The 54,984-nt window shown below is 71.7% G+C and carries 57 protein-coding genes and 1 tRNA gene (2 of these 58 running past the window's edge); 32 read left to right on the top strand and 26 right to left on the bottom strand.

What is annotated here, in order from left to right:
• A protein-coding gene (locus tag IF00_RS0130350; RefSeq protein WP_030323540.1) for an oxidoreductase crosses the window boundary here: on the bottom strand, positions 1-795 show its 5' portion. The gene continues 36 nt to the left of window position 1, outside the view; the window shows 795 of its 831 coding nt (coding positions 1-795); its start codon is at positions 793-795; its stop codon lies beyond the left edge, outside the window.
• A 101-nt stretch (positions 796-896) separates the two neighbouring features.
• Here IF00_RS0130350 and IF00_RS0130345 point away from each other — a divergent pair, with 101 nt between their 5' ends.
• Positions 897-1,832: a LysR family transcriptional regulator gene (locus IF00_RS0130345; RefSeq protein WP_051820691.1), complete on the top strand. Its 936-nt coding sequence runs from the start codon at positions 897-899 to the stop codon at positions 1,830-1,832.
• On the opposite strand, the gene IF00_RS0130340 is transcribed toward IF00_RS0130345, so the two are convergent.
• Together IF00_RS0130340 and IF00_RS0130335 are read right to left on the bottom strand one after the other, a co-directional pair.
• Positions 1,820-3,745, bottom strand: a complete 1,926-nt coding sequence (locus tag IF00_RS0130340) for a serine/threonine-protein kinase (RefSeq protein ID WP_030323536.1) — start codon at positions 3,743-3,745, stop codon at positions 1,820-1,822. The genes IF00_RS0130345 and IF00_RS0130340 overlap by 13 nt on opposite strands.
• 119 nt (positions 3,746-3,864) lie before the next feature.
• Positions 3,865-4,152, bottom strand: coding sequence for a hypothetical protein (locus IF00_RS0130335; RefSeq protein ID WP_030323530.1), 288 nt, complete (start codon positions 4,150-4,152; stop codon positions 3,865-3,867).
• Between the two features lie 102 nt (positions 4,153-4,254).
• On the opposite strand from IF00_RS0130335, the gene IF00_RS0130330 reads away from it, so the two are divergent.
• From IF00_RS0130330 to IF00_RS0130320, 3 genes are all read left to right on the top strand, one after another.
• The gene (locus IF00_RS0130330) at positions 4,255-5,196 is read left to right on the top strand and encodes an NADP-dependent oxidoreductase (protein ID WP_030323528.1); all 942 of its coding nucleotides are present in this window, start codon (positions 4,255-4,257) and stop codon (positions 5,194-5,196) included.
• A 151-nt stretch (positions 5,197-5,347) separates the two neighbouring features.
• Complete coding sequence (locus tag IF00_RS0130325; RefSeq protein WP_030323527.1) at positions 5,348-6,298, top strand: FG-GAP repeat domain-containing protein; 951 nt, start codon at positions 5,348-5,350, stop codon at positions 6,296-6,298.
• A gap of 167 nt (positions 6,299-6,465) precedes the next feature.
• Entirely contained in the window at positions 6,466-7,377 is a 912-nt protein-coding gene (locus IF00_RS0130320; RefSeq protein ID WP_030323525.1) for a glycoside hydrolase family 19 protein, read from the top strand.
• Between the two features lie 4 nt (positions 7,378-7,381).
• Here IF00_RS0130320 and IF00_RS0130315 read toward each other — a convergent pair whose 3' ends face one another.
• Together IF00_RS0130315 and IF00_RS0130310 are read right to left on the bottom strand one after the other, a co-directional pair.
• Positions 7,382-7,555: a DUF397 domain-containing protein gene (locus IF00_RS0130315; protein WP_051820683.1), complete on the bottom strand. Its 174-nt coding sequence runs from the start codon at positions 7,553-7,555 to the stop codon at positions 7,382-7,384.
• The gene (locus IF00_RS0130310) at positions 7,552-8,388 is read right to left on the bottom strand and encodes a helix-turn-helix domain-containing protein (RefSeq protein WP_030323521.1); all 837 of its coding nucleotides are present in this window, start codon (positions 8,386-8,388) and stop codon (positions 7,552-7,554) included. Before IF00_RS0130310 ends, IF00_RS0130315 begins: the two co-directional genes overlap by 4 nt.
• Positions 8,389-8,545: 157 nt before the next feature.
• Between IF00_RS0130310 and IF00_RS0130305 the strand changes: the two genes are divergently transcribed.
• Complete coding sequence (locus IF00_RS0130305; protein ID WP_030323520.1) at positions 8,546-8,962, top strand: hypothetical protein; 417 nt, start codon at positions 8,546-8,548, stop codon at positions 8,960-8,962.
• Here IF00_RS0130305 and IF00_RS0130300 read toward each other — a convergent pair.
• Genes IF00_RS0130300 through IF00_RS0130290 form a run of 3 tightly spaced genes read right to left on the bottom strand, consistent with a single transcriptional unit; the run spans position 8,946 to position 10,918 of the window.
• Complete coding sequence (locus IF00_RS0130300; RefSeq protein WP_030323518.1) at positions 8,946-9,839, bottom strand: hypothetical protein; 894 nt, start codon at positions 9,837-9,839, stop codon at positions 8,946-8,948. The two genes, IF00_RS0130305 and IF00_RS0130300, sit on opposite strands and share 17 nt — an antisense overlap.
• A gap of 24 nt (positions 9,840-9,863) precedes the next feature.
• The gene (locus tag IF00_RS0130295) at positions 9,864-10,310 is read right to left on the bottom strand and encodes a MarR family winged helix-turn-helix transcriptional regulator (protein WP_030323517.1); all 447 of its coding nucleotides are present in this window, start codon (positions 10,308-10,310) and stop codon (positions 9,864-9,866) included.
• A complete protein-coding gene (locus tag IF00_RS0130290; protein WP_030323516.1) occupies positions 10,307-10,918 on the bottom strand; it encodes a DJ-1/PfpI family protein in 612 nt (203 codons plus the stop codon). The genes IF00_RS0130295 and IF00_RS0130290 overlap by 4 nt, the downstream gene beginning before the upstream one ends.
• Positions 10,919-11,104: 186 nt before the next feature.
• Here IF00_RS0130290 and IF00_RS0130285 point away from each other — a divergent pair, with 186 nt between their 5' ends.
• The 3 genes from IF00_RS0130285 (at position 11,105) to IF00_RS0130275 (ending at position 14,104) form a co-directional block, all read left to right on the top strand.
• Positions 11,105-12,469, top strand: a complete 1,365-nt coding sequence (locus IF00_RS0130285; RefSeq protein ID WP_030323515.1) for an aspartate aminotransferase family protein — start codon at positions 11,105-11,107, stop codon at positions 12,467-12,469.
• Positions 12,470-12,536: 67 nt separating this feature from the next.
• A complete protein-coding gene (locus IF00_RS0130280) occupies positions 12,537-13,244 on the top strand; it encodes a GntR family transcriptional regulator (RefSeq protein WP_030323514.1) in 708 nt (235 codons plus the stop codon).
• A gap of 209 nt (positions 13,245-13,453) precedes the next feature.
• A complete protein-coding gene (locus tag IF00_RS0130275) occupies positions 13,454-14,104 on the top strand; it encodes a hypothetical protein (protein WP_030323513.1) in 651 nt (216 codons plus the stop codon).
• Positions 14,105-14,159: 55 nt separating this feature from the next.
• On the opposite strand, the gene IF00_RS0130270 is transcribed toward IF00_RS0130275, so the two are convergent.
• Entirely contained in the window at positions 14,160-14,864 is a 705-nt protein-coding gene (locus IF00_RS0130270; protein WP_194480406.1) for an SLATT domain-containing protein, read from the bottom strand.
• A 267-nt stretch (positions 14,865-15,131) separates the two neighbouring features.
• On the opposite strand from IF00_RS0130270, the gene IF00_RS0130265 reads away from it, so the two are divergent.
• From IF00_RS0130265 to IF00_RS0130230, 8 genes are all read left to right on the top strand, one after another.
• Positions 15,132-15,467 carry a YbaB/EbfC family nucleoid-associated protein gene (locus IF00_RS0130265; protein WP_015034576.1) on the top strand — a complete coding sequence of 112 codons (336 nt, stop codon included), beginning with the start codon at positions 15,132-15,134 and terminating at the stop codon, positions 15,465-15,467.
• A gap of 105 nt (positions 15,468-15,572) precedes the next feature.
• Positions 15,573-16,172, top strand: a complete 600-nt coding sequence (recR, locus tag IF00_RS0130260; RefSeq protein ID WP_030323509.1) for a recombination mediator RecR — start codon at positions 15,573-15,575, stop codon at positions 16,170-16,172.
• Positions 16,173-16,207: 35 nt separating this feature from the next.
• Entirely contained in the window at positions 16,208-16,867 is a 660-nt protein-coding gene (locus IF00_RS0130255) for a DUF5063 domain-containing protein (protein ID WP_030323505.1), read from the top strand.
• A gap of 98 nt (positions 16,868-16,965) precedes the next feature.
• Positions 16,966-17,385 carry a tetratricopeptide repeat protein gene (locus tag IF00_RS0130250; protein ID WP_030323502.1) on the top strand — a complete coding sequence of 140 codons (420 nt, stop codon included), beginning with the start codon at positions 16,966-16,968 and terminating at the stop codon, positions 17,383-17,385.
• A gap of 115 nt (positions 17,386-17,500) precedes the next feature.
• On the top strand, positions 17,501-18,772 hold the full coding sequence (locus IF00_RS0130245) for an aspartate kinase (protein WP_030323500.1): 1,272 nt from the start codon (positions 17,501-17,503) through the stop codon (positions 18,770-18,772).
• Positions 18,769-19,827: an aspartate-semialdehyde dehydrogenase gene (locus IF00_RS0130240; RefSeq protein WP_030323498.1), complete on the top strand. Its 1,059-nt coding sequence runs from the start codon at positions 18,769-18,771 to the stop codon at positions 19,825-19,827. The genes IF00_RS0130245 and IF00_RS0130240 overlap by 4 nt, the downstream gene beginning before the upstream one ends.
• Before the next feature lie 261 nt (positions 19,828-20,088).
• Positions 20,089-20,913, top strand: a complete 825-nt coding sequence (locus IF00_RS0130235; RefSeq protein WP_245234677.1) for a SigE family RNA polymerase sigma factor — start codon at positions 20,089-20,091, stop codon at positions 20,911-20,913.
• Entirely contained in the window at positions 20,910-22,109 is a 1,200-nt protein-coding gene (locus IF00_RS0130230) for a hypothetical protein (RefSeq protein ID WP_030323494.1), read from the top strand. Before IF00_RS0130235 ends, IF00_RS0130230 begins: the two co-directional genes overlap by 4 nt.
• 1 nt (position 22,110) lies before the next feature.
• Here the strand turns inward: IF00_RS0130230 and IF00_RS0130225 are convergent, their stop codons facing one another.
• Positions 22,111-22,851, bottom strand: coding sequence for an SURF1 family protein (locus IF00_RS0130225; RefSeq protein ID WP_030323492.1), 741 nt, complete (start codon positions 22,849-22,851; stop codon positions 22,111-22,113).
• Positions 22,852-22,907: 56 nt separating this feature from the next.
• A complete protein-coding gene (locus IF00_RS0130220; protein ID WP_030323490.1) occupies positions 22,908-24,752 on the bottom strand; it encodes a S9 family peptidase in 1,845 nt (614 codons plus the stop codon).
• A gap of 62 nt (positions 24,753-24,814) precedes the next feature.
• Here IF00_RS0130220 and IF00_RS0130215 point away from each other — a divergent pair, with 62 nt between their 5' ends.
• Positions 24,815-25,648, top strand: coding sequence for a class I SAM-dependent methyltransferase (locus tag IF00_RS0130215; protein ID WP_030323487.1), 834 nt, complete (start codon positions 24,815-24,817; stop codon positions 25,646-25,648).
• Positions 25,649-25,726: 78 nt separating this feature from the next.
• Here IF00_RS0130215 and IF00_RS0130210 read toward each other — a convergent pair whose 3' ends face one another.
• Entirely contained in the window at positions 25,727-26,011 is a 285-nt protein-coding gene (locus IF00_RS0130210) for a DUF6191 domain-containing protein (protein ID WP_030323482.1), read from the bottom strand.
• Between the two features lie 32 nt (positions 26,012-26,043).
• On the bottom strand, positions 26,044-27,075 hold the full coding sequence (locus tag IF00_RS0130205; protein ID WP_030323481.1) for an Lrp/AsnC family transcriptional regulator: 1,032 nt from the start codon (positions 27,073-27,075) through the stop codon (positions 26,044-26,046).
• Positions 27,076-27,224: 149 nt separating this feature from the next.
• Between IF00_RS0130205 and IF00_RS0130200 the strand changes: the two genes are divergently transcribed.
• From IF00_RS0130200 to IF00_RS0130190, 3 genes are all read left to right on the top strand, one after another.
• A complete protein-coding gene (locus IF00_RS0130200) occupies positions 27,225-28,694 on the top strand; it encodes a tetratricopeptide repeat protein (RefSeq protein ID WP_245234676.1) in 1,470 nt (489 codons plus the stop codon).
• Positions 28,695-28,714: 20 nt separating this feature from the next.
• Positions 28,715-29,734 (top strand): YdcF family protein, encoded by a 1,020-nt coding sequence (locus IF00_RS0130195; RefSeq protein ID WP_030323478.1) that lies wholly within the window; start codon positions 28,715-28,717, stop codon positions 29,732-29,734.
• Positions 29,735-29,904: 170 nt separating this feature from the next.
• On the top strand, positions 29,905-30,186 hold the full coding sequence (locus IF00_RS0130190; RefSeq protein ID WP_030323477.1) for a hypothetical protein: 282 nt from the start codon (positions 29,905-29,907) through the stop codon (positions 30,184-30,186).
• Between the two features lie 38 nt (positions 30,187-30,224).
• On the opposite strand, the gene IF00_RS0130185 is transcribed toward IF00_RS0130190, so the two are convergent.
• Positions 30,225-31,406 (bottom strand): serine/threonine-protein kinase, encoded by a 1,182-nt coding sequence (locus IF00_RS0130185; RefSeq protein WP_078944900.1) that lies wholly within the window; start codon positions 31,404-31,406, stop codon positions 30,225-30,227.
• Between the two features lie 278 nt (positions 31,407-31,684).
• Between IF00_RS0130185 and IF00_RS0130180 the strand changes: the two genes are divergently transcribed.
• Entirely contained in the window at positions 31,685-32,563 is an 879-nt protein-coding gene (locus IF00_RS0130180; protein WP_030323475.1) for a glycosyltransferase family 2 protein, read from the top strand.
• 93 nt (positions 32,564-32,656) lie between these two features.
• Entirely contained in the window at positions 32,657-33,274 is a 618-nt protein-coding gene (locus tag IF00_RS42870; RefSeq protein ID WP_051820682.1) for a P-loop nucleotide/nucleoside kinase family protein, read from the top strand.
• A 90-nt stretch (positions 33,275-33,364) separates the two neighbouring features.
• Here the strand turns inward: IF00_RS42870 and IF00_RS0130170 are convergent.
• Together IF00_RS0130170 and IF00_RS0130165 are read right to left on the bottom strand one after the other, a co-directional pair.
• A tRNA-Pro gene (locus tag IF00_RS0130170) sits at positions 33,365-33,438 on the bottom strand.
• Positions 33,439-33,761: 323 nt separating this feature from the next.
• Positions 33,762-34,700 carry a metallophosphoesterase gene (locus tag IF00_RS0130165; RefSeq protein ID WP_030323472.1) on the bottom strand — a complete coding sequence of 313 codons (939 nt, stop codon included), beginning with the start codon at positions 34,698-34,700 and terminating at the stop codon, positions 33,762-33,764.
• 74 nt (positions 34,701-34,774) lie between these two features.
• On the opposite strand from IF00_RS0130165, the gene IF00_RS0130160 reads away from it, so the two are divergent.
• The gene (locus IF00_RS0130160; protein WP_030323470.1) at positions 34,775-35,239 is read left to right on the top strand and encodes a GatB/YqeY domain-containing protein; all 465 of its coding nucleotides are present in this window, start codon (positions 34,775-34,777) and stop codon (positions 35,237-35,239) included.
• Positions 35,240-35,315: 76 nt separating this feature from the next.
• Here the strand turns inward: IF00_RS0130160 and IF00_RS0130155 are convergent, their stop codons facing one another.
• A complete protein-coding gene (locus tag IF00_RS0130155; RefSeq protein WP_030323469.1) occupies positions 35,316-37,550 on the bottom strand; it encodes a transglycosylase domain-containing protein in 2,235 nt (744 codons plus the stop codon).
• A gap of 583 nt (positions 37,551-38,133) precedes the next feature.
• On the opposite strand from IF00_RS0130155, the gene IF00_RS0130150 reads away from it, so the two are divergent.
• A complete protein-coding gene (locus IF00_RS0130150) occupies positions 38,134-38,478 on the top strand; it encodes a WhiB family transcriptional regulator (RefSeq protein WP_015034550.1) in 345 nt (114 codons plus the stop codon).
• Positions 38,479-38,551: 73 nt separating this feature from the next.
• Here IF00_RS0130150 and bagB read toward each other — a convergent pair whose 3' ends face one another.
• Together bagB and bagA are read right to left on the bottom strand one after the other, a co-directional pair.
• On the bottom strand, positions 38,552-39,892 hold the full coding sequence (gene bagB, locus IF00_RS0130145) for an ATPase BagB (RefSeq protein WP_030323467.1): 1,341 nt from the start codon (positions 39,890-39,892) through the stop codon (positions 38,552-38,554).
• Positions 39,889-40,851: an ATPase BagA gene (gene bagA, locus IF00_RS0130140; protein WP_030323466.1), complete on the bottom strand. Its 963-nt coding sequence runs from the start codon at positions 40,849-40,851 to the stop codon at positions 39,889-39,891. The genes bagB and bagA overlap by 4 nt, the downstream gene beginning before the upstream one ends.
• A gap of 167 nt (positions 40,852-41,018) precedes the next feature.
• On the opposite strand from bagA, the gene sp36 reads away from it, so the two are divergent.
• The 5 genes from sp36 (at position 41,019) to IF00_RS0130115 (ending at position 44,498) form a co-directional block, all read left to right on the top strand.
• Entirely contained in the window at positions 41,019-41,177 is a 159-nt protein-coding gene (sp36, locus tag IF00_RS45220) for a Sp36 family protein (protein ID WP_015034547.1), read from the top strand.
• Positions 41,174-41,644, top strand: a complete 471-nt coding sequence (locus IF00_RS0130130; RefSeq protein WP_030323465.1) for a RidA family protein — start codon at positions 41,174-41,176, stop codon at positions 41,642-41,644. The genes sp36 and IF00_RS0130130 overlap by 4 nt, the downstream gene beginning before the upstream one ends.
• Positions 41,645-41,803: 159 nt before the next feature.
• Entirely contained in the window at positions 41,804-42,670 is an 867-nt protein-coding gene (locus IF00_RS0130125) for an NUDIX hydrolase (protein WP_030323464.1), read from the top strand.
• Positions 42,667-43,497 (top strand): MBL fold metallo-hydrolase, encoded by an 831-nt coding sequence (locus IF00_RS0130120; RefSeq protein ID WP_030323463.1) that lies wholly within the window; start codon positions 42,667-42,669, stop codon positions 43,495-43,497. Before IF00_RS0130125 ends, IF00_RS0130120 begins: the two co-directional genes overlap by 4 nt.
• A gap of 116 nt (positions 43,498-43,613) precedes the next feature.
• Positions 43,614-44,498 (top strand): prohibitin family protein, encoded by an 885-nt coding sequence (locus IF00_RS0130115; protein WP_030323462.1) that lies wholly within the window; start codon positions 43,614-43,616, stop codon positions 44,496-44,498.
• A gap of 100 nt (positions 44,499-44,598) precedes the next feature.
• Here IF00_RS0130115 and IF00_RS0130110 read toward each other — a convergent pair whose 3' ends face one another.
• A complete protein-coding gene (locus IF00_RS0130110; RefSeq protein ID WP_015034542.1) occupies positions 44,599-45,273 on the bottom strand; it encodes a Crp/Fnr family transcriptional regulator in 675 nt (224 codons plus the stop codon).
• Between the two features lie 281 nt (positions 45,274-45,554).
• Between IF00_RS0130110 and nth the strand changes: the two genes are divergently transcribed.
• The 3 genes from nth (at position 45,555) to IF00_RS0130095 (ending at position 48,659) form a co-directional block, all read left to right on the top strand.
• A complete protein-coding gene (nth, locus tag IF00_RS0130105; RefSeq protein ID WP_106975899.1) occupies positions 45,555-46,607 on the top strand; it encodes an endonuclease III in 1,053 nt (350 codons plus the stop codon).
• Positions 46,608-46,688: 81 nt separating this feature from the next.
• Entirely contained in the window at positions 46,689-47,393 is a 705-nt protein-coding gene (locus tag IF00_RS0130100) for an NUDIX hydrolase (protein ID WP_030323459.1), read from the top strand.
• A gap of 66 nt (positions 47,394-47,459) precedes the next feature.
• Entirely contained in the window at positions 47,460-48,659 is a 1,200-nt protein-coding gene (locus IF00_RS0130095) for a MarP family serine protease (protein ID WP_030323457.1), read from the top strand.
• A gap of 75 nt (positions 48,660-48,734) precedes the next feature.
• Here IF00_RS0130095 and IF00_RS47165 read toward each other — a convergent pair whose 3' ends face one another.
• The 6 genes from IF00_RS47165 to IF00_RS0130065 all read right to left on the bottom strand — a co-directional run.
• Positions 48,735-48,932, bottom strand: coding sequence for a hypothetical protein (locus IF00_RS47165; RefSeq protein WP_030323456.1), 198 nt, complete (start codon positions 48,930-48,932; stop codon positions 48,735-48,737).
• A 168-nt stretch (positions 48,933-49,100) separates the two neighbouring features.
• Positions 49,101-50,039 (bottom strand): alpha/beta fold hydrolase, encoded by a 939-nt coding sequence (locus IF00_RS0130085; protein ID WP_030323455.1) that lies wholly within the window; start codon positions 50,037-50,039, stop codon positions 49,101-49,103.
• Entirely contained in the window at positions 50,036-50,533 is a 498-nt protein-coding gene (locus tag IF00_RS0130080) for a phage holin family protein (RefSeq protein ID WP_030323454.1), read from the bottom strand. Before IF00_RS0130080 ends, IF00_RS0130085 begins: the two co-directional genes overlap by 4 nt.
• Before the next feature lie 57 nt (positions 50,534-50,590).
• Positions 50,591-51,985: a Na+/H+ antiporter NhaA gene (gene nhaA / locus IF00_RS0130075; RefSeq protein ID WP_030323453.1), complete on the bottom strand. Its 1,395-nt coding sequence runs from the start codon at positions 51,983-51,985 to the stop codon at positions 50,591-50,593.
• A gap of 260 nt (positions 51,986-52,245) precedes the next feature.
• Complete coding sequence (gene acs, locus IF00_RS0130070; protein WP_030323452.1) at positions 52,246-54,225, bottom strand: acetate--CoA ligase; 1,980 nt, start codon at positions 54,223-54,225, stop codon at positions 52,246-52,248.
• 287 nt (positions 54,226-54,512) lie between these two features.
• Positions 54,513-54,984 carry the 3' end of a SulP family inorganic anion transporter gene (locus IF00_RS0130065; RefSeq protein WP_037639338.1) on the bottom strand. Its footprint extends 1,883 nt past the window's final position, so only the last 472 of its 2,355 coding nucleotides appear in the window; its start codon lies beyond the right edge, outside the window — the gene reads right to left on this strand; it ends in the stop codon at positions 54,513-54,515.

Below are 54,984 nucleotides of genomic sequence, written 5' to 3'. Positions count from 1 at the left end.
CCACGTCGTCACGTCCGACCGCACCTGGTCGAGGTGCCCCAGGATCGTGTCGATCGAGTCGTCCCCCAGGGCGAGCCGCAGTGGCGTCTCGCCGGCGTTCAGCGCGGCCAGCACCGCCGCGGCCGCCTTCGCCGGGTCGCCCTCCTGCAGTCCTCCGCCCGTCTCCACGAACGTGCGGGTCGCGCCCACCGTGTCCGTGTAGTCCGCGATGCCGTCGCCGCTCAGGCTGTGGTTGCCGAAGAGGCTCGTGCGGAAGGCGCCCGGTTCGACGATCAGGACGTCGATGCCCAGCGGCCGTACCTCCGCCGCGAGCGCCTCCGACATGCCCTCCAGGGCGAACTTCGTCGCGCTGTACGCGCCGAAGCCGGCCATCGACATCTGGCCGCCGACGCTGCTGAGCTGCACGATCGCGCCCGAGCGGCGGGCCCGCATGTGGGGCAGGACCGCGCGGGTCAGGGCCGCCGGGCCGAAGACGTGGACGTCGAACAGGGAGCGCAGCTCCGCGTCGGAGGTCTCCTCGACCGAACCGACGTGCGTGCGGCCCGCGTTGTTGACGAGGACGTCGATGCGGCCGTGGCGCTCGGCGACCTCCGCGACGACCTGGTCGACCGCCGCCGTGTCGGTGACGTCGAGCGCCACCGGGTCGACCTGGTCGGGGTGGGCCGCGACCAGGTCGTCCAGGGTCTCGGTGCGGCGGGCCGCGGCGACCACGACGTCGCCGGCCGCGATCGCCGCCTCGGCGAAGGCGCGCCCGAAACCGCCGTTGGCGCCCGTGATCAGCCAGACCTTGCTCATGCGGATCCCTCTTCCTGGTTCTCGATTCCGCTTCCGCGACTCAACCAGCCTGTGACACACCTCCGTTGCCCGTCCAAGATCTGTTGTGATAGCTCATGGTGATGACCATGGACGTGCACGGGCGGGACCTGAGGTACTTCATCGCCGTCGCCGAGGAGCTGCACTTCACCCGCGCCGCCGAGCGGCTGTACGTCTCCCAGCCCGCGCTCAGCAAGCAGATCAGGGCCCTGGAGCGGCAGCTCGGGGCGCCCCTCTTCGACCGCGACCGGCACGGCGTCCGTCTCACCCCCGTCGGTACGGCCCTGCTGCCGCACGCCCGCGCCGTGCTCGCCGCCTGGGCGGAGGCGGACGGGGCCGTGCGGCGGGCCCGCGCCGCCGAGCGCTCCACGCTGGTCGTCGGCATGTCCACCAGCCCCGGGCGCGGCGGGCTGCTCCCCGCGATCCGCTCGCGTTTCACCGAGGCCCACCCGGAGGCCGTGCTCAAGCTGCGCCAGGTGGGGTGGGAGGACCCGACGGCCGGACTCGCCGACGGCGCCAGCGATGTGGCGTTCGTCTGGCTGCCGCTGCCCGCGGCGGAACGCTTCCGCTGGGTCGTCGTGGCCGCCGAGCCCCGGCTCGTCGCCCTCCCGGAGACCCATCCGCTGGCCGCCCGTGAACGCCTCGACTTCGCGGACCTCCTCGACGAGCCGTTCCTCGCCCTGCCGGCCACCGGCCCCGAACTGCGCGACCACTGGCTGGCACTGGACTCCCGGGGCGGCCGCCCGCCGGTCGTCGGCGCGGAGATCGCCGGCGCCGACGAGACGTACGAGGCCCTCGTCGGCGGCCTCGGCATCTGCCTGGTCGCTGCCGGCAACGCCCCGCTCCTCGCCCGCGACGGTGTCGTCACCCGCCCCGTCGACGGCGTCGGCCCCAGCCAGTTCGTCCTCGCCCACCGCGCGGACGACACCCGCCCCCTGGTCCGCGCGTACGCCGAGGCGGCGGCGGGGCGGTCGGGGCAGGCAGGGCGGGCGGGGCGGCCGGACTCCTACGAGCGGTAGTACTCGTTCGGTTCGCCGTCGAGCATCGGGTAGACGAGGAGCCGGTCCTTGCCGTTCAGCTTGTCGACCAGGAGGTAGCGGGAGAGGCCCTCCTGGCATTCGCGGTCCCAGGCGTTGGTGTCCCGGGTGGCGGGGCCGATGATCAGCAGGTTGCCGACGCCCGCCAGGACGGCCGTGGTGCCGCAGGACCAGTCCTCGTCCATGAGCACGCCGTCGATGGTGCGCGGATAGCCGTCGAGGACGCTGACCACGGGGGCCCCGACCGGGCCCTGGGTGATCGTCACCTGCGAGGTGTAGCGCTCGTCGTTCTCGCCGTAGATCTCCGGGGCGGGGATGCGCGACCAGCGGCCGAGGAAGCGGGCGGGGACGACCTCCGTACCGGTGGGGGCCTTGCGGAAGGTGGCCTTGGCCGTGCCCGAGGTCCACTCCAGGACGTCGGGGGAGCGCAGCGTCAGCGTCTGGTGCGCGGCGGGGACGCAGCGCTGGGCGGGCACGCTGGTCGTCACGTCGGACTCGCCGAGGACGACCTTGTCCTCGTCGGCGGAGACGAGCCGGGAGCGGCCCATGCACAGGCGGTTCTCGGCGACCTGGACGTAGACCGCGTTCTTGGCGCCCGCCGCCCCCTGGGTGATCTCGAACCGGGCGGTCTCCCGCGGGTGATCCTGGGAGCCCTGGACGACGCCCTCCCAGGCGCCGAGGAACGCGGCCGGGACGATGCCGGCGGGGCGGGCCGCGACGTTGCCCGTGCTGCTCGGGGCCCGGTTCTTCTGGTCGTCCATGCCGGTGTCCGGGTCGGGCCAGAACGTGTACGTGAGGGTCGCCGCGGCCGCCACCGCGAGGGCCGCGAGCCCGGCGGCCAGGGCCGTCCGGCGCGGGCGCCCGGTCTGCGGCCGGGGCGCCGTGGAGGCGGTGGACGGGAGAGGGGTGGGCGGGGTCGGGTCACCGTCGGCACGGACGACGCCGGCTGCACCGCCGCCGGAATCCTGCCGGGCCGCCCCGCTCCCCGTTCCCGTCGCGCTCTCCGTCTCCGCCTCCAGGAGCCGCGCCGCGTGCCGGCCGAGCCGCGCCAGGACGTCCGCGGGGAGCCAGGGGTCGGGGATCGGCAGCGTCTCCGCGATCTCGGCGGCCGACGGCCGCGCGGCCGGGTCCTTGGCGAGGCAGGCCCGGATCACTCCGGTCAGCTCGGGCGCCAGATCCGTCAGGTCGGGCTCGTCGTGGGCGATCCGGAACATGGTCGCGTGCACGCCGCTGTCCGCGGTCCCGAAGGGGGAGCGGCCGGTCGCCGCGTACGCCAGGACCGAGCCGAGGCAGAAGATGTCCGACGCGGGGGTGAGCCGGTCGCCCCGCACCTGCTCGGGCGACATGAAGCCGGGAGAGCCGACGACCGCGCCGGTGGTGGTCAGATTGCCGCCGTCGGCGACGGTGTCGACGGCCCGCGCGATGCCGAAGTCGATGATCCGCGGTCCGTCGACGGTGAGCAGGACGTTGGACGGCTTGAGGTCGCGGTGCACGAGCCCGGCGGCGTGGATGTGCACGAGGGCGCGGGCGAGGCCGGAGGCCAGGGCCTTCACGGTCGCGGGCGGCAGCGGCCCGAACTCGTCGCCGACGACGGTCCGCAGCGACGGTCCCGGTACGTAGCCGATCGCCACCCACGGCGCGACGGCCGCGGTGTCCGAGCCGAGGACGGGCGCGGTGCCCGTGCCGCCGACCCGCTCCAGGGACGCGACCTCGCGGGCGAACCTGCGCCGGAACTCCTCCTGGGCCGCCAGCTCCGCGTGCACGACCTTCACCGCGACCGTCCGCCCGCCGACCGAACGCGCGAGGAACACCCGGCCCATGCCCCCGACCCCGAGGCGGCCGAGCAGACGGAACGGGCCGATGCTGACCGGGTCTTCCGCGTTCAATGGCTCCACGTCGTCAGAGCATGCCAGACCGGGGGTCGGCAGTCCCTACCGATCGCATGCCGGACCAGGGGGTCTCCGTCCCCGCCCCCCGCCCGCCGGACCGGAGGGTGGCGGCGCCCGGCGTGCGGTCAGCGCTCCCCGCAGATCCTCAGTCCCTTCGGCGTCGAGCAGGGCAGGTGCCCGTGGACGCGGATGATGTCCTGGCCGCTGCCCCAGCGCAGACAGGTGAGGAAGCTGGCCGTCAGCGAGTCGGCCTTCGGCTCGCGCCAGGTGTAGGCGTACTCGATCACCCGGTACGGGTAGCTCGACTCGCCCAGCTCGTCCAGGACCGGTCTGCGGCCGTCGATGGCCACCCGGTGCAGGCCCTTCAGACCGGACGTGTGTGCGGTGACGGCGGGTACGTCGCTCCCCGCCATGTGGCGTTCGTCCTTCCGTCCCCCGGGTCACCAGAGGTTGCCCGGGGCTGCGGAGCGTGGGTGTAATGGCCACGAGGGGGCCTTCAGTCTGAGGAGTACCCCATGCGTGTCGTCGAAGTGACCGCCTACGGCGGACCCGAGGTCCTCAGAATGGCCCGCCGGCCCGAGCCGGTGGCCGGGGACGTCCCCGGCAGGGTGCGTGTACGGCTCAAGGCCGCAGGTGTGAACCAGGCCGATGTGCGGATCCGGGCCGGTCTGTACGCCGGCGCGGTCGGCGAGCTCAAGCCCCCCTTCGTCCTGGGGACGGACTTCGCGGGAAGGCTGCTCGATCCCGTGCCCGGAATGGCCGAAGGGACTCGTGTGGCCGGTTACGTCAACTGGTACGAGGAGCTGACCGGCGAGGGCACGTACGCCGAGGTCGCCTGGGTCGATCCGGCCTGGCTGGCCCCGATCCCGGACGACGTGGAGTTCACCGTGGCCGCGTCCGTCCCGCTGGCCTCGGCCACGGCCCAGCAGGGCCTCGACCGGCTCGCGCTCCCGCCGGGGTCGACGCTGCTCGTGACCGGTGCCAGCGCCGTGGTGGGCCGCTTCGCGGTCCAGTACGCCCACGCGGCCGGACTGCGGGTCGTGGCCGTCGCCCACGAGGGCGACGAGAGCGAGCTGAAGATCCTTGGCGCGGACCACGCCGTCCCGCGCGGTGCGCCGGAAGAGGTGGCCGCCCGGGTGAGGGAGGTCGCTCCCGAGGGTGTGGACGGGATCTTCGACGGCGCGCTCTTCGGCGGGGGGTCCCTCCCGCTGCTGAAGGACGGCGGTGCCTTCGCCGCGATCGCTCCCGACCGGATTCCGGTCGCCGAGCGGAACATCCGCGTCGAGGTCGTCCGGGCCCACCCGGACGCCGCCCGGCTGAAGGAGACGCTGGAGAAGGTCGCCGCCCGCGAGCTGATCACCCGGGTGGCCGACGTCATGCCGCTGGAGGAGGTCGCCGAGGCGCACCGCCGCGCGGAGGCGGGCCACCGGCCCGGTCGGATCGTGCTCCTGATCTGAGGGAAGCCCTCGCCCGCTCGCCAACTCCCCCTCCCCGGGCCTCACCCGAGCTTGTCAGCCCCCTGTGAGAGGCTTCTGGACTCCGGCGGCACACGACCCGTGCCGCCGTCGAGTCCGTTGACGATCCGAGTGGATCCCAGGGGGAACCTTCATGATCATCCGACGTCGGCGCGCACTGCGCGGCGCACTCGCCGCCACCGCCGCAACGATCGCCCTGACCGCCACCGCGGGCACCGCCTTCGCCTCCGGCGACCCGGCCGGTGCCGACCGGGCACGTGCCACGGCCGTGGCCGAGGCCGAGCGCCGGCCCGGGGACGCCCGGCGTGCCGGTGTCCTCGGCGCCGAGGACACCCCGGTGGAGACGCCCACCTTCTCCATGATGGGCGTGCACAAGCAGACGACCGAGGGGTACCTCTACTTCCCGAACCGGGAAGGCGGCTTCGGCCCCCGCTACCACCTGGAACTCTCCTACGACTTCCTCGCCGACGTGATCGACGTCGACAACGACAAGGACGGGCGGGGGGACGGCACCTGGTTCCTCCACAAGGACGGGTCCCTCCGCTACAACTGGTTCTCGGACGACATGCAGCAGCACTCCAAGCAGGTCGGCACGGGCTGGAACACCTATCGGACGGTCCTCTCCCCCGGCAGCATCGGCGGCGCCAAGGAGGCCGACCTCATCGGCGTCGACACGGCCGGCGTCCTGTGGTCGTACCTCGCCTACCCGGACGGCTCGCTCACCGCGCGCACCCGGGTCGGCGGCGGCTGGGGTCAGTACGACCAGGTCGAGGGCCAGGGCGATCTGTCCGGTGACGGCAAGCCCGACATCGTCGCCCGCGACACGACCGGCGTCCTGTGGCTCTACAAGGGCACCGGCGACTACAAGGCCCCCTTCGCGGGCCGGACGAGGATCGGCGGCGGCTGGAACACCTACGACCGCCTGCTGTCGGTCGGCGATCTCGACGCCGACGGCCGGACGGACCTGATCGCGCGCAAGCCGAACGGTGATCTGTTCCGGTACTCGGGCTCGGGCAGCGCCCCGACCGTGTTCCAGGCGCCGGTCAAGATCGGCTCCAGTTTCCAGATCTACAACCTGCTCTAGGCGCGCATGACTTGAGGGACATGTGAACGGCCCCGACCCCCATTCGCCCTGGGGGCCGGGGCCATTGTCACAACTTCTGGTCTAGACCTTGACAGGTCCAGACCAATCGCGCTTTTCTGTGGCTTCCCCCACCGGCCCACCCGGCCCCACCCGGAAGGAAGTTACGCATGCTGCGTAAGTTGGTCACCTCGCTGGCCGCGCTCTGTACGGCCGTCGGACTCGCGGTCCTCCTCGTCCCCGCCGCCTCCGCCGGTGCCGCCGCCGCCTGCGCGGCCGCGTGGAACTCGTCCAGCGTCTACACGGGCGGGATGACGGCCTCGCACAACGGCCACAACTGGCAGGCCAAGTGGTGGACCCAGAACGAGACTCCCGGCACGACCGGCGAGTGGGGCGTCTGGGCCGACCAGGGCACCTGCGGCGGCGGGCCCACCACCCCGCCCACCACCCCGCCGCCGAGCGGCGGATTCGTGGTCTCCGAGGCCCAGTTCAACCAGATGTTCCCGAGCCGGAACCCCTTCTACACGTACGCGGGACTCACCGCCGCTCTCAAGTCGTACCCCGGCTTCGCCAACACCGGCAGCGACACGGTGAAGAAGCAGGAGGCCGCGGCCTTCCTCGCGAACGTCTCCCACGAGACGGGCGGGCTCGTCCACATCGTCGAGCAGAACACGGCCAACTACCCGCACTACTGCGACGCCGGCCAGCCCTACGGCTGCCCCGCCGGCCAGGCCGCGTACTACGGCCGTGGCCCCATCCAGCTCTCCTGGAACTTCAACTACAAGGCCGCCGGTGACGCCCTCGGCATCGACCTGCTGAACAACCCCTGGCGTGTCGAGCAGGACCCGGCCGTCGCCATGATGACCGGCCTCTGGTACTGGAACACCCAGAGCGGCCCGGGCACGATGACCGCCCACAACGCCATGGTCAACGGCGCCGGCTTCGGCCAGACCATCTGGGCGATCAACGGCAGCCTGGAGTGCAACGGCCGCAACCCGGCCCAGGTCCAGAGCCGGGTCACCAAGTACCAGCAGTTCACCCAGATCCTGGGCGTCCCCGCCGGGTCGAACCTGTCCTGCTAGTCGGCTACTGCCACGCGACGAACGCGCTCCAAGCGGCGGGCTCCACGGTGAACGTGGGCCCGTCGCTCTGCTTCGAGTCGCGGAGGTGGACGGCGTGGGGGCGGGTGGCGACCTCGACGCAGTTGCCGCCGCTGTCGTCGCTGTGGCTGGACTTGAACCAGTGCAGGGTGTCGTTCATCTCCGTGCTCCCGCCAACTCCTCGATGAGACCCAGCGACCGGCGCGGATCCAGGGCCTGTGCCCGGATCTTCGCATACCGCTGCATGTGCGTACTGACCTTCGTCCGGTCGGTGATCAGCAGGCTCTCGCCCTGGATCTCCAGGTAGGTCACACGGTCGTGGGCCGGGGTTTCGACGACGTTCAGTTCGCCCCGCGCGCCCGCGTACTCACCCCCCAGCCCCGCATCCAGCGGTAGCACCTGAAGGTTCACGTTCCTCCTCCGCGCGCACTCCGCCAAGTGCGCCAGCTGCTCCCGCATGACCTCCTCGTTCCCGAGCGGACGCTTCAGCACCGACTCGTCGAGGATCAGCTCGATCTCACAGACCTGCCTCCGGTCGAACAGCGCCTTACGGGCCATCCGGCCGACCACCAGCTCCTCGACCCGCTCCGGCGTCGGCTCCGGGTAGCCACCCGCGATCAGCGCCCGCGCGTACCCCTCCGTCTGGAACAGCCCGTGGACGACGTGGTTCGCGTACAGCCACAGCGCCACCGCCTTCTGCTCGATCGGCGCGTACCCGCGGAACTGCTCCGGCAGCTTCTCCAGCCGTACGAGCTCCCGCATCTCCTCGAAGATGCCCGTGCCGCCGCCCAGGGCGTGTTCGAGCTGGACGAGCATCTCGTCGCTCACCGGGTGGATGAGCCGTTCCATCGCGCTGATCGCCGCGCCCGTGAAGCCCATCCGCGTGCCCAGCCGGTCCTGCGTCAGCCCCTTCTTCACCCTTGTTTTCCTGGCCACCGCCGCCGCCATCCGCGCCGCGGGGCCGATCGCTTCCCTGTTCTCCGCTCGCGCCATTCCCGCTCCCCACTCGGACTCAACCGATCTCAACCGGTCTCAACTGCTCCCCGCCGAATTCGACTGCCTGCAAGGTGCGTTGGTGCAGGTCAAGGGGTTGCCGACGCGCCTGCCGCAGTCGTGGAAAACGCTAGCGTCGGCGCGGGAACATGTCCTCGTGAATGAAGAGAATCGGGAAGTAAACGTGGATTGGATTCCGGCTTCCGGATTCCAACTCCGTAAGGCGGGAGTGCAATTCGACGCCGTTCGGGTGGACGGCGACGAGGGGCGGCGGCTCGCCGACCGGATAGAGGCACTCACCGGTGGCGACCCGGGGCCGGTCGTGATCGAGGCGAACGGGCGGCGCGGGGTCTACTTCCTCGTGCCGCCGGGGTCGACGGCACGGAAGGCGTGGCCGCGCGGGGTGACCCGGTTCAATGCGGGACCCGCCCATGTGAGCTACGTACCGGTGCCGGCGTTGACGGGCAGGACCTGGCCGCTGTCCTGGCGCTTCCCGCCGTCGTCGCCGGGGAGGTTCGTCCATCCGCTGCTCCTGCGGAGCACGGTGACCGAACTGTTCAGTGGCGTGTCCTGACCACCCAGACCAGGGCGGCTACCGGGGTGAGGGAGGCGAGGAAGGCGAGGAGCCGGTCGCGGCCCGCGACCTGGAACTCCAGGGCCATCGGCAGGAGCAGGGCCAGTCCGGTCAGCAGGATGCCGAGCGCGGGCAGATGGACCCGGGGGCGGAACCTGCGCAGCCGGTGCAGGTCGCTCGCCTCCATGTACGACTTCGCGATGCCGCCGGCGATCAGGAACCACGGCCACACCCAGATGGCGAACACCCAGCTGACGAACACGCGCGCTTCCGCTCGTTCGGCGTTCTCGGCCACGCGCGTACCGGGGTCGCGGGGTGCGAAGTAGACGTCGACCTTCGTGCCCGGGACGGGCGGTTCGTCACGGGTGTACATGCCGGAGACGGTGACCTCGCGCGGGCGGTCCTCGAACGGGATCCGCAGGGTGAGGTCGGTGAGGTAGTACGGGTCGTCGTCCTGAGTGCGCGGGTGAAACTCGGGCACGCCCGCGAGGCGGACGACGGCGACCTCGTACTCGCCGTATCCGGCGCGCTCCAGGCGCTCGGTCTCGCGGCCGTAGGCGCTGCCCGGGGTGAAGACCAGGAGGAGGGCCGCGAGCGCGGAGACCGGGACGCCGAAGGCGAACACATAGGGCAGCGCGGGGTTCGGGCCGCGGGCCCCGGCGTCGGCGTACGGCTTGCCCAGCGGGTCGCGGGCCCGGTACGAGGCGACGACCCAGCCTGCCGCCAGGAGCACGGTGACGCCCGCGAGGGCCAGCTCGGGTATGAGCGGCGGGTAGGGGGAGAAGGCCCACAGGGCGGCGGTCACGGTGGCCGCCCCGCTGAGGACCATGCCCCATCCGGTGATCGTGGTGGCGGTGCTGCGGCCTGACGTGGTCATGGCATGCAGCCTAGGCGGGTCCGGCTAGCGGTCGACCGCCTCCAGGGCCGCCGACAGCCGCTCCAGGACCCGGACCGTCTCGTCGAAGGCCTCCTGGCCGCCCAGTTCCCGGACGAGCGCGGCCGCCAGCTCCGCGTGGCCCGGCTCGATGCGGGCGATGGCGGCCCGGCCCGCCTCGGTGGGGGTGAGGAGCTTGGCGCGGCGGTGGGCCGGGTTCGGCTCGTACGCCGCGAGTCCCTCCCGGACGAGCAGGTCCGCGATCCGCTGGACGCTCTGCCGGGTGATGCCCATGACCCGGGCGATCCCGGCGACCGGGAGGGGTTCCGGCAGGACGGCTCCCAGGACCTGCCACCAGGCGGCGGTCAGGCCCGCCGGCTCGGCCAGCTTCTCCGAGACGGCGAGGAACTGGCCGTTGAGGCGGAAGACTCCCAGGGCCGTGCGTGAGAGGGCGTCCTGCTGCTCGCGGCTCACGAGTTCAGCTCGACGAACGCGGCCGGGTCCGAGTCGTGGAAGAGGCGGTACCAGGCGTCCCGCTTGCCCTCGTACGCGCCGAGCACCGCGAAGACCTCGCGGGCGAACGCGACCGGCTCCGTCGGGCCCGCCGTGATCAGGTCGCCGGTCCCGGCCTCGCCCTCGGACGTCACCGCGTCCGTGTCGACGTAGTGCTCGCCGCCCTTGTAGCCGGTGGCGGCCAGGTAGAAGGAGACCGCGCTGGTGTGCGGGCGGTCGTCGAGCAGGCCCTCCTTGGCGAGTCCGGCGGTGGCGCCGCAGATCGCGGCCACCGGCACCCCGGCGTCGAGGAAGGCGCGGGCCGCGGCCGGGAAGGCGGCGAGCTCGTCGCCCTCGTCGTACTTCTCGGCTCCCGGAAGGATCAGCAGCTCGCTGTCCTCGGGCCGGAGGTCGGCGAGCGCGAGGTCGGGGACGATCCGGATCCCGGCGAGGGTCGTGACGGGCTCCCCGGCGACCGGGCCGACGGTCCGGATCGTGTAGCCGGCGCGGGCGAGCCAGGCGGTGGCGTGGCCCGTCTCCCAGTCGGCGAGCGTGTCGTAGACGGCGAGGTGGACGGTCTTCGTTCCCATGGCTGCTCCCTCGGTCGATCCCGTGGTTGTTCCCGTGGCTTCGATGACAACAGACTGTCATGTCGACAGGATGCTGTCAATTGGTGAGGGATTCCGCGGTACGGAACAAGGTGTCGCGTCCGCCCCGGTCTCGGTGGACAAGATGGCCATGGCCCGCCCTACCTGCGGTTCCTTACCCTCGAACCCATGACCCCTCATGTCATCGAACCCGATCCCCAGGCCGGGGCCGCCGTCAAGGCCGCCGACCGCGCGCACGTGTTCCACTCCTGGTCCGCCCAGGGCCTGATCGACCCGCTCGCCGTCGCCGGCGCCGAGGGTTCGTACTTCTGGGACTACGACGGAAACCGCTACCTGGACTTCACCAGCGGCCTCGTCTACACCAACATCGGCTACCAGCACCCCCGTGTGGTCGCCGCCATCCAGGAGCAGGCCGCGAAGCTCACGACCTTCGCGCCCGCCTTCGCCATCGACGTCCGCTCCGAGGCCGCACGCCTCATCGCCGAGCGCACCCCGGGCGACCTGGACAAGATCTTCTTCACCAACGGCGGCGCCGAGGCCGTCGAGAACGCCGTCCGCATGGCCCGGCTGCACACCGGCCGTACGAAGGTGCTCTCCGCCTACCGCTCGTACCACGGCGCCACCTCCACCGCGATCAACCTGACCGGTGACCCGCGCCGCTGGGCATCCGACAACGGCTCCGCCGGCGTCGTGCGCTTCTGGGCGCCGTTCCTCTACCGCTCGCCCTTCTACGCCGCCACCGAGGCGGAGGAGAGCGCGCGGGCCCTCCAGCACCTGGAGGACACGATCGCCTTCGAGGGGCCGGCGACGATCGCCGCGATCATCCTGGAGACCGTGCCCGGCACCGCCGGCATCATGACCCCGCCGCCCGGCTACCTCGCCGGTGTCCGCGAGATCTGCGACAAGTACGGCATCGTCTTCGTCCTCGACGAGGTCATGGCGGGCTTCGGCCGCACCGGCAAGTGGTTCGCCGCCGAGCACTTCGACGTCGTGCCCGACCTGATGACCTTCGCCAAGGGTGTGAACTCCGGTTACGTGCCGCTCGGCGGCGTCGCCATCAGCGAGAAGATCGCCGCCACCTTCGACAAGCGGCCCTACCCGGGCGGACTGACCTACTCCGGTCACCCGCTGGCCTGCGCCGCCGCCGTCGCCACCATCCAGGTGATGGAGGACGAGAAGGTCGTCGAGAACGCCGCCCACATCGGCGAGAACGTCCTCGGCCCCGGCCTGCGCGAGCTCGCCGAGCGCCACCCGTCCGTCGGCGAGGTCCGCGGCCTCGGTGTCTTCTGGGCGCTCGACCTGGTCAAGAACCGCGAGACGCGCGAGCCGCTCGTCCCGTACAACGCGGCCGGCGAGGCCAACGCGCCGATGGCCGCCTTCGGCGCCGCGGCGAAGAAGAACGGCCTGTGGCCCTTCGTCAACATGAACCGCACGCACGCCGTCCCCGCCTGCAACGTCACCGAGGCGGAGGCCAAGGAAGGCCTCGCGGCCCTGGACGCGGCCCTCACGGTCGCCGACGAACACACCGCGTAATCGCGGAACGGGGCGGCCCCCTCCGTCTGGACTAGGGTGTCCGGAGCCGGACGGAGGGGGCCGACCCATGCCCGCGAGCGGAGCTGTCACCCGCAACACCTTGCGACAGCAGATCGCGGACGCGCTGCGTGACGAGGTGCTCGCGGGCCGTCTCCAACCCGGCGAGGAATTCACCGTCAAACAGATCGCCGACCAGTACGGCGTCTCCGCGACCCCGGTGCGCGAAGCCCTCGTCGACCTCTGCGCACAGGGCCTCCTCGACTCCGACCAGCACCGCGGCTTCCGCGTCCACCAGTACTCGGTCGACGACTACCGGGGGATGGTCGAGGCCCGGATGCTCGTCGTCGACGGCATCTTCCGCCGCGACGCCGCCATGGTGCCGCCCCGCTCCGCGGTCACGGAACCCGACCTCGGGGTCGGCGTCGCCCTCGTCTCGATACGGCGCAGGGGCGAGGCGGCGGCCCGCGCCGCCCGCGCCGGAGACCTCGACATCCTCATCGGATACGACATCCGGTACTGGCGCGAACTCGCCCGGCTGGTCGCCGCCAACGACTACATCGCCGACTTCCTCCACAAGCTCCGCGTCCAGGCCTGGGTGTTCTCCGTCCCCTACCTGCGCTCCGAGCGGGACGTCCTCGGCTGGCTGTGGAGCGGGCACGTCGACCTGGTCGACGCGATCACCCGCGGCGACGCGGAATCGGCCGTAGCGGTCGTACGGGAGTACAACACCCACTCCATGGAATGGGCGGACCGGCTGGAGCAGCGGGCCCGCTGAGCGCGCCGCGGGACGCGACCGGGGCGGGCCCGGCCGGGTCGGTGGGCTCCGGGTCGACGGTCGGTCGCCGGGTTGAGGGCCCGGCTCCCCGGGCAGGTCCTCAGCGGGTGGGCGGTGTCCGTGGGGGGCCGACTACCCTGGCCGTCCCTGCAAAAGCCTGGCGTACGCCCTGCGAGCGTCCCCCGCAACTGACGGAGAGCGAGCCTCCCTTGGCCTGTGACCTGTGGCTGGTCCCCCTCGTCGACGTGCTGTGCCACAGCCCCGACAACCCCTTCGCCGAAGAGATCGCCGCGTACGACGCCGTGCTCAGCGCGTCCGGTCTGCCGACCGTGCCCGTCTACGCGTACATGCCGGGGCTCTCCGGCGACGTCGCCCCGATCGCCGGCTTCGACTACGAGGCCCTGCACTTCCTGCGCCGCGCCTACCTCCTCCGGATGTGCGGACTGCCGGTCGAACCGGTCGGCGAGCTCGGCGGGGACTACGAACAGCTCCTGGAGATGTTCGAGGCGACCGCCCAGCAGTCGCACCTGGTCTGGCACTACGACCACGCGGGCGCGTACGTGCCGGTCGACTTCCCGGTCCCGCTCGCCAGCGACGAGCTCCTGGAGGGCGGCGGGCCGCTCGGCTCCTCGTACGGGCTGCTGCGCGAGCTGGAGTTCGTCGCGCCCTCGATCGGCATCGACCCGTCGAACCCGCCGGCGCCCCCCGTACCGCCGGAGCGGCCGACCACCCTGGAGGAACCGGCCGTACCGATCCCGCTGGACGACGGCCCCTTCGCCCGGGAGCGCCATGTGTGGCTGGGGCTGCACGCGGCCGCGACCCGGAGCCTGGCCCAGGGCTCGATGATCATCCTGAGCTGAGGTTCGCGCGCGGGCCGACCCGCGCCCATGGCCCCGAGGGCCCCGGAGACCCGCGTCAGCGGGCCTCCGGGGGCCGCTGACGCGGCATGTTCGGCCGGGTGCCCGGCGGCAGCGGGAAACGGCCCGAGGGGTGATGACTCTCGGCGCGCGCGGGCATCACGCCCACCGACTGGAGCGCGAGCGGCGCCGGGCCCGAGCGGAACTCGACCATCCAGTCCGCGGTCTCCGCCCGTACGAGCTCGGTCACGTCCTCCGAGAAGCGGCGCAGCACGCCCAGACAGCGCTCGGCGGCCTCGCTCGCGGTGCCCTCCGTGGGGCCGAGGACCTCCCGGACGCTCTCCGAGGCCCAGTCGAACTGCAGGGCCTGCAGACGCCGCTGCACGGCCTGTGCCGTCGCCACGTCCCTTATCCAGCCGGACGTCAGACCGAAGTACCGGTCGCAGGCCAGACAGGCGGCACCGAGCAGCAGCGAGAGGTAGCCCCAGCCGGCGGTGCCCTCCGCGACGCCGGTCAGGTCGAGCAGCGGGAGCGCGGCACCCGCGATCACCCCGGCGGCCGTGCCGATCCGCAGGATCCGGGCGCTACGGCGCTTCCAGACACGGTCGGAGAGGTACCACTCCGCGGTGCGCAGGGCATTGGACTCCACCCAGCGGTACAGCTCGTCGAGCCGTTCGGCGGGCTCGCCCCAGTCGCCCAGGGGGAACGGCGTACCGGTCAGATCGCGGTGGACGTCTCCCCCGGGGGGCCCCGGTGGCTGCATCTCCGGCTGCTGGCTCACCGGGGGACTCCTCTGTTCAGCTCAGTGCTCGTGTCCTTCTGTGACGTGCGGTGCACGTGGTGCCTGCCCTTCCTACCGCCGAATGGTGGGCGGTGGGCCCGGAATCCCAGGATTTCCGCCCGCAAGGGGGTCTTGATCAGGTAGAGGAGCCCGCAGTTTCTCACCCGAAAGAGTGGTGGAGCAGGGCGGGCGGGGACCACGTAGGCTCGGCGTACCGACATACGGACGTACCGAACCTCAGGAGTGACCGTGATTCCCGGTGGTGGTCAGCCGAACATGCAGCAGCTTCTCCAGCAGGCCCAGAAGATGCAGCAGGACCTCGCCCGCGCCCAGCAGGAGCTGGCGGCGACCGAGGTCGACGGACAGGCGGGCGGCGGCCTGGTCAAGGCGACCGTGACCGGTTCCGGCGAGCTGCGCGGCCTGGTCATCGACCCCAAGGCGGTCGACCCGGAGGACACCGAGACGCTCGCCGACCTGATCGTGGCCGCCGTGCAGGCCGCCAACGACAACGCGCAGCAGCTCCAGCAGGCCAAGCTCGGCCCGCTGGCCCAGGGCATGGGCGGCATGCCCGGCCTCGGCTTCTGAGGCCTCCGGGCGCGGGGCCCTGCGAGGCCCCTCCTCCCGTGGGCTTCTTAGGCTCGCTTTAAGCCACTACCGTAAGAATCAAGCACTCCCTTGAAAGGGCGTTCCGTGTACGAAGGCGTGGTTCAGGACCTCATCGACGAACTGGGCAGGCTGCCCGGCGTCGGTCCCAAGAGCGCGCAGCGGATCGCCTTCCACATCCTCCAGGCCGAGCCGACCGACGTACGGCGTCTCGCGCACGCGCTCCTGGAGGTCAAGGAGAAGGTCAGGTTCTGCGCGATCTGCGGCAACGTGGCACAGCAGGAGCAGTGCAACATCTGCCGGGACCCGCGCCGCGACCTGACCGTCATCTGTGTGGTCGAGGAGCCGAAGGACGTCGTCGCGATCGAGCGGACCCGCGAGTTCCGGGGGCGGTACCACGTCCTCGGCGGCGCGATCAGCCCGATCGAGGGCGTCGGCCCGGACGACCTCCGCATCCGCGAACTGCTCGCGCGGCTCGCCGACGGCACGGTCACCGAGCTGATCCTCGCGACCGACCCGAACCTGGAGGGCGAGGCCACCGCGACGTACCTGGCGCGGATGATCAAGCCCATGGGGCTCAAGGTGACCCGGCTCGCGAGCGGGCTCCCGGTCGGCGGCGACCTCGAGTACGCCGACGAGGTGACCCTCGGCCGTGCCTTCGAGGGACGGAGGCTGCTAGATGTATGACGACCGGGCCGGCGCGCTCTCAGGGAGGCTCCTCGATGTCTGACCCCACGCTGCACGCGATCACGCAGAACCCCGACGACTTCGCGGTCCAGATCGCCGACTCCATCGAGAGCTTCATCGTCGCGACCACCGAGGTCGCCAAGGGCGACGAGCCGGACAGCGCGGTCCCCTTCCTGCTCCTGGAGATCTCGCAGCTGCTCCTCGCGGGCGGGCGGCTCGGCGCGCACGAGGACATCGTCCCGGACGAGCGGTACGAGACGGACACGGGCCCGGAGCCCGACATGGACGACCTGCGCGAGCGGTTCGCCGTGCTCCTCGAACCGGTCGACGTCTTCTCCGAGGTCTTCGACCCGTACGAGCCCCGCAAGGCCCCGGTCCCGGCCCGCATCTCCGACAACCTCGCCGACATCGTCGCCGACCTCCGCCACGGCCTGGCCCACTACCGCGCCGGCCGCACCAGCGAGGCCCTGTGGTGGTGGCAGTTCTCGTACTTCTCCAACTGGGGCCCCACCGCCTCGGCCACCCTCCGCGCCCTCCAGTCCCTCGTCGCCCACGTCCGCCTCGACCAGCCCCTCGCGGCCCTCGACGGCCTCGACACGGACGAGGACCTCACCGAGGACGACCTCGCCGAGGAGGCCGGCCGCGTGATGGCGGAGGAGATCGGCGGACCGCTCGGCATGCACGGGCGTCCGTAGCCCTGCGCGAGCGTCTGTAGCCCCGCGCGGGCGTCCGGAGCCCTACGGGGGCCTCCGGAGCCGGGTGACGGTGCTGCCCGCCCGAGCCTCTCGGTCCGGTGGTCTGCCCGCCGGGCCTCGTCGACGTGCCGCGCAGGGCCGCCCACTTCGTGGGGCGCGCCGAGGAGGGCGCCCTGCTCGTCGTCGAGGACATGGTCCGCGTCCTGGGCGAGGGGGATCGGCAGACGCTGGAGGCGTTCGTCGAACTCTCCGCGATCCACCGGTCCGCGTACCGGACCCTCGACGCCGTCAGGGCGTGCAGCCGCGCCGAGGCCGGGCTGTCGGCCGAGCCGGGGGAGGACCACCCGGAGACCCTGATGGCAGGGCTCAACCTGGCCGACCTGTACGGGTTCGCCGGGCAGGCCGAGCGGGCCCGGGTCGACTTCGAGGAGCTGCTGCCGGTCTGCGTACGGGTCTTCGGTGAGCACCACCCGGTGACGGTCTCGGTGGTGAAGTCCCTCGCCGAACCTCCCTCGTGATCACTCTCTGAGCGGCGCGTCTCACCATTCGATATCACGCTGGCGTTTCCGGGTCCCTCGTTAGACTGAGCCGATCGCAGCGCCGGCTGCGGCACACACTGAGCGAGGAGCGCACGTGGGCCTTGTCGTGCAGAAGTACGGAGGCTCCTCCGTTGCCGATGCCGAAGGCATCAAGCGCGTCGCCAAGCGGATCGTGGACGCCAAGAAGAACGGCCACCAGGTGGTCGTCGTGGTTTCCGCGATGGGCGACACGACGGACGAGTTGATCGATCTCGCCGAGCAGGTATCCCCGATCCCTGCCGGGCGTGAGTTCGACATGCTGCTGACCGCCGGAGAGCGGATCTCCATGGCCCTGCTGGCCATGGCGATCAAAAACCTGGGCCACGAGGCCCAGTCGTTCACGGGCAGCCAGGCCGGTGTCATCACCGACTCGGTCCACAACAAAGCGCGCATCATCGATGTCACGCCGGGCCGGATCCGCACCGCCCTCGACGAGGGCAACATCGCCATCGTCGCCGGGTTCCAGGGCGTGTCCCAGGACAAGAAGGACATCACCACGCTCGGCCGTGGCGGTTCCGACACCACCGCCGTGGCGCTGGCCGCCGCGCTGGACGCCGAGGTCTGCGAGATCTACACCGACGTCGACGGTGTGTTCACGGCCGACCCGCGCGTGGTGAAGAAGGCGAAGAAGATCGACTGGATCTCCTTCGAGGACATGCTGGAGCTCGCCGCCTCCGGCTCCAAGGTGCTGCTGCACCGGTGCGTCGAGTACGCACGCCGATACAACATCCCGATCCACGTCCGCTCGTCCTTCTCGGGGCTGCAGGGCACCTGGGTCAGCAACGAGCCGCAAGGGGACCGCAAGGTGGAGCAGGCCATCATCTCGGGCGTCGCCCACGACACCTCCGAGGCGAAGATCACCGTCGTCGGCGTGCCGGACAAGCCGGGCGAGGCCGCGGCCATCTTCCGCGCCGTAGCGGACGCCGAGATCAACATCGACATGATCGTGCAGAACGTGTCCGCCGCCTCGACCGGGCTCACGGACATCTCCTTCACCCTCCCCAAGGCCGAGGGCCGCAAGGCCATCGACGCCCTGGAGAAGGCGAAGACCGCGATCGGCTTCGACTCGCTGCGCTACGACGACCAGATCGGCAAGATCTCCCTGGTCGGCGCCGGGATGAAGACCAACCCGGGCGTCACCGCGGACTTCTTCCGCGCGCTCTCCGACGCGGGCGTGAACATCGAGCTGATCTCGACCTCCGAGATCCGCATCTCGGTCGTCACCCGCGCCGACGACGTCAACGAGGCCGTGCGCGCCGTCCACACCGCCTTCGGTCTGGACAGCGACTCGGACGAGGCCGTCGTCTACGGAGGCACCGGCCGATGACGCCGAAGCCGACGCTCGCGGTCGTCGGTGCGACCGGAGCCGTCGGCTCGGTGATGCTCCAGATGCTCACGCACCACGCGGACGTCTGGGGCGAGATCCGCCTCCTCGCCTCCCCGCGCTCGGCCGGCCGGAAGGCCGCCGTGCGCGGGGCGGAGTGCGAGATCCTCGCGCTGAGCGAGGAGGCCCTGGAAGGCGTCGACCTGGCGCTCTTCCTGGTGCCCGAGACGGTGGCCGCCCGCTGGGCGCCCATCGCCGCCACCAAGGGCGCCGTCGTCGTCGACACCTCCGCCGCCTTCCGCGCGGACCCCGACGTCCCCCTCGTGGTGCCCGAGACCAACGCCCACGCGGCGCGCGTACGCCCCCGGGGCATCGTCGCCAGCCCCGGCTGCACCACCCTCGCGCTGGTCGTCGCCGTGGGCGCCCTGCACGCGGAGTTCGGGCTCTCCGAACTGGTCGTCACCGCCCAGCAGGCCGCCAGCGGCGCCGGCGCCGGACAGGCCGGCGTCGAGGCGCTCCGTGCCCAGGTCGGTCTCGTGGCCGGCCACGACGACCTGGGCACCCAGCCCGGAGACGTACGGCGGGCCGTCGGCGAGAACACCGGGCCCTTCCCCGGACCCCTCGCGCTCAATGTCCTGCCCTGGTCGGGCACGGTGGGCGCCGACGGGTCCTCCTCGGAGGAGGAGCACGTCCGGGACGAGACCCGGCGGATCCTCGCGCTCCCCGCGCTGCGGGTCGCCGCCACCTGTGTGCGCGTGCCCGTCGTCACCGGACACTCCGTCTCCGTGCACGCCCGCTTCGAGCGCCCCGTGCCGCTCGACCGCGCGCACGAGATCCTCGCGACCACGCCCGGGGTCGTGCTGTACGACGACCCCGCCGCGGGCGACTACCCCACCCCCGCCGATGTCGTCGGCACCGATCCCGCCTGGGTCGGACGGGTGCGGCGCTCCATGGACGACGAGCGGGCGCTCGACTTCTTCGTCTGCGCCGACAACCTGCGCAAGGGCGCCGCCCTCAACGCCCTCCAGATCGCGGAATCGGTTGTCACGTATTTGTAGGGTCTGTGAACGACCTGTGAGCAAATAGGCGTCAGATACCTCTTGAACTGCGGTGATGCCGTGGTCGACGATGCTCTTCCCCCTTACTGCAACCAGTAGTTGGGTGGGAGGCGTCTCTGCGTGCGCTCACCGGTGTGGCGTGGAACACGCTGTGAAGCGGGGTATTGGGGGAGAACGGTTACGCATGAGGACAAACAACTCACCGTCGAAAAGGGTGGCGTACGCGTACAACCCTGCCGGGGGGAAGCGTGTCCAACATGCGTGGCAGACGTACTCGACATCGCGACCGTCGCTCCGCTGTGCGGCGCGGGCACCGCTGTGCTCCCCGCGCGGAGCGTCGCCGTCGTCCCGGCACGCGGCACGGCGGCCGTCCCCGTACGGGGCACGGCAGTCGTCCCCGTACGCGGCACGGCGGTCATTCCCCTACGGGGCACGGCGGTCGTCCCCGTACGCGGCACCGCGGTCGTCCCCTACCGCCGGCCGCGCGCACTCGGCGGCATGCCGGTGATCGCCCCCGTGCCCACCGGATCCCGCGCGAGCTCCGTCGACGGCATCCCGTCGCCCCGGGCCAGCGCCGAAGGCGCCCCGGCGGCCGGAACGACCGTCGACCACCTGACCGAGACCTACCGCGCCCACTACCGGTCGCTCCTCGGCCTCGCCGCCCTGCTCCTCGACGACACCGCCTCCTGCGAGGACGTCGTCCAGGAGGCCTTCATCCGCGTCCACTCGGCCCGCAAGCGGGTGCGTGAGCCCGAGAAGACCCTCGCCTATCTGCGCCAGACCGTCGTGAACCTCTCCCGGTCCGCGCTGCGCCGCCGCATCCTCGGACTCAAGCTGCTGTCCAAGCCGATGCCGGACATGGCCAGCGCGGAGGAGGGCGCGTACGACCAGCTGGAGCGCGAGGACCTGATCAAGGCGATGCGCGGACTCCAGCGCCGCCAGCGTGAGGTGCTGGCCCTGCGGTACTTCTCGGACATGACCGAGGTGCAGGTCGCCGAGGCGCTCGGGATATCCCTCGGCTCGGTGAAGGCGTACGGTTCGCGGGGCATCGCGTCGCTGCGCGTCGCGATGGGAGCGACGTCGTGAGCGGGGCACCCGGCAAGGACGTCGACAACGGCGACGACAGCGTCGAGAACGACGTCCCTGATGAACGTGACGACCTGAGTGGACAGCGCATGGTGAACATCGAGCCCGGCCCCGGCGAGGGCGACGGGGACGACGAACTCGCGCTGCGGCGGCTGTTCCAGAGCACCGTGTCCGGCCTCGAACCCTCCGTCGGCTCGCTCGAACACCTGCGCCGTGCCGTACCCGCACGCCGCGCCCGCAAGCGGCAGGCCGTCGTCGGCGCCGCCGCCGCCGCGGTCCTCATCGGCACCGCCGTACCCGCCTTCGTGCACGTAGCCTCCTCCGGCGGCATCTCCGCCGCCGGCAACCCCGTGAACGCCGGACACGGCGAGGACGCCCAGGGCGGCACCGGCGCCGAGACCGGCGTCGAGGGCGGCCAGAGCGCCGCGCCCCCCGCGAGCACCGTGTCGCCCAGCCAGGGCGCCGCCGAAGGCTCCGCGGGCAAGCCGCAGCGACCCGGCCCCGGCGTGTCCTCCACCAGCCGCCAGGAGGCGGAGGCCCACGCCGGAGCCTTTCCGGCGTGCACGGCCGAGCAGCTCGGAGTCAGCTCTGCGGGAGCCGGCGGACCCGACGGCGAGGGCAAGGTGCACGGCACCTTCCGCATCGCCAACATCTCCGACCGGGCGTGTGTCGTGGAAGGCGGCGGAGTCGTCGGCTTCGAGGCCCGCGGCGCCGCCGACCCGTCGCGGATCTCGGTGATCCGGCACACCTCGGGAGACGGGGGAAGCGGACTGCCCGACCCCTCCCAGGAGTACTCCTCGCTGGCCCTGAAGCCGAACGCCTCCTACGAGGTGAAGTTCGTCTGGGTGCCGAGCGAGACCTGTTCGACGACACCCGCCACCCCGACCCCGACGGTGCAGCCGCCGACGGAGCCGCCGACCACACCGCCGACGACGGACACCCCGACCAACGGCACGGGCACCCCCGACCCCAGCGAGGGCACGGGCTCCGGAGGGAGCGGCACCGATCCCGGCACCGGCCCGGAGGCCGGTGCCGGGGCGGGCGCCGCGCCCCAGCTGCTCCATGAGGACGGCCCGGCGGACGGCAGCGTCCTGGTCAGCCATGTCGCGGAGCCGGGCGGCCCCGCGGCGTCGGCGACCATCTCCAACGCCTGCGCGGGCACGATCTACCGGACCGGGGTTCTGGCCGGCTCCTGACCTACAGGCCGAGCGCCTCGTCGCGGGTCGCCTCCGCCTCGCGGCGGACCAGGCGGAACCACATGAAGAGGACGAAGCCGGCGAAGACGAACCACTCCGCGGTGTAGCCGAGGTTCTGGAAGGCCTTCGCGTCCAGGCTCGTGCCCGCCGCGGCCGCCGCCGGGACCGGGGTGAGCCCGGCGGGAGAGTCGGCGAGGGTGATCCAGGCGTCGTAGACGTCGTCCGTGACGACGTTCACCAGGGATGCCGCGCTGATCATCCCCAGCTGCCCCTCGGGCAGCCCGCCGGCCCTGCCTGCACCCTTGGTGCCGCCGTTCTCCGAGGCCTGGAGCGCGCCCACGACCGTGACCTCGCCGGACGGCGGGGCGGGGACCTTCGCGCCCGTGGGGAGCCAGCCGCGGACCACCGGAAGCGACCTGCCTCCGTCCGTCCGCAGCAGCGTCAGCACGTAGCTGCCGGTCCGGCCGTCCAGATCACGGTCCGGGACGAGGAACTGCTCCCCGAACGTGCCGCGTGCCTCGGCCGACCGGCCCGAGGTCTCCTTGTCCACCGGGAGCAGGGAGTCCAGCGGCTCGGCCTTCAGCGTGCTCGCGGCGGGTCGCTTCTCGGCCGCCTCGTGGGAGTCGACGCGATCCTCGAACTTGCCCAGCTGCCAGGTCCCCATGAACACACAGAACGGGATCGCCAGCAGGACGAAGACGTTGATCCCCCACCAGCGGGGCGTTCTCAGGAACCGGTACACGCCCCCCACGGTACGCAAGCGGCCTCGGCCCCCCGTCGGCCGGGTCCCCGGCCGCCTCAGCTCTCCACCGGACCGCCCCCCAGGTGCTTCGCGGCGAACGCCAGGTCCAGGCCGACCTGCTTGATCCGCTCCTCCACCACCAGCGAGCCGTGGCCAGCGTCGTAGCGGTACACCTCGTGGACCGCGCCCCGGGCCTTGAGCCGGTCGACGTAGTTGTCGATCTGGCGGATCGGGCAGCGCGGGTCGTTGACGCCGGCCGAGATGTGCACCGGGGCCCTCACCGCGTCCACGTACGTCAGCGGCGACGAGGCCGCGTACCGATCGGGCACCTCCTCGGGGGAGCCGCCGAGCAGCGTCCGGTCCAGCGCCTTGAGGGCCTCCATCTCGTCCTCGTACGCCGCGACGTAGTCCGCGACGGGGACCGCGGCGAGCCCGACCGCCCAGGCCTCCGGCTGCGTACCGATGCCGAGGAGCGTCAGATAGCCGCCCCAGGAGCCGCCGGACAGCACCAGCCGCGACGGGTCGGCGAGGCCGCTCGCCACCGCCCAGGCGCGGACCGCGTCGATGTCCTCCAGCTCGATCAGACCGACCCGGTGCTTGAGCGCGTCCGTCCACTCCCGTCCGTACCCCGTGGAGCCCCGGTAGTTGACCCTCACCACCGCGTACCCGTGGTCCACCCAGGCCGCCGGGCCCGACGCGAAGGCGTCGCTGTCGTGCCAGGTGGGGCCGCCGTGCACCTCGAAGACCGTGGGGAAGGGGCCCTCGCCCGCCGGGCGCTGCACGAGCGCGTGGACTCTGCCGCCCGGGCCCTCCACCCACACGTCCTCCACCGGCACCGACGGCGGCGCCTTGGGGCCGGGCGGGTCGAGGACGACGCCGCCGTCCGTGGACCGCACCACCGGCGGCTCGGCGGCCGAGGACCACAGGTACTCCACGCTGCCGTCCGGCCGGGCGGTCGCGCTCGACACCGAACCGGCCGGGGTCTCCACCCGGACCAGGGCGCCGGTGGCGATCTCGTACCGCCACAGCTCGCTGCGGGCCTCGAAGCTGTGCACGATCAGCAGGCCCGAGCCGTCCGGGTACCACTCGGCCGACACGTCGCCCGGCAGGTCGAGCCGGAGATCGGTCTCCGTGCCCGCCGCCACGTCCCAGATCATCGGCTCCCAGCGGCCGCGCCGCTGGTGCCCGACGAGCAGCCGGCTGTCGCCGTCCACGGGCGCGAAGCCGAGGACCGCGAGCCCCAGCTCCTCCGTGCCGCCCTTGGTGTCGTCGAGCTCGGCGACCACGCTCGCGTCCGAGGAGCGCAGCACCCGCAGCGCCGAGTGCATCGCGTCCCCGTGCTCGGTGTGCTCGACGGCGATCAGGGAGCCGTCGTACGACAGGTCGCCGACCCCGGCCGACTCCCGGTGCCGGTAGATCTCGACCGGGGCGCCGGCCCCGGGGCGTACGAGATGGACCGTCGAGCCGTCCTCGTCCGTGGAGCGGCCCACCAGGAGCGTCCCGTCCCGGCCGATGGCGAGCCCCGCCGGGTAGGAGGCGTCGAGGCCGGGCACGGCCGGCTCGTCCGCGCCGCCGCCGAACGGCTGGCGCATCCACACCCCGAACTCGTCCCCGTCGGTGTCCGCGAACCACCAGATCCAGGCGCCGTCCGGCGACAGGGTGCCGTCCGTCGTGCCGTTCGGCCGGTCCGTGACCTGCCGCTGCTCACCGCTCGCCCGGTCCCAGGCGTACAGCTCGTACGTCCCCGTCGCGTTCGACACGAAGAGCGAGCGGTCCGGGGCCTCCTCCGCCCACTCGGGCAGGGAGACGCGCGGCGCGCGGAAGCGCCGCTGCCACGCGGGGGCCGGGTCGGTGAGCTCGCCCTCGAGCTCGGAGTTCTTGCTCTCAGTCATGGCACCCATGATGCTCCGCGCGGCGGACAATCGGGTCGCGTCCCCCTCAACCTGTGGATAACCTCGCCGACATGTACTCGCCGACGCCCGATGACTGGCACGAGGTCAACCGCGCACGCTGGGACGAGCGCGTCCCCATCCACGCCGCGAGCGACTTCTACGACCTCGACACCTTCCGCGCGGGCAAGGACGCCCTGCGGGACTTCGAGCTCGCGGAGGTCGGCGACGTCACCGGACGTTCCCTGCTGCACCTGCAGTGCCACATCGGCCTCGACACCCTCTCCTGGGCCCGCCACGGCGCCTCGCACGTCGTCGGCCTGGACTTCTCCGAGCCCGCCGTCGAGACCGCCCGCTCGCTCGCCGCGGACCTGGGCCTCGCACAGGACCGGGCGGCCTTCGTCGCGGCCGATGTGTACGACGCCGCGGAGGCCGTCCCCGACAGCGCCTACGACATCGTCTACACGGGCTGCGGCGCGCTGAACTGGCTGCCCGACATCGAGCGCTGGGCGGAGACCGCCGCCTCGCTGGTCGCCCCCGGCGGCTTCCTCTACGTGGCCGAGTTCCATCCGCTCACCGACTCGCTCGACGACGAGACCGGCAGCCGGATCGTCAACGACTACTTCGTCCGTGATCCCTGGGTGGACACCAGCCCGGGCACGTACGCCGAGCTCGACGCCGCCACCGTCCACAACCGCAGCGTGGAATGGGTGCACCCGGTCGGCGAGGTCGTCACCGCGCTCGCCAGGGCCGGCCTGCGGATCGAGTTCCTGCACGAGCACGACGCCTCGCTGTACCCGCGCTACGGCGCGCTCCAGCGGCACGAGGACGGCTACTACCGCTTCCCGGCGGACCGGCCCCGCATTCCGATGATGTACTCGGTCAAGGCGACCCGCCCGGCCACCTGAGCCGCCTCTCCGAGCCCTCTCTCCGAGCCGCCTTCCCGAGCCGCCTTCCCCCGGCCGCCGGAGCGAGTGCCCGGCGGCTCAGGGAAGCCGGATGACCGCGCGCCCGCCCGTGAGGTCCACCGTCGAGTGGTGCGGCGGGGCGCCGTCCTCCTCGTCGTCGCGCAGCACCAGAGCGCTCTGCCGCTCCTTGAGCTCGTTCTGCTTGCCCTGCGAGAAGGTGGCGTGGAGCTGCTCGAAGCCGGTCGACGAGATCTGCCCGCGGCGCTTCCCGCGGCCGGTCATGCGCAGGATCTGATCGGCGAAAGCGATCACGGTCAGCAGGATGACCAGGCCGGGCAGCGTCACGAACACGGCGAACTCCATACCGGCCATCAGACCACGCCCGTGCGGGCGTGTCAGGGGGTGCCGGGGCGGATGTGGTGCGTCCGCCGCCCGTCGAGGCCGAGGACCTGCGCCCCGATCTTGTGGGTGCGCAGCGCGAGCGCGGTGCCCGCGATCCGCAGCGCCGGGGCGGCCCGTACGAACGCGGACGTGACCTCGTGCAGTTCCTCGACCGTGCGGAGCCACATCGCGACGGCCAGGTTGTGCGGGCCGGTGACCGAGGTGACCAGCCGGGTCTGCGGCAGCCGGGCGAGCGCCGCAACGGTCGCCGGCACCTCCAGGGGCGGTACGTCGGTGGTGACCATCGCCCACATCGGACGCCCGGAGAACCTCGGGGCCGGCAGACAGTGGTGGTGGAGGGCGCCGCCCGCCGACAGGACGTCCAGCCTCCGCCGTACCGTCGACTCGCTCGTACCGCACTGCCGGGCCAGTTCGGCGGCGCTGCGGCGGGCGTCCCCCGACAGCTCCGCGATCAGCCGGTGGTCGAGTTCCGTGAGGTTCGGGAAGGGACGCGCGTGCGCGCGCGGCCGCCGGTCCCCGCCCGTGAGTTCCGTGAGGAGCTGGACCTGACCCGGGGTGAGCTGCTCGATCCGGGACCGGTACGGGCGGTTGTGCATCCGGGTGACGACCTGGGTGCGGCACCGGAGCACCCCGGGCAGCCGCCGCACGCGTCCGGCGAGATAGCCGTCGAGGGCGTACAGGTCGGGGCTGATCACGAGCAGGACGAGGTCGGCGTCGCCGGTCACCTGGTGGACGCCGAGGGTGTGCTGATCGCCCGCGACCTCGGTCGCGGTGGCCTCGGAGGTGCCCGCGGCGCACTCCAGCTCGACCCAGGCGTAGAGCATCTCGTCCGAGCCGTGGCGGGCGGCGAGCAGCGAACTCCAGGCGTACCCCCCGGCCGTGAGGTGCTCCCAGCGCCGGGCGAGGGTGTCCGGACTCGCCCCGAGCACGGCCGAGAGCTGGGTCCAGCTGGCGCGCGGGGCCATCTGCAGTGCGTGGATCAGCGAAAGATCCGCCTCTCCCAGGACGGATTCCCCGGTCGTCATTTCCCTCCCTGGTCGATCCCCGGCAAACCGTGGGTGTGGGTTCCGGGGCGCCCCAGGATGGTGAACCGAGGCATATGCATTCAAGCCGCAACGGCGGTCGTTCGCCATGGACTCAGGCACAAGTCACACACGGGGAGAGGACGGGGGCGATGCGCATGGGGACCGAGGACCCACCCGAGACCGCGGAGCGGGCGCTCTGGGGCGGGGCGGTGAGCGAGGAACGGCCGTCGTGGGGCGGGCCCGTGACCGAGGAGCGGCTGCTGTGGGGCGAGCCGGTGAGCGCGGGACAGCTCGCCGCCGCCGAGCGCGGATACGCCCGCTGCGGGCCCGCCGAACGGCTCCTGTGGGAGCGGCTGTCCGTCTTCGAGGGGGCCTTCGGCCGGGACGCCGTCCACGAGGTGTGCGCGTCGTGGACGCTGCCCCCGGGGACGATCCTCGCCGTCCTCGACCGGCTCGTGCCCCTCGCCCTCCTTCCCGTCGACGACCTGTTCGCCGGCGAGGACGACGTCCCCCGCTACTGGATGCCGCACCCGATGCGGGCCGTGGGCGCCCGCCGGCTCACCGAACGCGGCGACCGCCCGGACCTCGTCCTGCGGCACCGGCGGTGGTGCGTGAAGCTCGCCCGGCGGGCCGCCGACTGGTGGCAGAGCGGCCGGCAGCTCGACGCCCGCGACCTGGCGCTGCGGGAACTCCCCGACCTGGCCGCCGCCATGGACCCGACGACCGCGCCGCACGCACGGGACGACCAGGCGGGCACCGCCGTCGAGATCGCCGTCTCGCTGTGGTTCCTGTGGGCCGTCTGCGGGCGGGTCGCCGAGGGCCGGACCCGGCTGCGGCACGCCCTCGCCCTGCTCGGCGGGGAGCCGACGGCCCGCGCCCTGTGGCTCGCCGCGTTCCTGGAGCTGGAGTCGGGCCGCCCGGAGGAGGCGGATCCGCTCCTCGTCCGGGCCTGGGCCGCGGCCGTACGGGACGGGGACGACGGAGCGCTGGGGCTCCTCGCCCATCTGCGGGGCGCGACCGCGCTCTACCAGGGGCGCACCCGCGCGGCCGCGGACGAGTTCCGGGAGGCCCTCGCGCTGATGGGGGAGTACCCGGAGTTCGGCCCGACCCGGCACGCGTGCTGGGCGGGTATCGCGCTGGCCCAGTGCCGTACCGACCCGGAGGCCGCGCAGGAGGCACTCGACCAGGCCGACCTGGATCGCGAGAGCCGGTGGTCGTGGTCGGGCCGTGACATGTACGCCGAGGCCTGGTCGTACGTCGCCCGCGCCGAGCTCGCGGCCTGGGACGGGGATCTGGAGCGGGCCGCCGAGCACGCCCGGTGGGCGCTCCGGGAGCATCTGCGCATGGGGTCGGCGGCGGGCGCGGCCGGTGCGGCGGAACTCCTCGCCCAGATCCGGGTGTCGGCGGGCAGGCGGGACGAGGCGGCCCATCTGCTGGGAGCGGTGGACCTGTTACGGAGCTCGGTCTTCGACACCTCCTACCGCCCCGCGGAGTTCTGCGTGGTGACCCGGACACGGAGCGAGCGGGCGCTCCGGTTGCTGCTCGGCGGCAGGGAACTCCGGTACGCGTACGAAGAGGGTGCGCGGCGTGGCCTGTTCACCCTGGCGGGGGAGGCCTGAGGTCTGCCTACGATGCCGTCATGTCGTACGCCTTCGCCGTCGCCGCGGTCTTCCTGCTGTTCTTCGCGCTCGGTGTACGACGGGACCGGCGCCGCTTCGGCAACGCCGTGCTCCTCGGCCTCGCCGTCACCTTCTTCGGGGTCGGACTGCTCGCCGGGATCGAGGACGCTCCGCCCGGTGTCGCCGAGACGGTGATGATCTGCGGGCTGCTGGTGCTCGGCCTCGGCCCGGTCGTCCTCGCGGGGCTGCTCACCGCGAACGGCGTGAAGATGATCTGCAAGGAGGGCAGACGCCCGTCCAACCTGCTCTCGCTCCTCGCCGGGCTCGGCATGTTCGGCGTGATGGTCCTGGCGGTGACCGCCGCGGCCACCGACTCGTGGGCCCTGCAGGTCCTCGTCGTCACCCTCCTCCTCGTCCTCGGCTACGTCTCCTTCCTCTTCGTCTGCTTCGTGGGCTACGCGTTCCTGTACGGCCGGATGAGGATCCGCCGCGACGCCGACTACGTCGTCGTGCTCGGCTCCGGCCTGATCGGCGGCCGGCGGGTGCCCCCGCTCCTCGCGAGCCGCCTGGACCGGGGGCGCGAGGTGCACGAGAGGCTGGCCGCGTACGAGCGGCCTGACGGCGGCGCCCCCGTCCTCGTCGTCTCGGGCGGCCAAGGCCCCGACGAGGAGGTGCCCGAGTCCCACGCGATGGCCGACTACCTCGTCGAGCGCGGCTTCCCGGCGGGCGCGCTGGTGCGCGAGGACCGCTCGCGCACCACCGAGGAGAACATGATCTTCAGCAAGGAGCTGATGGAGCGGGACCGGCCGGGCTCCTCGTGCGTGATCGTCACCAACAACTTCCACGCCTTCCGGGCCGCGATCCTGGCCCGCCGCGCGGGTGTGGACGGCCAGGTGGTGGGCTCGCCGACCGCCGCCTACTTCTGGCCGTCGGCGACCATGCGCGAGTTCGCCGCGGTCTTCCTCCAGTACAAGGTGGTCAACCTCGGGATCCTGGGGACCCTGATCCTGCTCGGGGCACTCGTGTGGGCGAGCCGCTGAGGCCGGCGCTCGGTCATCGGGGTGCTCCGTTCCGCGGGGGCGCTGATCGGCGTACCGGTCCATCTGAACACCGGCCCGTTGGGGCCGCACTCCGGCCGTGATCCGCACCGGGCACGGCGGGAGCGGCGGGATCGGGGGTCCGTACCTACTCTGGAGTGACGGAGGTACCCATGAGCCGACGGCACCACTTCCACATCGACCACCTCGGGCACTCGGTCTCCGCGACCGTGCAGACCGGGCACGGGTCCGTCGTCGAGATCCTCGTAGACGGCAAGGAGACCGGCCATGCCCCGATCAAGGACGACCAGCCGGTCACGGTCCCGGTCGAGCTGCCGACCGACCCGCCGAAGACGGTGACCGTACAGGCCGCCACGGGGCCGGGCGAACCGCACTGCCTGCTGCTCGCGACGGCGGACGGGGAGCCACAGGTGATGGCGCCCAGGCCGTACTGAGGGCCCTGGTGCCACCGAGGCCCTGCGGGAGCCGCGGGTCAGGAGAGCCAGGCCATCCCGATGATCAGAAAGACCACGAAGGCGAGGGCACCGGCGACGGCGGCCGTCTTGCGGGGGCGCCGCCGGGAGAGCTCCGCGAGGCCGCCGGTGGTGCTGCCGGGCCGTTCACGCCGCCGGGAGGCGGGCACCCCGCCGGACGAGGGTCTGTGCGCCTGCGTGGGCGCGGGTCTGTGGGCCTGCCCGGGCATCGGCGCCGGTACGGGCAGGGGCGCCGCACCGGGCAGGGGCGCGGCCCCCGGTATCCGGCCGGCTCCCGGCATCGGCGCGGAGCGGGTGGCGACGCCCGCCGGGAGGCCGACGGGGTGGTGCGGGGCGTGCGGCGCGGGCTGTGCCGGGGCCGGACGGGCGTAGGCGCGCCAGGCGCCGGAGGAGAACCAGTCCGCGATGGCCTGGGCCGGCGGCCGCTGCTCCGGCTGCTTGGCCAGCAGGCTCAGCAGATACGTCTCGAACTCGGGCGGCAGCGCCACCCCGAGCCGGCCGGGCGGCACCGGGGCGGTGTCGATGTGCTGGTACAGCAGGGCCGTGGCGGTGTCCGCGCGGAACGGCGGGCGGCCGGTGAGGAGTTGGTAGAGCACGCAGCCGAGGGAGTACACGTCGGAGGCGGGCGAGGCGGGCTGCCCGAGGGCCCGCTCGGGGGCGAGGTAGAGCCCCGTGCCGACGATCTGGCCCGTCGTCGTGAGCGCCGCCGAGGGGTCGTCGACGAAGCGGGCGATGCCGAAGTCGGCGAGCTTCACCGTCCCGTCGGCGTCGACCAGGAGGTTCCCCGGCTTGATGTCGCGGTGCACGACACCCTGCCGGTGCGCGGCGGCCAGCCCGGCGGCTGCGTGCGCGGCGACCACGGCGACCCGCTCGGCGGGCAGCAGCAGCGGATCGGACGGACTGCCGGCGAGGCTGTCGCCCTCCACCAACTCCATGACGAGGAACAGCTTTCCGTCCCAGGTGCCGAAGTCGAAGACGCCCACCACGTGCGGGTGGCTCAGCCGGGCGGCGGTCTGCGCCTCCAGCCGGAACCGGTCGGCGGCGGAGGGGTCGGTCCCGTGCGCCAGCATCAGCTTCACGGCGACGTCCCGGCCGAGCACCTCGTCGGTGGCCTGCCACACCTCGCCCATACCGCCCCGGCCGATACACACATGAAGCCGATATCGGTCCGCGACCAGCACCTGGAGACCACCCCTTCGACGATCGATCAACTTGACGGAAGGGAACCAGCGTAGAGCCGCCGGGCGACGCCTTTCGCCGCGCTCCCCCCGGGGCGTCCGCCGACCCCCGTGAAGAAGCCCACGTCCGGCACCTCCACCCCGGTGATACGGGCGGGGCGATGGACGACGACCGAGGCTCGGGTGAACGGAAGGTGGCGCCGGACGGTTAGCATCGCGGACCGGAGTGAGTCCGGAGATGAGTGCCGGCGGACGCCGGTGATCGTGGAACGGAGAGAGTCGTGGCGCGACCTCGTGTGGGTGTGGCGGTACTGACGATGGGCACCCGCCCCGACGAGCTGCGGGCGCTGCTCGACGCCGTGGCGGCGCAGGACGAGGCCGCCACCCGGATCGTGGTCGTCGGCAACGGCACCGGGACCCTGCCGGAGCTCCCCGAGGGCGTGACCGGCGTCGAACTGCCCGAGAACCGGGGCGTGTCCGGCGGGCGGAACGTCGCGATCGAGACACTGCGCGCGTTCGGCGACGTCGACGTGCTGGTGGACCTCGACGACGACGGCCTGCTCGTCGACACGGACGTCTTCCGCCGCCTGGCCGACCTGTACGAGGGGGACGACGCCCTCGGCGTCGTCTCGTTCCGCATCGCCGACGAGACGGGCGAGACGCAGCGCCGCCACGTCCCGCGCCTGGGGGCGAAGGACCCGATGCGCGGCGGGGAGGTCACGACCTTCCTGGGTGGCGGCCACGGCCTGTCGATGGCGATGCTCGACGAGATCGGCGGCTGGCCGGAGGACTTCTTCTTCACCCACGAGGAGACCGACATGGCCTGGCGCGCCCTCGACGCGGGCTGGAAGGTCGTCTACGAGCCGAAACTCCTCCTCCAGCACCCGAAGACCAGCCCGGCCCGGCACGCCGTCTATTACCGGATGACCGCCCGCAACCGCGTCTGGCTCGCCAAGCGCAACCTGCCGGCCCTGCTCGTCCCCGTCTACCTGGGCGTCTGGACCCTCCTCACGCTGGCCCGCACCCGCTCCCTGCCGGGCCTCGCGTCCTGGTTCGCCGGCTTCGCGGAGGGCGTCCGCCGCTCCTGCGGGCCCCGCCACCCCATGCGCTGGTCCACGGTCCGCCACATGACCCGCCTCGGCCGCCCACCGGTCATCTGACAAGGAGACCACCGGCCCCCCGAGGGCGCGGAGCCACGGAGCCCCGACGGGCTTCGGGACGCCGGGGACTGCTCGGCCGACCATGATCGACTCGTGGACAGCGCGGTCGGGATCCGGCAGGATCGGCGGATGCTGATGCGGGAAAGACCGGTGGTGGTCGCGGTGTGCGGGTCCCCGGGGGCCGGAAAGACCACCGTCGCCCGCGCGACGGCACGCCGCCTCGGCGTGCCGTTCCTGACCCGGGACGAGATCAAGCTCGGACTCGGGCTGTCCTCCGCCACCGTCGCGAAGGACGGTGGCATTCGGCCCGCCCCGGACTTCCACATCGCCGGCGGCCCTTTGAGCCTCCGCGCCGAGACCGTGATGGTGAACACGGCCCGGCTGCTCGCCTCCTCAGGGGTGAGCTTCGTCGTCGAGTCCTCCGTGCTGTCGCGCGAACTCCTGGACGCGCTGCTCGCCTGTGACGCCCGCGTGCTCGCCGTTCACGTCGTCGCCCGTGAACCGGTCATCGACGCACGCCTCCGCGCCCGGGTGGCCGAAGGCGGTGCCGTCGACCGACAGCTCTCGTCCCGGTTCCGGCGAGGCGAGATGAAGCGGTCGATCTTCGAGCCGCCTCCTGGGGCCGATGCCGTCGTCGAATGCGACACCTCGGACGACGATGATCCCGACATCGAATCCATCGAGGCGGCGTTCGTCGCCCTGATCCGCTGACGGAGCGCCTCTCGGAGGCACCCGGCCCGGAACACAGACAGGTGAGGCCGGTACTGAGATCAGTACCGGCCTCACCTGGTGTTACGGCTGTCGGGGTGGCGGGATTTGAACCCACGACCTCTTCGTCCCGAACGAAGCGCGCTGCCAAGCTGCGCTACACCCCGATGTCGCTGCTTTGTTGTTCACGTCGCGGCGACATCGATTACTTTAGCCCACGCGCGCGCTGAGGCGAAATCCGGTTTTCGGGCGGTCGCGGCGCAGGTCGGATGCGGTCCGGGCCGACCACGGTGATGCAGAGCACCACGCCGCCGGTCCGCGGCGCGGGCAGCGGCGTACGGCCGGTCCAGGCGCGGACGGCGCCCCGGCCGAGGACGAGGGCGGCAGGCCGCGGAAGACCGCCGCGTACGGCCTGCGGGTGGTGGGGAGCACGGCGGACGCGGGGACGGCGGACGCGCGGTGCGGCGAGAGCATGCCCCCACCGCAGAGGTCAGGCGCGGGCCGTCAGCGTCAGGAGAGTGACCTCGGGCGGGCAGGCGAAGCGGACCGGGGTGAAGCGGCTGGTGCCGCAGCCCGCCGAGACGTGGAGGTACGCCGTACGGTCGCCGACCGTGTGGGTGGAGAGGCCCTTCACCCGGTCGGTGTCCAGGTCGCAGTTGGTGACGAGCGCCCCGTAGAAGGGGATGCACAGCTGGCCGCCGTGGGTGTGCCCGGCGAGGAGCAGCTCGTACCCGTCGCCCGTGAAGGCGTCGAGCGCGCGCAGATACGGGGCGTGGACCACGCCCACCGAGAAGTCGGCCGACTCGTCGGGACCGCCGGCCACCCGTTCGTACCGGTCGCGCTTGATGTGCGGGTCGTCGACGCCGGTGAACGCGAGGTCCGCCTGCGGGAGCTTGAGCCGGCCGCGGGTGTTGGTGAGGTCGACCCAGCCCGCCGCGTCGAAGCCGTCCTTGATGTCCTCCCACGGGTTGTGGACGGCGCCGACGACCGGCTTGTTGCCGTTGAGGCCGTGCCGGCCCTGCGCCCTCTCGAGGAGGTAGCGGGCGGGGTTGCGGAGCCGGGGCCCGTAGTAGTCGTTGGAGCCGAAGACGTACACGCCCGGAAACTCCATCAGCGGGCCGAGCGCGTCGAGAACCTCCGGTACCGCTTCCGGGTCGGAGAGGTTGTCGCCGGTGTTGACGACGAAGTCCGGGCGGAGCCCGGCGAGGGACTGGAGCCAGGCGCGCTTCTTGCGCTGGCCGCTCACCATGTGGATGTCGGAGACCTGGAGGACCCGCAGATCGGCCATGCCGGGCGGGAGCACCGGGACCGTCACACGGCGGAGCCGGAACGAGCGGGCCTCGAAGCCCGCCGCGTAGACGATTCCCGCGGCCGCCGTCGCCGTGAGGCCTGCCGTGATCTTCAGGGGGATGCCGTACCGTGCGCGCATCCCCCCATCGTCGCAGACCCTCCGGGCGTAAATGCGCGGGCGGGTGGGGCGGCACACCTGCCACACTTGACCCCATGACCACGCTGAAGGCGAAGCTCCAGGCCGACCTCAACGCCGCGATCCGGGAGCGCGACGAACTGCGCTCCTCGACCCTGCGGCTGACCATCACCGCGATCCAGAAGGAGGAGGTCGCGGGCAAGACCAAGCGCGAACTCTCCGACGACGAGGTGCAGAAGGTGATCGCCAAGGAGGCGAAGAAGCGCCGCGAGGCCGCCGACGCCTTCGCCCAGGGCGGTCGCGCGGAGTCGGCCGAGCGGGAGAAGGCGGAGGGGATCCTCCTCGACGCGTACCTGCCGAAGCAGCTCAGTGACGAGGAGCTCGACGGGATCGTCGCGGCGGCCGTCGCGGAGGCGAAGGCGGCCGGCGCCGAGGGCCCGCGTGCCATGGGCGCCGTCATGAAGATCGTGAACCCGAAGGTGGCCGGCCAGGCCGACGGCGGCCGCGTCGCCGCCTCCGTGAAGAAGCTCCTCGCGGGCTGACCTCCGGGCATCGGCAGGCTGTACGAGGAAGGGCGCCCCACCGAAGTGGGGCGCCCTTCCTCGTGCCTCTACGGCGTCAGCGGTTCCTGCCGCGGCCGTTGTCGTCGCCGGGCCCACCGATCACGCCCGGCGGGAGCGTGATCCCGGGGAACGGGTTGGTGCCGGTCGGCGGCTTGTTGTCGCCCGGCTTGGCGGGCTTGTTCGGGCCCTCGTCCCCCTCCTCCGGGTCCTTGGGCTTGGCGGCCCGCGGTACGGCGATGGGGGCGAAGCTCGGCTTGTCGGAGGCGTCGAGGGCCCCGGTCATCGCGATCTTCCAGATGGGGCCCGGGAGGCAGCCGCCGCAGACCTTCTCGTAGTACTCGCCGCCGATGGTGAGGTCGAACATCTCGCGCCGCTCGCCGACGTCGTCGCCGACCCAGACGGCGGTGGAGAGGTTCGGGGTGTAGCCGACGAACCAGGCGTCCTTGCGGCCTTCGGTGGTACCGGTCTTGCCCGCGTTGTCGCGGTCGCTGAGACCGGCCTTGGTACCCGTGCCGTCCTCGACGACGCCCTTCAGCATCTGGTTGATCATGTCGGCGGTGCGCTCGCTCATCGCCCGGCTGCACTTGCTGTCCGGCACGTTGAGCTTTTCGCCGTTGGCCGCCTTGACCGACTCGATGGTGATCGGGGTGCAGTACATTCCGCGGTTGGCGAAGGTCGCGTAGACGGAGGCCATGTCGAGCGGCGTGCTCTCGAGGCTGCCGAGGGTGGCGGACGGGCTCTGCTTGATGGGCTTGCCCAGCTCGCGCTCGTAGCCGACCTTCTTCGCCATGGTCAGCGTCTCGCAGAGGCCGGCCATCTGTTCCAGCTTGGCGAAGTAGGTGTTGATGGACTTCCCGAGGGCGCTCGTCATGTCGTACGAGCCCTTCTCGGACTTGAGCTCGTTCTGGACGGGCCACTCGAGGTTGCCGGCGGGCGCCCCGTCGCAGCGCGTGAAGTCGCTCTCCGACATGCTGATCTTCCACGGGGTGTCGAAGCTCTGCGCCGGGCTCAGCCCCTTCTCCAGGGCCGCGGCCGCCGTGATCGGCTTGAAGGTCGAGCCGACCGGGAAGCCGTACGTCGTGCCGCCCATCTTGCTGCCGACGGCGAGGTTCAGCGTCGTCTGGTGCTGCTTCTGGTCCAGGCCGTACGGGCGGGACTGGCTCATCGAGAGGATCTTGCCGGTGCCGGGCTGCACCTGGACGACGGCGGTGGCGACCGGGTCGTCCTTGTTGACCCTGGCCACGGCGGCCTCGTTCGCGGCCGCCTGCGCCTTCGGGTCGAGCGTGGTCTTGACGGTGAGACCGCCCAGGTTCCACAGCTTCTGGCGCTCCTCGGCCGTCTTGCCGAAGATCGGGTCGCTGAGGATCGTCTTGCGGACGTAGTCGCAGAAGAAGCCGGCGCCGTCGACGGCGGTGATGCAGCCGTTCCTCGGGGTCTTGACCTTCAGCTTGAGCGGAGCGGCCTTCGCCTTGTCCGCCTCGGCCTGGCTGATGTCCTTCACGTCGGCCATCCGCTGGAGGACCACGTTGCGGCGCTTGGTGGCTTCCTGGATGTCGTTGATCGGGTCGTAGCGGCTGGGCGACTGGACGAGACCGGCCATCATCGCCGCCTCGCCGAGGCTCAGGTCGGCGGCGCGCTTGGAGAAGTACCGCTGGGAGGCGGCCTCGATGCCGTACGCCTGCTGCCCGAAGAACGTGATGTTGAGGTAGTTCTCCAGGATCTTCTTCTTGCCCAGCTCCTCCTCGACCTGGATCGCGAACTTCAGTTCGCGGACCTTGCGGCCGATGGTCTGCTGGGTGGCCTGCGCGACCTTCTCGGGGTCGTCACCGGCCTCCTCGACGAAGACGTTCTTCACGTACTGCTGGGTGAGGGTGGACGCGCCCTGCGCGACCCCGCCCGACTGCGCGTTGCGGTTGATCGCGCGCAGCACGCCCTTGAGGTCGATCGCCCCGTGCTCGTAGAAGCGGCCGTCCTCGATCGCGACGATCGCCTTCTGCATGTACGGGGAGATCTTGTCGAGCGGGACGACCGTCCGGTCCCGCGAGTACACCGTGGCGATCAGACCGCCCTCGGAGTCGAGGATCTTGGTGCGCTGGCTCAGCGGTGGGGTCTTCAGATTGGAGGGGATCTCGTCGAACCCCTCGACCGTGCCCTTCGCGGCCAGGCCCAGTGCGCCGGCCGCGGGCAGGGCGATGCCCGCCAGCACGGCTCCCGCGAGCACACTGACACCGAGGAACTTGGCGGCCTGCTGGGTCCCGGTCAGACCTCCGCCGGAGCGCTTCTTTGCCATGGGGGGCAGCCTAATCCGTAGTGATGTGCGAACCGCAGGAGCGGGGGCCTCTCGGAGCGTTCGAGTACCAGACCGTGACATCCGGCGGCGGCCCTGCCGTCGAGGCCTCGACGTGGTGGCGGCTCCGCTGTCGCCGGCTCGTCCCCTGTCCTTGACGGCAGGACGACGTCAGGCGCCTACGTTCTCATTCGCCGGACACACGTATATGCCTTGGCCTAAGCTGCTCCCAACTGTCACAGCAGTGTGGTCTGGCATCAAGACCCGGGTGTGACTTCGGCATGAATTCCCGTGACCCCGAAACGCGGGGACCTCGTGTCCGATTCCGGCTCATGCGTCACACGGTGCCCGAAGTGGCACCGTCAAAGAAGGGCGTATCCAGGCGATATGTCCGCTATCACACGCATGTCCTTCGATCACTCCCCTGGGTGATCTGACGCGCACGCATAGTCCGTTCGGGCCATCCAAGATTGGGCCCGAAGGGGGTGTTGCGCTGTGCCCACCTTCCGTAACGTCCCAACTGGCAGCGGTGAATATGCCGCTGCCGCCGTGGGGGAGCCTCGATTCGGGAGAGGACGGCGCCGGTATGGGCTGGGTAGCTGACTGGAGTGCGCAGGCGGCCTGCCGCACTACCGATCCGGATGAACTTTTCGTGCAGGGAGCGGCACAGAACAGGGCAAAGGCGGTGTGCACCGGATGCCCGGTGCGGACCGAGTGCCTCGCCGACGCCCTCGACAACCGCGTGGAGTTCGGTGTGTGGGGCGGCATGACGGAGCGCGAGCGGCGCGCCCTGCTGCGCCGCAGGCCGACGGTCACCTCGTGGCGCCGGCTCCTCGAGACCGCGCGCACGGAGTACGAGCGTGGAGCGGGCCTGCTGCCCGTGGCGATCGAGGACGACGCGACGTACGAGGCGTACGCCGCGGTCGGCTAGGCCCCGGTGGGCAGGGCCCCGACGGGCCGGGCCTTGGAGGCCCGGGCCTCGACAGGGGTCCGTACGACGAGGGTTACCGCCCGGCCGTGAGCCGGTCGCCGATGGCCCGCAGCCCGGCGAGGTCGTGTACATCGCCGGGCAGGGCCGCCACTTCGGTCACCGCCACCTCGGGGTGAAGCGCGGTGAAGCGGTCACGGGTGCGCTGCTCACGCGCGAGCACCCGCATGCGCTCGGCATGCAGGCGCAGAAGTCCCGCGGTGAGATGTCGTACGTCTGTGTCGTCTCCGTGCTCTGCGTCGTCTACAGCTGATTCCTGTGCCGGGTCGGCTGTGGGGGCAGCCTGGGGTACGGGAGGTGCGGTGGCGGCGGTGGCGAGGTCTGACAGCTCGGGCTCGGTGGCCGGGGAGCCACTCCGGTCAGTCTTCCCGGCCCCCTGATCCACAATGCGCCCCTCGTCAAGATTTTCCGCCGCGGCCCGCGCCCGCTCGGCCGAAAGCAGGGCGGCGGCGCTGCCGTGCACGCGGTTGAGGACGAGACCCGCCAGCGGCATCTCCTCGGCGGCCAGCCGCTCCACGAAGTACGCGGCCTCCCGCAGCGCGTCCCGCTCCGGCGTGGCCACCACGAGGAAGGCCGTGCCCGGGGCCTGGAGCAGCTTGTACGTGGCGTCGGCGCGGGTCCGGAAACCGCCGAACATCGTGTCCATCGCCGCCACGAACGTCTGCACGTCCTTGAGGAACTGACCCCCCAGCAGCTTGCCGAGGGTCCCCGTCATCATCGACATGCCGACGTTCAGGAACTTCATCCCTGCCCGGCCGCCCACCTTCGCCGGCGCCATGAGCAGCTTGATGAACTTCCCGTCGAGGAACGACCCGAGCCGCTTCGGCGCGTCCAGGAAGTCCAGCGCGGAGCGGGACGGCGGGGTGTCCACGACGATCAGGTCCCACTCGTCGCGCGCCCTGAGCTGGCCCAGCTTCTCCATCGCCATGTACTCCTGCGTACCGGCGAATCCGGCCGAGAGCGACTGGTAGAAGGGGTTCTCCAGGATCGCCCGCGCCCGGTCGGGCTCCGCGTGCGCCTCGACGATCTCGTCGAAGGTCCGCTTCATGTCCAGCATCATCGCGTGCAGTTCGCCGCCGTCGGAGCCCTTGATGCCGTCGACCTTGCGCGGGGTGTTGTCGAGGGAGTCGATGCCCATCGACTGGGCCAGGCGGCGGGCCGGGTCGATGGTGAGGACGACGACCCGGCGGCCGCGCTCCGCCGCCCGTACGCCGAGTGCCGCCGCCGTCGTCGTCTTGCCGACCCCGCCCGCCCCGCAGCAGACGATGATGCGGGTGCCGAGGTCGTCGATCAGCGGGTCGAGGTCCAGGACGGGAACCGCGTCGAGTCCGTGCGTCTCGGGGGACTTCTCCGTCACGCGCCCACCCCTTGCTTCCGCAGTTCCTTCGCCAGCCGGTAGAGACCCGCGATGTCCGCCCCGTCCCCAAGGAACGGGAGCTCGTACGAGGGCACGCCGATCGCGTCCAGGACCGCGCGCTGCGCCCGCTCCAGCTCCACCCGCCGGGCGTGCTCGGACGCCTGGTCGAGGAGCGGCTCGACGAGCGCCGTACCGCCCGCGACGCCCACGGAGGCCAGCGTTCTGGCGATCGCGTCCCGGTGGTCGCCGGAGGCGGCCCGTACCGCCGCCTCGTCGAGGACGTGCGGCCGGACCATGTTCACCACGACCCGCCCCACCGGCAGTTCGGCCGCGCGGAGCTCCGCGATGCCGTCCGCGGTCTCCTGGACCGGCATCTCCTCCAGGAGGGTCACGAGGTGCACGGCCGTCTCGGGGGACTTGAGGACCCGCATGACGGCCTGCGCCTGGTTGTGTATCGGGCCGATCCTCGCCAGGCCGGCCACCTCGTCGTTGACGTTGAGGAAGCGGGTGATGCGGCCGGTGGGCGGCGCGTCCATGACCACGTGGTCGTAGGTGTGGCCACCGTGCTTCTCGCGCCGCCGGACCGCCTCGCACGCCTTGCCGGTCAGCAGGACGTCCCGTACGCCCGGCGCTATCGTCGTCGCGAAGTCGATCGCGCCGAGCTTCTTCAGGGCCCGCCCCGCCGTGCCCAGTTTGTAGAACATCTGGAGGTAGTCGAGGAGCGCGCGCTCGGCGTCGATCGCCAGCGCGTACACCTCGCCGCCGCCCGGGGCGACGGCGATCTTGCGTTCCTCGTACGGAAGGGCCTCCGTCTCGAAGAGCTGTGCGATGCCCTGTCTGCCTTCGACCTCGACGAGAAGGGTGCGCTTGCCCTCCGTCGCGAGGGCGAGCGCGAGGGCGGCGGCGACCGTCGTCTTACCGGTACCGCCCTTGCCGCTGACGACCTGGAGCCTGCTCACGCTGTCGAGCCTAACCACTGGCGGCCGCGCCCAATCAGGAGGCCGCCCCTGAGAAGCCCCCTAGGGGCTTCGTGCCGATCAGGCCGGGCCGCTCGACGAGGCCTCTCGGGGCCGGCTGAAGGGCAGCCTCGGAGAGCCGCACCGCGTCAGCGGATACAGTCGGGCCCATGACCAAGTGGGAGTACGTCACGGTGCCGCTTCTGGTGCACGCGACCAAGCAGATTCTGGACACCTGGGGCGAGGACGGCTGGGAGCTCGTCCAGGTCGTGCCCGGGCCGAACAACCCCGAGCAGCTCGTGGCCTACCTGAAGCGGGCCAAGTCGTGAGCGGGACCGTCGAGGCGAAGCTCGCCGAACTCGGCCTGACCCTGCCCGCCGTGGTGCCGCCGCTGGCCGCCTACCAGCCTGCCGTGCAGTCGGGCGTCTACGTCTACACCTCGGGCCAGCTCCCGATGGTGGGCGGCGAACTCCAGCTGACCGGCAAGGTCGGCGCCGAGGTCACCGCCGAGGAGGCCAAGAAGCTCGCCGCCACCTGCGCGCTGAACGCCCTCGCGGCCGTGAAGTCGGTCGCCGGCGACCTCGACCGGATCAAGCGGGTCGTGAAGGTCGTCGGCTTCGTCGCCTCCGCCTCCGACTTCACCGGGCAGCCGGGCGTCATCAACGGCGCCAGCGAGCTGCTGGGCGCGGTCCTCGGCGACAAGGGCGTGCACGCGCGCAGCGCCGTCGGCGTGGCCGTGCTGCCGCTCGACGCCCCGGTCGAGGTCGAGGTCCAGGTCGAGCTCGTCGAGGCCTGACCCTCCGCCGTACGACCTTCGGTGCGACTCGGCCGTGCGACGCCGCCGTACGACCTTCCGTGCGCGACACAGAGCCGGTTCCTCCGCGCGGGCCCGCAAGGGTCCACGCGGCGGGAACCGGCTCTCGTGCATTCAAGTACTTGCGCATAGCATCCGGCCATGTCGAATGGTCAGTGGTACCCGCCCGAGTGGCCCGATCGCATCCGCGCCCTCGCCGCCGGTGAGCTCACCCCGGTGACCCCGAGGCGCGCCGCCACCGTCCTGCTGCTGCGGGACGGGGCCGCCGGTCCCGACGTCCACATGCTGCGCCGCCGCGCCTCGATGGCCTTCGCGGGCGGCGCGTACGCCTACCCCGGTGGCGGGGTCGACCCGCGCGACGAGCACCCGGTGCGCTGGGCGGGGCCCTCCCTGGAGACCTGGGCGGCCCGGCTCGGCCTCGACGACCCCGCGCAGGCCCAGGCCGTGGTCTGTGCCGCCGTGCGCGAGACGTACGAGGAGGCGGGCGTCCTGCTCGCCGGGGAGACCGGGGACGCGGTCGTCGGCGACACGACCGGCGCGGACTGGGAGCGGGACCGGGAGGCGCTCGTCGCCCGGGAGCTGTCCTTCGCCGACTTCCTGGACCGGCGCGGGCTCGTCGTCCGCTCCGACCTGCTCGGCGCGTGGGCCCGCTGGATCACGCCGGAGTTCGAGCAGCGCCGGTACGACACCTGGTTCTTCGTGGCCGCCCTGCCGGCCGGGCAGCGCACCCGCAACGCCTCCACGGAGGCCGACCGGACCGTCTGGATCCGTCCGGCGGACGCCGCGGCCGGCTACGACCGGGGCGAGCTGACGATGATGCCGCCGACGATCTCGACCCTGCGCACCCTGGAGCCGTACGGCACGGCCGCCGAGGCCCTCGCGGGGGCGCGGGAGCAGGACATGAGCCCCGTGCTCGCCCAGGCGCGTCTGGACGGCGACGAGCTGGTCCTGAGCTGGCCGGGCCACGAGGAGTTCACCAAGATCATCCCGATGGGAGGTGCCCGATGAGCGACGCCGCCGCCCTGCCGGGCCAGCCGCGCGGCCTCGTGGTCTCCGGGCCCGCGACCGACCGCGCCGTGAACGTCCTCGCGCCGAACCCGTCCGCGATGACCCTCGACGGCACCAACACCTGGCTGCTCTCCGAGCCCGGCTCCGACCTCGCCGTCGTCGTCGACCCGGGGCCGCTCGACGAGAGCCATCTGCGCCATGTGATCGACACCGCCGAGAAGCTCGGCAAGCGGGTCGCGCTCACGCTGCTGACCCACGGCCACCCGGACCATGCCGAGGGCGCCGGGCTCTTCGCCGAGCTGACCGGGACGGCCGTACGGGCCCTCGACCCGGCGCTGCGGCTCGGCGACGAGGGGCTCGGCGCGGGGGACGTGGTGGCCGTCGGCGGCCTGGAGCTGCGGGTCGTCCCGACGCCCGGCCACACCTCCGACTCGCTCTCCTTCCACCTGCCGGCCGACCGGGCCGTCCTGACGGGCGACACGATCCTGGGGCGCGGCACGACGATGGTCGCCCATCCGGACGGGCGCCTCGGCGACTACCTGGACTCGCTGCGGCGGCTGCGCTCGCTCACCGTCGACGACGGGGTGCACACGGTCCTGCCGGGGCACGGACCGGTCCTGGAGGACGCCCAGGGGGCCGTGGAGTTCTATCTGGCGCACCGGGCGACCCGGCTGGCCCAGGTGGAGACGGCGGTCGAGAGCGGCCACCGGACGGCCGCGGAGGTCGTGGCCCATGTGTACGCGGACGTGGACCGCTCGCTGTGGCCGGCGGCCGAGCTGTCCGTACGGGCGCAGCTGGAGTACCTGAGGGAGCGCGGTCTGGTCTGAGCGGCGGGGCGGAGTTGTCACGATCCGGAACCGTGCGGGACCCCGGCGCGTCGGTCGTCTTGACCTGTGCTTTACGCTCCGCTTACTTCTGGCCGTAGCTTTCGGGGGGAACGCCCGTGTTCGTCATCGCCATCCTGCTGGTCATAGCCGCAGCGGTGCTCTTCTTCGTCGGCCGAGCCAACGACTCCAAGGGGCTGAAGTTCGGTGCCCTCGGCGCGGTCGTGGCCGGCGTGTTCTCGCTGATCGTGAGCATGACGTACGTGATCAGCGCGTACGAGGTCGGTGTGCCGGTCGCGTTCGGCAAGGTCGGCTCGCCCATGACCTCCGGCATGCACGTGAAGTCGCCCTTCACCGACGTCACCACCTTCTCGACCCGCCCGGTCGACCTCAACCTCTCCGACAAGGACGTGGTCGAGGTCCGTTCCTCGCAGGGCGGTGTCATGTACGTCGAGGTGACCGTGAAGTGGGCCGTCGTCCCGAGCAAGGCCGTGGAGCTCTACAAGCTCGCGGGCAGCGAGGACTCCATCCAGCAGCGCCTCGTCTACCCGGACAGCCGGGAGATCGTCCGTAACGTCTTCGCCCGCTACACCAGCGAGCAGGGATACGCCTCCGACCGCGAGAAGATCAACGCCGAGATCGGCACCCTGATCAAGGAACGCCTGGTCCCGCGCGGCATCGACGTGACCACGGTCAACCTGCGCAACGTGAAGCCCTCGGACGCCCTCCAGGGCCAGATCGACCGCAAGATCCAGCAGCAGCAGGCCACCGAGCGCGCCACCGAGGCCGCCCGCACGGCCAAGGCCGAGGCCGACCGCCGCAGGATCGAGGCGGAGGGCATCGCCCGCGCCAACAAGATCCTCAACGACTCGCTGACCGACCGGGTCCTGATGAACCAGTGCATCGACGCGTTCAAGGAGGCCGCGGCGAAGAACCCGATCTACACCGTGCCCTGCGCGAACGGCTCCTCGGCGCCGGTGATCGTGGACGGCTCGAAGCGCTGACGCCGAGCCCGTAGGCGTACGCGAAAGGGCCGCCCCGGCCGACAGGCCGGGGCGGCCCTTTCGCGTACGAGGATTGTTTGTCGCTCGCGTACGAGGATGCTTACCGCGAGCGCTTCGCGAGGCGCTCCACGTCCAGCAGGATCACGGCGCGGGCCTCCAGACGCAGCCAGCCGCGCTGGGCGAAGTCGGCGAGCGCCTTGTTGACCGTCTCGCGGGAGGCGCCGACCAGCTGGGCCAGCTCCTCCTGGGTGAGGTCGTGGACGACGTGGATGCCCTCCTCCGACTGCACGCCGAAGCGGCGCGACAGGTCGAGGAGCGCACGGGCGACACGGCCCGGCACGTCGGAGAAGACCAGGTCGGACATCTGGTCGTTGGTCTTGCGCAGTCGGCGGGCGACGGCGCGCAGCAGCGCGGTGGCCACCTCGGGGCGGGCGTTCAGCCAGGGCTGGAGGTCGCCGTGGCCCAGGCCGAGCAGCTTGACCTCGGTCAGCGCGGTCGCGGTGGCGGTGCGCGGGCCCGGGTCGAAGAGCGACAGCTCACCGATCAGCTCGCCGGGGCCGAGGACGGCCAGCATGTTCTCCCGGCCGTCGGGGGAGGTGCGGTGCAGCTTCACCTTGCCCTCGGTGACCACGTACAGGCGGTCGCCGGGGTCGCCCTCGTGGAAGAGCGCGTCGCCACGGGCGAGCGTCGCTTCACTCATCGAGGCGCGCAGCTCGGCAGCCTGCTCGTCATCGAGCGCCGCGAAGAGCGGGGCGCGCCGCAGAACGTCGTCCACGAGTTCTCTCCATACTGTCGACCTGCTCAGGGACCTGCGTCCCATGATGCCGGACGTACAAAACCGTGCGATCAATCACAACAAGTTTGACGTACCGAGTCGCTCGTCCGTACGTCAGGGGCCCGATTGGGCGCTGATCGGCCACGCCCGGGGCGGATGTCGGTGGTGGCCCCTAGGCTGGCCGGGTGTCCAACTCGCCGGTGAGAGCGCAGGCCAAGGGGGCTGAAAGAGTGTCGGCCGAAGGTAATTCCGCTGTGGGCGAACACGGCGTGTCGAAACGGGTGAAAGCCGTAAATCGGAAGCCCGCCAAGGTCGCCGAGCCCGCGAAACCCGCGAACTCCACCAAGGCGGCCAAGCCCGCGAAGCCCGCCAAGGCCGCGAAGACCGCCGAGTCCGCGAAGACCGCGAGGCCCGCCAAGGCGGCCAAGCCTGCGAAGGCCGCGAAGCCCGCCAAGGTCGCCGAGTCCGCGAAGCCCGCCAAGGTCGCCGAGTCCGCGAAGCCCGCCAAGGTCGCCGAGTCCGTGAAGCCCGCCAAGGTCGCCGAGTCCGTGAAGCCCGCCAAGCCCGAGTCGCGGCTCGCGATGGTCCGCCGGGCCCGCAGGATCAACCGCGAGCTGGCCGAGGTCTTCCCGTACGCCCATCCGGAGCTCGATTTCCGCAACCCCTTCGAGCTGCTCGTCGCCACGGTCCTCTCGGCGCAGACCACCGACCTGCGGGTCAACCAGACCACCCCGGCACTCTTCGCGAAGTACCCCACGCCCGAGGACCTCGCCGCCGCCGTGCCCGAGGAGGTCGAGGAGCTCATCCGCCCCACCGGCTTCTTCCGCGCCAAGACCAAGTCGATCATGGGTCTCGCCGCCGCCCTCCGGGACGACTTCGGCGGTGAGGTCCCCGGCCGCCTCGAAGACCTCGTCAAGCTCCCCGGCGTCGGCCGCAAGACCGCCTTCGTCGTCCTCGGCAACGCCTTCGGGGTCCCCGGCATCACCGTCGACACCCACTTCATGCGGCTCGTCCGGCGCTGGCGGTGGACCGAGTCCGACGACCCCGTGAAGATCGAGGCCGAGGTCGCCACGATCTTCCCGAAGAGCGAGTGGACGATGCTCTCGCACCGGGTGATCTTCCACGGCCGCCGCATCTGCCACGCCCGCAAGCCGGCCTGCGGCGCCTGCCCGATCACCCACCTCTGCCCGTCGTACGGAGAGGGCGAGACCGACCCGGAGAAGGCGAAGAAGCTGCTCAAGTACGAGATGGGCGGCTTCCCCGGCCAGCGGCTCGACCCGCCGCCCGGTTACCCGGGCCGCCCGGCGCCCCCACTGGGCGCGAGCGACGGCTGAGCCCGTTCCCCGGCCCACCCGCAAGAGCTCCAGAGGGAACGAACCCGTCCATCGATCGCGTTGTGAAACTCGGGGGTGCCTATGACGCGCACTGACGAAGAGATCCAAGGGCCCGGTACCGGCGGGCTGCTCAGCAAGGACGGGCTGCCCGACTGGCTCGGACCCGTCGACCGGGCCGCCCGCACGGTCGAGCCCGAGCAGCTGAGCCGCTTCCTGCCGCCCGCGAGCGGCGCCGGGCGGCAGTCCGCCGTCCTCGTCCTCTTCGGCGAGGGCGACCGCGGCCCCGAGCTGCTGCTCATGGAGCGGGCCGGCAGCCTCCGCTCGCACGCGGGACAGCCCTCCTTCCCCGGCGGCGCCCTCGACCCCGAGGACGGCGACCCGGCGGACGGCGGACTCCTGCGCGCCGCCCTGCGCGAGGCCCAGGAGGAGACGGGGCTCGACCCGGCCGGCGTCCAGCTCTTCGCCGTCCTTCCCCAGCTCTACATCCCGGTCAGCGGCTTCGTCGTCACCCCGGTCCTCGGCTGGTGGCGCGCCCCCAGCCCCGTCGGGGTCGTCGACCCCGGCGAGACCGCCCGGGTCTTCACCGTGCCCGTGGCAGATCTCACGGATCCGGCGAACCGCGCGACCGCGGTCCATCCGAGCGGCCACCAGGGCCCCGCCTTCCTGGTCGCGTCGGCTCTGGTCTGGGGTTTTACGGCCGGAGTGATCGACAGACTGCTGCATTTCTCCGGCTGGGAGCAGCCCTGGGACCGGTCCAAGCAGGTCCCGCTCGACTGGCGCTCATGACAGGCTGAACCCCGGCGGACTGGCTGATCCCCGGCGACCGGAAACGAATCTGCGAGGCAATTGACGGTGAACGTGCTGGACATCTTGTTGCTGCTCGCCGCCGTCTGGTTCGCGATCATCGGTTACCGCCAGGGCTTCGTGGTCGGCATCCTGTCGGTGATCGGATTCCTCGGTGGCGGCCTCGTCGCCGTGCTGCTGCTGCCCATCCTCTGGGACCAGCTCACCGACAACAGCGAGGTCTCGACCACGGCGACGGTCGTCTTCGTGATGGTGGTCATCGTCTGCGCCTCCGTCGGTCAGGCCTTCACCACCCACCTGGGCAACAAGCTCCGCCGCCACATCACCTGGTCGCCCGCCCGTGCCCTCGACGCCACCGGCGGCGCCCTGGTCAACGTCGTCGCGATGCTGCTCGTGGCCTGGCTGATCGGCTCGGGCCTCGCCCGTACCACCATGCCCACCCTGGGCAAGGAGGTGCGGAACTCCAAGGTCCTGCTCGGCGTCGAGCAGGTGATGCCCGATCAGGCGTCCCGCTGGTTCGACGACTTCAGCTCCACCCTGGCCCGCAGCGGCTTCCCCCCGGTCTTCAGCCCCTTCGCCAACGAGCCGATCACCCCGGTCATGCCCCCCGACCCGGAGCTCGTCCAGAGCCCGGTCGCGGCCCGCGCCCAGCGCTCCATCGTGAAGGTCGTCGGAACGGCGCAGAGCTGCGGCAAGGTCCTCGAAGGCACCGGATTCGTCTTCGCCGACCGCCGCATCATGACCAATGCCCACGTCGTCGGCGGCGTCGACGAGCCGACCGTCCAGATAGGCGGCGAGGGCAGGCTCTACGACGCCAAGGTCGTCCTCTACGACTGGCAGCGGGACATCGCCGTCCTGGACGTGCCGGACCTCAGGGCCACGCCGCTGACCTTCATCGACGAGGACGCCCGCAGCGGCGACAGCGCGATCGTCGCCGGATTCCCGGAGAACGGCTCGTACGACGTGCGCTCGGCACGCGTGCGTGGCCGCATCAACGCGGACGGACCCGACATCTACCGCCGGGGCGAGGTGCGCAGGGACGTCTACTCGCTGTACACGACGGTCCGCCAGGGCAACTCCGGCGGCCCGCTCCTCACCGTCGACGGCGAGGTGTCCGGAGTGATCTTCGCCCGCTCCCTCGACGACGCGAACACCGGCTACGCCCTGACCGTCGACGAGATCCGCGAGGACATCGAACTCGGCAGGACCGCGAACCAGCAGGTCGACACCCAGGCCTGCGCGCTGTAGGCCCGCTGCGCCCTCCGAGGCCGGGGCGCCCGCCGCCTCTGCGGCGGCGGGCGCCCACGGCGCTGTCAGGTGCTGTTACGGGGTGTCGCGGGGATGCCTGAGCCGGGCCGAGACCCAGCGGGCCCGGCGGCGCAGGATGCGTGAGATCCCCACCTCCTGCGCGGCGTGCGCTCCACCCGGGTCCGGCGGTCCGGCCCCCTCGTGGGAGCCCTGCCCTGCGGCCGAGCGGCGGTTGCGTGCTGTCGTGTCACCGTAGTCGTGCGTCCAGCCCATACCTCGACGTCTGCCCGTGCCCCAAGGTCGGTAACCACCCGGGGGCCCGCCAATTGGAGTATGCGCGAGGCACATGGCCGTTCGAAGGAAGTCTGTACGCACCGGGGCGGCCAGAGGGACCGTCAGCGGTCGGCCGGGGCCCTGTCAGCGGTCCGGCTCGGGGTCTTGTCAGCGGTCCGGTTCAGGGTCCTTCAGCCAGTTGATGAGCTCCGTCGAGAAGGCCACCGGGTCCTCCTCGTGCGGGAAGTGACCGAGCCCGTCGAAGAGCCGCCAGCGGTACGGCGCCTCCACGTACTCGCCCGATCCCGCGGCGCTGCGGGTGCGCATCACCGGGTCGAGGGAGCCGTGCAGATGCAGGGTCGGCACCCGCACCGGCCGCTTCATGCGCCGGTTGAACTGGATGCCGTCGGGGCGGGCCAGGGACCGCACCATCCAGCGGTACGGCTCGATCGAGCAGTGCGCCGTCGACGGGACCAGCATCGCCCGCCGGTACACCTCGATCGCCTGCTCCTCGGAGGCGCGGACGGGCTGCGGCCCCGACCAGTCCCGGATCAGCTCGCCCACCAGCGCCGCGTCGTCCGCGACGAGCTGCCGCTCCGGCAGCCACGGCCGCTGGAAGCCCCAGATGTGCGAACCGGCCCGCGACTGCGCGAAGTCGGAGAGCATCGCCGAACGCCAGCGGCGCGGGTGCGGCATCGACGACACCACGAGCCGGCGCACCAGCTTGGGGCGCATGACGGCCGCCGTCCAGGCGAGGTAACCACCCAGATCGTGCCCGACGAGCGCCGCGTCCGGCTCGCCCAGCGAGCGGATCACACCGGTGACGTCGAGCGCCAGGTTGGCGGGGTCGTAACCCCGCGGGGTGCGGTCGCTGCCGCCGACCCCGCGCAGGTCCATCGCGACGGCTCGGAACCCGGCCTCGGCGAGGAGCGGCAGCTGATGGCGCCAGGTCCACCAGAACTGCGGGAAGCCGTGCAGGAGCAGCACCAGCGGGCCGTCGCCCATCTCGGCGATGTGGAAGCGGGCGCCGTTGGCGGCCACGTCGCGATGGGTCCACGGCCCGTCGAGCCGGACGGGCCCGCCGTTGCTGCTCTCGGGGAGGGTCATACGGACGAGCGTGCCACAGTGGGGGCCTTGTCCAGCGCCTTGTCCAGTGCGCCGACGGGCTCCGGACGCGGGTGCGGCTTGACGGTGGAGATCACCGCGGCCGTCTGCTTGGCCGAGGCGATGGACTTCTCCGGCGGCTTGACCTTCTTGAACTTGGCGTACGCGATCACGCCGAGCAGCACCGCGAGCAGCACGTTCGCCGCGAAGGACAGCAGGAAGCACCAGACGAGGTTCCAGCCCCCGTTGCCGTTGTGCCCGCCGGTCCAGGTGTTGATGGCGTACGCGAGCGCGAAGCTCAGCATCGGCAGCGAGAACAGCAGTACGACCGCGGCGGTGATGCCGGCCGCGCTCCCGATCACGCCGCGCTTGACGTCCTGCCTGATCTCGGCCTTCGCCAGGGCGAGCTCGTCGTGCACCAGTGCGGACATCTCGGCGGTCGCCGAGGCGACCAGCTGGCCGAGGCTGCGCTCGGTGCCGTCGTACGGGTCGCTCATCGCTGCTCCCTCTTCTCTTCTGCGGTCCGAGTTCTCTTCTACGCGGTCCGACTCAGATCATGCCGGACGGTCGGCCCCGTCGCGCGGTGCCCCCGCCAGTTGGGCGCGCTCACGGTGTTCCGCGGCCTTCCTCTCGTAGATCTCGGCCATCCGCAGGTGGAACGCCGGGTTGTCCTGCTCGTAGATGTCGGGGATGCCGTCCTCGTCCTCGTCGCGCTCCTCGTCGGAGACCAGGGCCTGGTACCTGCGGACCCGCAGCTTCAGCAGGACGGCGGCGAGGACGGCCGCGATGAGCGAGCCGACGAGGACCGCGGCCTTCACCTCGTTGGTGAGGGCCTCGTCCCCGGCGAAGGCGAGCTCGCCGATGAGCAGCGACACGGTGAAGCCGATGCCGGCGAGGGTGGCGACGGCGAAGACGTCCGGCCAGGTCAGGTCGGGGTTGAGCTCCGCACGGGTGAAGCGGGCGGCGAGCCAGGTGCCGCCGAAGATGCCCACCGCTTTGCCGACGACGAGGCCGAGGACGACGCCGAGGGTGACGGGCTGGGTGAAGACGTCGTGGATCGCGCCGCCGGAGATGCTCACGCCCGCCGAGAAGAGCGCGAACAGCGGGACGGCGAGGCCGGCCGAGAGCGGGCGGACGAGGTGCTCGATGTGCTCGCCGGGGGACTGCTTCTCGCCCTCCCGGGTGGTGCAGCGGAGCATCAGGCCCATGGCGACACCGGCGATCGTGGCGTGGACGCCGCTGTTGTACATCAGGCCCCAGATGACCAGGGCCAGCGGGACGTACACGTACCAGCCGCGGACCTCCTTGCGGAGCAGCAGCCAGAAGAGCAGCAGTCCGGCGAAGGCGCCGCCGAGCGCGGCGAAGTTCAGGTCGCTGGTGAAGAAGATCGCGATGATCAGGATCGCGAAGAGGTCGTCGACGACGGCGAGGGTGAGCAGGAAGGCGCGCAGCGCGGCGGGCAGCGAGGTGCCGATCACGGCGAGGACGGCGAGCGCGAAGGCGATGTCGGTGGCGGTGGGGACGGCCCAGCCGTCCATCGAGCCGTTGCCGAGGGTGTTGACCAGGACGTAGACGAGGGCAGGGGCGGCCATGCCGCAGATCGCGGCGATGACGGGGAGCGCGGCGGCCTTGGGGTCGCGCAGTTCGCCCGCGACGAGCTCGCGCTTGAGCTCGATGCCGGCGACGAAGAAGAAGATCGCGAGGAGGCCGTCGGCCGCCCAGTGCTGGATCGAGAGGTCGAGGCCGAGGGCGGCGGGACCCAGGTGGAAGTCGCTGACGGACTCGTAACTGCCGCCCAGGGTGTTGGCCCAGATGAGAGCGGCGACGGCGGCGACGAGGAGCAGGACACCACCGACGGTCTCGGTGCGCAGGGCGTCGGTGAGGTACTGGCGCTCGGGCAGGGGGAGACGGCCGAGGAACTTGCGGTCGGTGGGTGCGGGCGCGGCCACGTGGGGAAAACCTCCGGTCGGGTGGGCAGGACTGAGCACATGCCGACCAGACTTCCCGGCGCACCTAGGTTTTCTTGTCGCGTCGTTGACGCGGTCCTTACTTTACCTAAAGAGCGTGGGTTGGGTCCGGCGAGATTAACTTTAGGGATATATGCGGGTTTCGTCCCTTCGGGAACGAGCACGCGAAGCGCCCGCCCCCACTGGCTCGGGGCGGGCGTCTCGCGTCGTACGGCGGGGTTCCTCCGCCGTACGGGCCGGGCTCAGTCCTCGCTGGAGGCGGACGGCAGCTGGGTCTGGATGAGCGACATGACCGAGGAGTCGGTCAGCGTCGTGACGTCGCCCAGCTCGCGGTTCTCCGCCACGTCACGCAGCAGACGCCGCATGATCTTGCCCGAGCGGGTCTTCGGCAGCTCGGCCACCGGCAGGACGCGCTTCGGCTTGGCGATCGGGCCGAGGGTCGCGCCGACGTGGTTGCGGAGCTCGGCGACCAGGTTCTCCCCCGCGTCAGCGGACGATGCCACCGTCTCGCTGGCCGTACCGCGCAGGATGACGAAGGCGACGATCGCCTGCCCGGTGGTCTCGTCGGCGGCGCCGACGACGGCCGCCTCGGCGACGGCCGGGTGTGAGACGAGGGCCGACTCGACCTCGGTGGTCGAGATGTTGTGACCGGAGACGAGCATGACGTCGTCGACCCGGCCGAGCAGCCAGATGTCGCCGTCCTCGTCCTTCTTCGCCCCGTCACCGGCGAAGTACTTGCCCTCGAAGCGGGACCAGTAGGTGTCGATGTAGCGCTGGTCGTCGCCCCAGATGGTGCGGAGCATCGACGGCCACGGCTCGGTGAGGACCAGGTAGCCACCGCCGCCGTTCGGCACCTCGTTGGCCTCGTCGTCGACGACGGTCGCGGCGATGCCCGGCAGCGGGCGCTGGGCGGAGCCCGGCTTGGTCTCGGTGACGCCCGGCAGCGGCGAGATCATCATCGCGCCGGTCTCGGTCTGCCACCACGTGTCCACGATCGGGGTCTTGCCCGCGCCGATGTGCTCGCGGTACCAGACCCAGGCCTCGGGGTTGATCGGCTCGCCGACCGAACCGAGCACCCGGAGGCTCGACAGGTCGAACTTGGCGGGGATGTCGTCGCCCCACTTCATGAAGGTGCGGATCGCGGTCGGCGCCGTGTAGAGGATCGTGACGCCGTACTTCTGCACGATCTCCCAGAACCGCCCCTGGTGCGGGGTGTCCGGGGTCCCCTCGTACATGACCTGCGTCGCGCCGTTGGCGAGCGGGCCGTAGACGATGTACGAGTGCCCGGTGACCCAGCCGATGTCGGCGGTGCACCAGTAGACGTCGGTCTCCGGCTTGAGGTCGAAGACGGCGTGGTGCGTGTAGGCGGCCTGGGTGAGGTAGCCGCCGGAGGTGTGCAGGATGCCCTTCGGCTTCCCCGTGGTGCCCGAGGTGTAGAGGATGAAGAGCGGGTGCTCCGCCTCGAAGGCCTCCGGGGTGTGCTCGGCGGACTGGCGGGCGACGATGTCGTCCCACCACACGTCGCGGCCCTCGGTGAACGCGGTCTCCTGGCCCGTACGGCGGACCACGAGGACGTGCTCGACCTGCGGGCACTTGGCGACGGCCTCGTCGATGGCCGGCTTGAGGGCGCTCGGCTTGCCGCGGCGGTAGCCGCCGTCGGCGGTGACGACCAGCTTGGCGTCGGCGTCCTGGATGCGCGAGGCGACGGCGTCGGCCGAGAAGCCGCCGAAGACCACCGAGTGGGCGGCGCCGACGCGGGCGCAGGCCAGCATGGTGATGGCCGCCTCGGGGATCATCGGCAGGTAGACCGCGACGCGATCGCCCTTGCGGACACCCAGCTCGGTCAGGGCGTTGGCCGCCTTGGAGACCTCGTCCTTGAGCTCGGCGTAGGTGATCGAGCGGCTGTCGCCCGGCTCGCCCTCGAAGTGGATGGCGACCCGGTCGCCGTGGCCGGCCTCGACGTGCCGGTCGACGCAGTTGTACGCGACGTTCAGCTCGCCGTCCGCGAACCACTTCGCGAACGGCGGGTTCGACCAGTCGAGGGTCTCGGTCGGCTCGGTGGCCCAGGTCAGGCGCTTGGCCTGCTCGGCCCAGAAGCCCAGCCTGTCCGCCTTGGCCTGCTCGTACGCCTCCGCCGTCACGTTGGCGTGCGCGGCCAGCTCGGCGGGCGGCGAAAATCGACGCTCTTCCCGAAGCAGATTGGCCAGGCTTTCGTTGCTCACGACATCTCCCTTTCCCAGGGCGTCCTCTGTGCGTATGTGTCCCGCGTCATAGCTCATCAGTCGGAGGCCCGGGTGACAAGAGTCTCCAGGCAATTGGTTTAGACCTGTGAGGTGTAGGGCGTGCGGGGGCCCCTTCTCCCGAGCGGTGGGAGAAGGGGCCACACAGTCTCACGGACCGGGGGAGCGAAAGGTTCAGGACGCGCTGCCCTGACCGCGATCAGGGCGCGACCCCCTCGGCGATCGGGGGGCGGCGCTCTTTCGGCGATCAGGCGCCGACCCGTCCCTGATCAGGAAGCTCGTGCCGCCTCCAGGGGCTCCGTCGGCAAGACCTGGGTGAAGACGTCGTCGTACGAGTGCACCTCGTCCGTCCCGGAGAGGAGGTACGCCTGTGCCTCGCCCACATGGAAGTACACGCCGTGCAGCGAGAGCGTGCCCTCGGCGAGCCGCCGCGCCACCGGCTCGTACGCCCGCAGGTGCTCCAACTGCTGGACCACGTTGGTCAGACAGAGCTGCTCGACCGCGTCCGCCGGAAGCCGCCCGGAGATCCGGGCCCAGGCGTGTCTCCGGCTCACCATCCGCTCCAGACTGGGCCGACCGTGGCGCAGCCAGCGGCGGAGAGGGGTCGGCGGGTCGTCCGGGCCGGCGTTGAGCAGGGCCTGCATCGCGCCGCAGCCGGAATGGCCGCAGACGGTGATCGACTCGACTCGCAGCACCTCCACCGCGTACTCGATCGCCGCCGCCACCGAGTCGTCGCCGCTC

The organism is Streptomyces flavochromogenes (assembly GCF_000717595.1).
GTDB lineage: Bacteria > Actinomycetota > Actinomycetes > Streptomycetales > Streptomycetaceae > Streptomyces > Streptomyces flavochromogenes.
This window is presented reverse-complemented; position numbering and strand designations above follow the sequence as displayed.

What these genes read in the sequence shown, in the direction of transcription:
- IF00_RS0130345 (WP_051820691.1), top strand. Translation starts at nt 897, where the DNA reads ATGACCATGGACGTGCACGGGCGGGACCTGAGGTACTTCATCGCCGTC.
- IF00_RS0130335 (WP_030323530.1), bottom strand. Translation starts at nt 4,152, where the DNA reads ATGGCGGGGAGCGACGTACCCGCCGTCACCGCACACACGTCCGGTCTG.
- IF00_RS0130330 (WP_030323528.1), top strand. Translation starts at nt 4,255, where the DNA reads ATGCGTGTCGTCGAAGTGACCGCCTACGGCGGACCCGAGGTCCTCAGA.
- IF00_RS0130325 (WP_030323527.1), top strand. Translation starts at nt 5,348, where the DNA reads ATGATCATCCGACGTCGGCGCGCACTGCGCGGCGCACTCGCCGCCACC.
- IF00_RS0130320 (WP_030323525.1), top strand. Translation starts at nt 6,466, where the DNA reads ATGCTGCGTAAGTTGGTCACCTCGCTGGCCGCGCTCTGTACGGCCGTC.
- IF00_RS0130315 (WP_051820683.1), bottom strand. Translation starts at nt 7,555, where the DNA reads ATGAACGACACCCTGCACTGGTTCAAGTCCAGCCACAGCGACGACAGC.
- IF00_RS0130310 (WP_030323521.1), bottom strand. Translation starts at nt 8,388, where the DNA reads ATGGCGCGAGCGGAGAACAGGGAAGCGATCGGCCCCGCGGCGCGGATG.
- IF00_RS0130300 (WP_030323518.1), bottom strand. Translation starts at nt 9,839, where the DNA reads ATGACCACGTCAGGCCGCAGCACCGCCACCACGATCACCGGATGGGGC.
- IF00_RS0130290 (WP_030323516.1), bottom strand. Translation starts at nt 10,918, where the DNA reads ATGGGAACGAAGACCGTCCACCTCGCCGTCTACGACACGCTCGCCGAC.
- IF00_RS0130285 (WP_030323515.1), top strand. Translation starts at nt 11,105, where the DNA reads ATGACCCCTCATGTCATCGAACCCGATCCCCAGGCCGGGGCCGCCGTC.
- IF00_RS0130280 (WP_030323514.1), top strand. Translation starts at nt 12,537, where the DNA reads ATGCCCGCGAGCGGAGCTGTCACCCGCAACACCTTGCGACAGCAGATC.
- IF00_RS0130270 (WP_194480406.1), bottom strand. Translation starts at nt 14,864, where the DNA reads ATGCAGCCACCGGGGCCCCCCGGGGGAGACGTCCACCGCGATCTGACC.
- IF00_RS0130255 (WP_030323505.1), top strand. Translation starts at nt 16,208, where the DNA reads ATGTCTGACCCCACGCTGCACGCGATCACGCAGAACCCCGACGACTTC.
- IF00_RS0130240 (WP_030323498.1), top strand. Translation starts at nt 18,769, where the DNA reads ATGACGCCGAAGCCGACGCTCGCGGTCGTCGGTGCGACCGGAGCCGTC.
- IF00_RS0130220 (WP_030323490.1), bottom strand. Translation starts at nt 24,752, where the DNA reads ATGGGTGCCATGACTGAGAGCAAGAACTCCGAGCTCGAGGGCGAGCTC.
- IF00_RS0130215 (WP_030323487.1), top strand. Translation starts at nt 24,815, where the DNA reads ATGTACTCGCCGACGCCCGATGACTGGCACGAGGTCAACCGCGCACGC.
- IF00_RS0130210 (WP_030323482.1), bottom strand. Translation starts at nt 26,011, where the DNA reads ATGGAGTTCGCCGTGTTCGTGACGCTGCCCGGCCTGGTCATCCTGCTG.
- IF00_RS0130205 (WP_030323481.1), bottom strand. Translation starts at nt 27,075, where the DNA reads ATGACGACCGGGGAATCCGTCCTGGGAGAGGCGGATCTTTCGCTGATC.
- IF00_RS0130200 (WP_245234676.1), top strand. Translation starts at nt 27,225, where the DNA reads ATGCGCATGGGGACCGAGGACCCACCCGAGACCGCGGAGCGGGCGCTC.
- IF00_RS0130195 (WP_030323478.1), top strand. Translation starts at nt 28,715, where the DNA reads ATGTCGTACGCCTTCGCCGTCGCCGCGGTCTTCCTGCTGTTCTTCGCG.
- IF00_RS0130190 (WP_030323477.1), top strand. Translation starts at nt 29,905, where the DNA reads ATGAGCCGACGGCACCACTTCCACATCGACCACCTCGGGCACTCGGTC.
- IF00_RS0130165 (WP_030323472.1), bottom strand. Translation starts at nt 34,700, where the DNA reads ATGCGCGCACGGTACGGCATCCCCCTGAAGATCACGGCAGGCCTCACG.
- IF00_RS0130160 (WP_030323470.1), top strand. Translation starts at nt 34,775, where the DNA reads ATGACCACGCTGAAGGCGAAGCTCCAGGCCGACCTCAACGCCGCGATC.
- IF00_RS0130155 (WP_030323469.1), bottom strand. Translation starts at nt 37,550, where the DNA reads ATGGCAAAGAAGCGCTCCGGCGGAGGTCTGACCGGGACCCAGCAGGCC.
- IF00_RS0130150 (WP_015034550.1), top strand. Translation starts at nt 38,134, where the DNA reads ATGGGCTGGGTAGCTGACTGGAGTGCGCAGGCGGCCTGCCGCACTACC.
- sp36 (WP_015034547.1), top strand. Translation starts at nt 41,019, where the DNA reads ATGACCAAGTGGGAGTACGTCACGGTGCCGCTTCTGGTGCACGCGACC.
- IF00_RS0130125 (WP_030323464.1), top strand. Translation starts at nt 41,804, where the DNA reads ATGTCGAATGGTCAGTGGTACCCGCCCGAGTGGCCCGATCGCATCCGC.
- IF00_RS0130120 (WP_030323463.1), top strand. Translation starts at nt 42,667, where the DNA reads ATGAGCGACGCCGCCGCCCTGCCGGGCCAGCCGCGCGGCCTCGTGGTC.
- IF00_RS0130100 (WP_030323459.1), top strand. Translation starts at nt 46,689, where the DNA reads ATGACGCGCACTGACGAAGAGATCCAAGGGCCCGGTACCGGCGGGCTG.
- IF00_RS47165 (WP_030323456.1), bottom strand. Translation starts at nt 48,932, where the DNA reads ATGGGCTGGACGCACGACTACGGTGACACGACAGCACGCAACCGCCGC.
- IF00_RS0130085 (WP_030323455.1), bottom strand. Translation starts at nt 50,039, where the DNA reads ATGACCCTCCCCGAGAGCAGCAACGGCGGGCCCGTCCGGCTCGACGGG.
- IF00_RS0130080 (WP_030323454.1), bottom strand. Translation starts at nt 50,533, where the DNA reads ATGAGCGACCCGTACGACGGCACCGAGCGCAGCCTCGGCCAGCTGGTC.